The following is a 50590-nucleotide window of genomic DNA, read 5'->3' on the forward strand; positions in this document are numbered from 1 at the left end:
GCAGCAGCGTGTCTTCCATCGTCATTGCGTAAACCTCCGTTATCAACTGAATTGCAACGAAGGTTACGCAGCGCCAGGCTTGATGGCAGCTTATTAGTTGGCAATAATGGTTGACATGGAAAACGAAGAGCACGCAAAGAAGCGCCTTGGTCGCTACTACATCCCCATCTGGGAAGGATGCGACCCCACCGTTTCTCAGTCCATCAAAGATTTCCGCGAACGTTGGAAGCCATACTCCACGTCTTCGCGACGCTACCCCATCGGGCGACTGATCCAGGAAGTGATCGATCCTGCTGTAGCCGCCTACATGGCAACCCTTCCCGTACGTTACTCGGGCTATGTCCCCGGCGCTGGCACGGGTGTGGGCTTCAGCGCGATCATTGGACTGGTAGGACTTGATGCGATGGTTCGCGTGCAGCGCCAGTTGCTACGCCAGTTCATCAAAACGGAAGACCGACAGACGCCAAGGGATCATCGCTTTACCGCGACCCTCGAAGCCTTGATCGAACTGGTTTGCTGCTGTGCCAGCAAACGCCCGCAAACGTCTGCCCCCGCTCAGGGCGTCAGTCTCAATGCGCAACGGAAACACGGCTTCTGCGACTTCTGCGGAGAGCTGACGGAGTTTTCCGCGTTCATGGCCAAGGTTGCGGAACAGCAGGTCAACGATGCGGAGCTTGAGAATCGCAAGAAGCTTGAACTTAGTCACCAGTATTGCGAGGGGCATCGACCCAAGCTAACGAATGGCGAATGGAACCCCGCATACAGACAGGCGAAGCGATCACTCGCACAGTTTGAACTTGAGCTAGCCAGGCTCAGCCAGCAATGCGCGAAGCCGGCAACACCGCAAGTGAAATCGGGCGATCAACTCGTTGACGGCTACTTCTTCCACTATGTCATGCGCCAGACGTTGCAACCTGCAGACAAGGCGGAACTGCGCAACCAGGCGCGGCTGATGGTGGACTCGAAGCTATCCGATCGCAAGAAGCAGATCTTGATGCTCCAGTGGTCTGGACTCAATCAGTCGGAGATTGCGCGAAGGTTGGGCATCGAGCGCCAAGCGGTATCGAAGGCGCTGGCATCAATCCCCGCAATGTTTCACTTGAAGAAGAAGCGCCCCATCCGCTGATTTCTTTTGGTGTCAACTAAAAGGGTCAATCATTAGGCCGAATCGATCCGCATTGACAGGCACCATCAGGCACATATTCGCAAGTGACTGAAGAGGCCAGGGGATGCAGGCAACCACAAGTAAGACACTCATCAACCGGAAGAAGCTACTGGCGATGATCCCGCTGTCTGAGCGAACGATCTTCAACATGGAACAGCGCGGGGAGTTCCCGCGCCGGATCGCACTCACCAGCCGAAACGTCGCCTGGGACTTGGCAGAAATCGAGGAATGGATCGAGGCACGCAAGTCATCGGGCACGCAGGCCATGCGACCCGGCTTCACCCCGTCGGTCGCAGCCACCGCTTTTTAGCCGCTAAAACGCCGCGCCCCTCAAGTGTCAATGACAGCCGAGGCCAAGATCGCCGTTCTGGAGGCGCTGCCTACCTGCCCTCCTCTGACTTAAGCCTTCGGCCGCTTGAGCGTCCATTCGTCGATCATGTCCGCCCAGTCCTGCAACATCGCCGTCCGCTGCTCGCGGTACTCGGCCTTGTTGTAGACGGCCCTGACGCCTCTCTGTTCGTGCGCCAGGCACTTCTCGATCCAGTCCGTGTTGTAGCCAGCCTCGTGCAATAACGTGCTGGCCGTGCGCCGCAAGTCATGCGGCCCGAACTTGGCGAGCGGCTTTCCCTCCTTCTGCGCCAGCCGATACGTCAGCGTCAGCACCTGGTTGAGCGTGGCGCTGCTCATGGGTAGGTCCGAGTCGTACCGCGACGGCAGCACGTAGTCCGATCCACCGGCGAAGGTTTTCAGGGCAATGAAGATGTCCAGCGCCTGGCGGGACAGAAACACCAGGTGCGGATTGCGCCGCTTCATCCGCTCCTTCGGGATCGTCCAAAGCGCGTCGCTGAAATTGATCTCGCTCCAGGTCGCGTTGGTCAGCTCGCTCTTGCGCACCATCGTCAACAGCAGCAGCTTGGCCGCCGCCCGAATGGATGGCGCTGTGCCAATGCGCTCCATGTACTGGTACATCAGGCCGATCTCGTCGGGCGTCAGCGCACGGTCGCGCGGCTCGAATTTGGCGATGGACGTTGGACGCACCAGCTCCGCCGGGTTCTCGACCTTCTGGCCACGCTCAATGGCCCAGCGATAGACCTGCATCACCACCTCGCGGACATGCACTGCCGTTGCCGGCGCGCCGCGCTCCACGATGGCATCGGTCAGTGCCCGCAAGTCCTCGTGGGTAATCTCGACCAGCTTCTGATTGCCGAATTTCGGCTTCAAGTCGCGCTCGTAGACTGAGCGGCGCATGTCGCGGGTGGAGTCGGCCATCTGGTAGCCGCGCAGCCACTTTTCCGCCCAGGCCCCGAATGTCTCCGCGTCCTTGACGCGGGCCTTATCCCGCGCCTTCTCCTTGGCCGGTGACTTCCCGGCCGCGACCATCTTCTTGGCCTCGCCCAACCGCTCGCGGGCTTCCGCCAGGGTGATGCCGCCGACACCGTAGCGGCCGAAGGTGATGGTCTCCTGCCTACCGTGGATCGAGTAGTTGTAGCGGAATGAGATCGCTCCGGCGGCCGTCACGGCTACATAGAGGCCGTCACGGTCATTCACCTTGTAGAGCTTGTCCTTCGGTTTGAGGTTACGCAGCTTGGTATCGGTCAGCATGGTTCTCGCCCTGATTCAGCTCAAATACCATGATCCGAAAATCGGTCTATCCTGGCGTAAAACAACAATAAAATCATTGTGTTACGCCATATCAATACCATGAACATCCGCAAGGTGGCTGCATGGTATCTGCGACTTCTCATGGCACAGAAGCATTCAATGCCATCCATCATGCCATGAAGAATCGGTGCTTGGCGATGCCAAATGTTGCCAGGCAGTGCCGAACAAAATCACAAAAAAGCCCGCAGTGACGCGGGCTTAGGTGTGTTCTCGTGCCACTAGATGCCAGCCAGTGCCAGACGCCCGATCACTCCCACTCGATCGTTCCTGGCGGCTTGGAGGTGACGTCGTAGACCACGCGGTTGACGCCGCGCACCTCGTTGATGATCCGCGTCGCCGCGCGGCCCAGGAAGCTCATGTCGAACGGATAGAAATCCGCCGTCATGCCGTCCACGCTCGTTACGGCGCGCAAGGCCAGCACGTGATCGTAGGTGCGCCCGTCGCCCATCACGCCGACCGTACGCACCGGCAACAGCACGGCGAACGCCTGCCAGATCGCATCGTAGAGCCCGGCGTTGCGGATCTCGTCGAGGTAGATCGCATCGGCCTTCCGCAGGATGTCGAGCTTCTCGACCGTGATGTCGCCCGGGATGCGGATCGCGAGGCCAGGCCCCGGGAACGGATGGCGCCCGACGAAGGCATCCGGCAGCCCGAGCTCGCGCCCAAGCGCACGCACCTCGTCCTTAAAGAGCTCGCGCAGCGGCTCCACGAGCTTCATGTTCATGCGCTCGGGCAGTCCGCCGACGTTGTGATGCGACTTGATGGTGACCGACGGGCCGCCGCTGAACGACACGCTCTCGATCACGTCCGGATAGAGCGTTCCCTGCGCCAGGAAATCCGCGCCGCCGATCTTGCCCGCTTCCGCCTCGAACACGTCGATGAAATGCTTGCCGATGATCTTGCGCTTCTGCTCGGGATCCGAAACCCCTGCCAGCGCATCGAGGAACAGCCGCGCTGCGTCCACATGCACGAGCGGGATGTTGTAGTGGTCACGGAAGAGACCGACCACCTGCTCGGCCTCCCCGAGCCGCATCAGCCCGTGGTCCACGAACACGCAGGTCAGCTGATCGCCGACCGCCTCATGGATGAGCACGGCCGCCACCGCGCTGTCGACGCCGCCCGAGAGCCCGCAGATCACGCGGCCGGTGCCGACCTGCTTGCGGATGCGCTCCACCATCTCGCGGCGGTACGCCGCCATGGTCCAGTCCGGCTTGAGGCCGGCGATACGGTGCACGAAATTGGCGATCAGCCTGCCACCGTCCGGCGTGTGCACGACCTCGGGGTGGAACTGGACGGCATAGAACCGCCGCGCCTCATCGGCGACGGCGGCGAAGGGCGCGTTCTCGCTCGTCGCGATGACGCGAAAGCCGGACGGAAGCCGCGTCACGCGGTCGCCGTGGCTCATCCACACCTGATGGCGCTCGCCTTTGGCCCACACGCCTTCGAACAGCGGGCTCTCCTCGGCGACCGCAAGAACGGCTCGTCCGAACTCGCGATGGTGCCCGCTCTCGACCTTGCCGCCGAGTTGCTCGGCCATGGTCTGCTGCCCATAGCAGATGCCGAGCACCGGAATGCCCTGAGCGAACACGGCCGCGGGCGCGCGCGGGCTTCCCGCTTCCGGCACCGATGACGGCCCGCCCGACAGGATGACGGCGGCAGGCTTGAGCGTCGCGAACGCGGCATCCGCATTCTGGAACGGGTGGATCTCGCAATAGACGCCCGCCTCACGCACGCGCCGCGCGATGAGCTGCGTCACCTGGCTTCCGAAATCGATGATGAGGACAGTCGCGGACATGGGGGATGGATCGCTCCCGAGGACGGGGACAGAGAGGGTCCCGGTCGGCAAAATGGGGGTAGACCACCCCGCCGGGCGAGCGTCAAGCCGGCGTCCGCGGCAGCGGCCCACAGGCGGAGACGGCGCGGGCACGAGGGTGGGATCCCTCGGTATCCGACGGACCAAGCTTTAGGCAATTCCTTCACCAGTGACCGGCAAACTCGCCCCATGCTGGTGCAAGAGAGAGCCGTCCACATCCCCGGCGCGCCTGCCGCTGAGGCGGCGGAAAGCCGAAAAACACGTGCCGTCGCAAAGCTTCCCCTCCGCGAGCCGCCGTTCGCCCGGGCCACGAGGTGGGCGCTCGGCGCCGCTTACGCTTTGCAGCCGCAACGCATCGCCAGCCTGCCGGCCCTCATGCTCTGGAGCACGCTCGAACTCCTGAAAGGCAGGACCGAGGTTCCTGACCCGGCCCGGACCCGGTCCATCCCCGACACGTTCGGCGGCGTCGTACGCGCGCTGACGCCCGAAACCTATCTTGCGGGCCTGCGCATCGGCTTCTTTCCGTGGGCCCATTGCGGGCCCCTCAAATGGTGGACGCGCAGGGAGCGCATGGTGCTGTTCCTGCCGGAGCGCCACACGAGCCGCCGCGTGAGGCGCTTGCGCGCATCGGGCCGGTATCGCGTTACCTTCGACACCGCGTTCGACGAGGTGGTTTTGAGGTGCAGCGCACCGCGGGCCTACAACTGGCACACGCTCACCTGGCTCACGCCGCGTTTCATGCACCTCTTTTCCAGGCTTCACCGTCAGGGCCATGCCCACTCGTTCGAGGTCTGGAACGCGCGCGGCGAATTGGTCGGCGGCGGCTTCGGCGTCGCCATCGGACGCGTCTTCGTCGGCGAATCCATGTTCAGCAACGAGACCGACACCTCGAAGCTCGCCGCGGCCGTGCTTTACGATCACCTCGAGCAGTGGGGATTCGCGCTCGTCGACGCGCGCGACTGGACGCCGGTGCTGGAGAAGACCGGCTACCGCCGCATCCCGCGCGCGGACTACGAGCAGGTCTTGCGCGATCACGCAGGCGCACCGGACCGCCCCGGGCCCTGGAAGGCCGAGCCAGTAACGAACCCCTAACCACGTCGCCGAAAACCGCACCCGACCCGCGCGGCCGGTTACGGTCCAACCACGCAAACTTGATACGGACGTAGTTTCACATACGCGATACGGCGGGACCGCAATCGACATGCTCGCGCAGGAGAAACACGCCGCATTGCCCACGCCGGGGGCATTAGCCGCGCCGAAGGCGTTCCGCGAGGACGCGGGCCCAAGCGAGAGCCTGAGCGCCTGGATGCAACGATGGGTCCTCGGAACGGCCTATGCGCTCCATCCGAGCCGCATCGCCGACTGTCCCTCGCTCATCGCCCATACGCTCGCCGACATGGCCCGCGGCGGCACGCGCGTGCCCGATCCGGGACGGACGTGGGCGCGCCCCGACACCTTCGCCGGCGTCTGCCGCGACATCTCTCCGGAGACGTTTCTTGCCGCCGTACGCCTGGGCTTCTTTCCGTGGAGCCACTGCGGGCCGCTCAAGTGGTGGACGCGAAAGAAGCGCATGGTGCTGTTCCTCGGCGAGCACAAGCTCGAGAAGCGCACTCTGAGGGAGATGCGGAAGAACGCCTACACCGTCACCTTCGACACCGCGTTCGGCGAGGTGATGCGCGCCTGCGCCGGCCCGCGCAGCTACAATTGGCACGCGCTGACCTGGATCACGCCGCTGATGCAGCGCCTCTACGCCGGCCTCCACCGCCTGAACCACGCGCACTCCTTCGAGATCTGGAACGCCGAGGGCCGGCTCGTCGGCGGCGGCTTCGGCATCTCCGTCGGACGCATCTTCCTGTCGGACTCGCTCTTCAGCCGCGAGCGCGACGTGTCGAAGATGGCAAGCGCGGCGCTCTACTTCCATCTCGCCAAATGGGGCTACGTGCTCTGCGACGGCCGCGATTTCACACCCATGATGGACGCGATGGGCTTCCGCGAGATCACCCGCGCCGAGTACGAGGCGCTCCTCGCCGAGCACGCCCACGCTGGCGGCCACCCGCTCCCGTGGACCGTCGAAGCCGATCTCGCCACCGTCGCGGCGTGGGTCACGGGTCTCAAGCACACCGGCAACGCCGTGGAAACCACGAAGACCAGGCGAGAGCCCGACGTCCGCATGCCGCAGAAGACGGCGGGAGACGCTACGCGCCCCGCCTGAAGCTTGCGACGAAGAAGCCGTCCGTCCCGTGCGAGGCCGGCGTCAGGAGCAGGGTCTCGGCCGACCCGTCGGCCGAAGCCGGCGCCTCGCCACCGATCACCGCCGGCCAAGTCTCCCCGAAGGGAATGACGCCGAACTCGGGAAACGTCTCGCAAAACCACGCCACCTGGTCCGTGTTCTCCTCGGGCAGCACCGAGCACGTGACGTAGGTGAGACGCCCGCCGGGCTTCACCAGCGCCGCCGCCTCTCCCAGAACCTCGCGCTGCTCGCGTTGCCGCGCCGCCAGGGCCTCGGGCTTCAGCCGCCACTTGGCGTCCGGCTTGCGCCGCCACGTCCCCGAGCCCGTGCAGGGGACATCGGCGAGCACCACGTCAAAGCGCGGCCCCAACGCGTCGCGGGCCGCCCGGTTGCCGCCCTCGAGCACCTGCACATTGCGCGCGCCCGCACGCTGCAAGCGCTCGAAGATCGGCCGCAGTTGGCCCTTGTCGCTGTCGTAAGCGTAGATCTGTCCGCTGTTTCCCATCGCGGCGGCGAGCGCCAGCGTCTTGCCGCCGGCCCCCGCGCAGAGATCGAGCACCTGCTGGCGCGGCCCCGCGCCCGAAAGCGCCGCAGCGATCTGGCTGCCCTCGTCCTGCACCTCGAACCAGCCTTTGCCGTGCGCCGCCTCGGCTTCCACATGCGGGCTCTTGGCCGCTCCCACCGGGGCCGGAATACGCACGCCGAGCGGCGCGAGCGCCGTCGGCACGGCGCCGAGCCCCGCGAGGGCGGAGAGCACCTTGTCCCGCGTTGCCTTGAGCGCGTTCACGCGCAGGTCGACAGGCGCCCGCTCCGCCATAGCGCGGCACTCCACGACGGCCCGCTCACCGAAGGCGTGCTGAAAGGACGGCATGACCCAGTCCGGAATGTCGGCGACGACATGCGCCGCCGCGTCCGCCGGAACGCCTGCCGCGAGACGGCTCTGCTCCTCGTCGCTCAACGGCGCGGGGGCATGGCGGCTGCCGTCGCACGCCGCGATCACGTCCGCAACGGAAAGGCCGAGCGCGCGCGGCGCGGCCGCGATCGCGAGGGAGCGCGGCGCATCGCTCGCCATCTGCGCGCCAAGCGACAACCGCCGGCGCAGCACGTCATAGACAAGAGTGCCGATCGCCGCCCGGTCGCCGGAGCCCGCGAAGCGATGCCGCTTGCCCCAATCCTGCAGCGCCGCCGCTGCCGGCTGATGGCGCGCGAACATGTCCTCGAGCACCTCGGCCGCGGCTTGGATGCGCCCACCCGGTCTCACATCTCGATCCTAGCTCGCTCTCAGACGGCGCCCGGATAGTTCGGGCTCTCGCGCGTGATGAGCACGCCGTGCGGATGGCTTTCGCGCATGCTGGCGGGCGAGATGCGCACGAACTTGGCCGTGTTGCGCAGGTCCTCGAGCGTCTTGGCGCCCGTATAGCCCATGCCCGCGCGAAGCCCGCCCACGAGCTGGTTCAGGACGCCTTCGACCGGCCCTTTGTAGGGCACCTGCCCCTCGATGCCCTCAGGAACGAGCTTCAGCGTATCCTTCACCTCCTGCTGGAAGTAGCGGTCGGCCGAGCCGCGCGCCATCGCGCCGATCGACCCCATGCCGCGGTACGCCTTGTAGGTGCGGCCCTGATAAAGATAGGTCTCGCCCGGTGCCTCGTCGGTGCCCGCGAGCAGCGAGCCGATCATCACGCAGTCGGCACCCGCTGCGAGCGCCTTCACGATATCGCCCGAGTAGCGGATGCCGCCGTCGGCGATGACGGGAACGTCGTGCTTGTGGGCTTCGTCCGCGCAATCCATGACGGCCGTGAGTTGCGGCACGCCGACGCCCGCCACGATGCGCGTCGTGCAGATCGAGCCGGGCCCGATGCCGACCTTGATCGAATCGGCGCCCGCTTCGATGAGCGCCCGCGTCGCGTCCGCCGTTGCGACGTTGCCCGCCACCACCTGCACCGCATTCGACATCTTTTTGACGCGCGTCACTGCCTCGAGCACGCTCCGCGAATGGCCGTGCGCCGTGTCGACCACGATCAGGTCGCAGCCCGCTTCGAGCAGCTTCTCCGTCCGCTCCCAGCCGTCCTTGCCGACGGTGGTCGCGGCCGCCACGCGGAGCCGCCCCTCGGGATCCTTGCAGGCGTTGGGATGCTTCTGGGCCTTCTCGATGTCCTTGACAGTGATCAGGCCGATGCAGTGATAGGCCTCGTCGACCACCAGCAGCTTCTCGATGCGGTTCTGGTGCAGGAGCCGCTTCGCCTCCTCCCGGCTGACGTCGCGCGTGACCGTGATCAGGCGCTCCTTGGTCATGAGCTCGGCGACCGGCTGGCGAAGATTGGTCGCGAACCGCACGTCGCGGTTGGTGAGGATGCCGACCAGGCGGCCCTTGGACTGGCCCGCCTCGGGCGCATCGACCACAGGGATGCCCGAAATGGAATGCTGGGCCATCAGCTTCAGCGCCTCGTCGAGCGTCGCCGCCGGCTGGATGGTGACGGGATTGAGAACGATCCCCGCCTCGTACTTCTTGACCATGGCCGCATGGCGCGCCTGCTCCTCGGGGAGGAGATTACGGTGCAGCACGCCTATTCCGCCTTCCTGCGCCACCGCGATGGCGAGGCGGCCCTCCGTCACCGTGTCCATGGCCGAGGACAGGATCGGGATGTTGAGGGAGATGGAGCGTGTAACCCGGCTCGCCACCGAGACCTGACTTGGCAGGACTTCCGACGCGGCCGGCACCAGGAGCACGTCATCGAATGTCAATGCTAGACCCAAATCGCGATCGATTGGGCGTTTAGCCATGGTTCTCTCCTTGGGCGGGGCGTGACACGGAGGGCGCGCAGCGGCCGCGAAACGAGGGAGCCGGCGCGAATGTCGGATGCCCTATAGCACCGGCCGAAAGGGAGGGGAAGGGAGGCCCTGCGGTCGAGCGGCCGGCGGACCCCGCCCCGGCGGCCCGGCACCGCCCCGGGCGCCATCGCTTCTCGCAGTAGCACATCAGATCCTTTGATGGCGTGCACGGAAAATTCAATTAGACCTCGGGCGTTTATCGCGTTAGGAAGACGCGTCCGAAGTGCTCCAAAGGCACGGACTAAGGAGGAAAAAAATGAAAATTTGGACGAAGCCCGCCGTACGCGAGCAGGAAGTTGGCCTCGAGGTGACGAGCTACCTCCCGGCAGAGATCGACATCATCTGATCGGTGGTGAAGAAGGGCTCGTGCACTGACGAGCTCAAGAGACGGCGGTCGAGCAAGCGGCCGCCGTTACTGTTTTTGGGCGCCCTCGCGCCTGCAGCGTCCATATCTGTCCGCATATGGACCCATGCGTCGATCACGATTGAAGTCGATCAGGCGCGCCCTTTGAAACCGGTCGCAAGCACGTAGAGCTCGGCGCTGTCGGACCGGCTTGCCGGCGGCTTGATATGGCGCACGGTCTGGAAGTGCTGCTTCAGGAAGTCGAGCAGATCGCGCTCCGTGCCGCCCTGGAACACCTTGCACAGGAAGGCCCCGCCCGTCGCCAGCACGTCGCCCGCGAAATGCGCCGCGGCCTCCGCCAGCATCATGATCCTGAGATGATCGGTCCGGGCGTGCCCAACGGTCGGCGCCGCCATGTCCGAGAGCACCACGTCGGCCGCCCCGTCGCGAAGCCTGGCCTTGAGCCAGTCCTCGGCGCCGTCCTCCATGAAGTCGAGCCGCGCCGAAACGACCCCCGCGAGCGGCTCCATATCGAGAATGTCGATCGCCACCACCTGGCCGCGCCCGCCGACGGACTGCACGCGCTCGGCTGCGATCTGGCTCCAGCCTCCCGGCGCCGCCCCGAGATCGACGACGCGCGCACCCGGCTTCAGGAACCGGTGCTTATCGTCGATCTCGATCAGCTTATAGGCGGCCCGCGACCGATAGCCCGCGCGCTTGGCGGCGGTCACATAGGGATCGTTGAGTTGACGCTCGAGCCAGCGTTGCGACGAGGGCGTGCGGCTGCGCGCCGTCTTGAGGCGCACGTTGAGCTCGCGCTGTCCGCCCGCCGATCCGAGCGCGCCGCCCGAGCCCTTTGTCTTGGACCCGCGGCCCGATTTTCCTTTCATGCGCATGGGAGCCTCAACCGGAGCGCGGACGGCGCCGGCGCCGCCGTCCCGTGCGATAGACGCCATCCTCGGTCATGAGCGTCGCGAGGATGCCTTCGCGCAAGCCGCGGTCGGCCACGCGCAAGCGCTCGGCCGGCAACATCCGGAGAATGGCCTCGAGGATCGCGCACCCCGCCAGCACCAGATCCGCTCTTTCCTGGCCGATGCACGGTTCCGCCACGCGTTCCACATAGGAGCGGCCGAGCAAGGCGTAGGTCACCTTCTGGATCTCGTCGATCGCGAGCCAGCACCCGTCGACGCGCGCGCGGTCATAGCGTTTGAGGCCGAGATGGATGCCGGCGACCGTGGTCACCGTGCCCGAGGTGCCGAGCAGATGCATGTTTCCGCCGTTGGCGCGCTCGCGCAGGCCGTGCACTGCCTCCCATGGCCGGATGAGCTCCGTCACGTAGGCCACCATCTGCTCGAAGCTCTCGCCCGTCACATGATGCCCGCCGAACCGCTCGGCGAGCGTCACGACGCCGACGGGAAGCGACGTCCAGGCCGAGATGTGCGACGTGCTCCCCGTTCGGCCGCCGCCGTTGAGATCAGGACCGTTTGCGTATTTCGGAAGGTCGAGCCAGATCAGCTCCGACGACCCGCCACCGATATCGAACACGAGCACGTGGCTGGCGCGGTAGTCGATCAGCGACGCGCACCCGGAGACGGCAAGACTGGCTTCGGTCTCCCGGTCGAGCATCTCGAGCTTCAGCCCGACCTCGTGCTCGACGCGCCCCAGGAAATCGCGCCCGTTGCTCGCCACCCGGCACGCCTCGGTCGCGACACAGCGGACGCGGACGGCATCGTTCCGGGCGATCTTTGCGGCACAGACTTTGAGGGCCTCGATCGTCCGCCGCATGGCCGCATCCGACAGCCGGCCCGTCTGCGAAACGCCCTCGCCGAGGCGGATGATGCGCGAGAACGCATCAACCACGCGGAAGCCGCGCCGCGAGGGCTGGGCGAGCAGGAGACGGCAGTTGTTGGTTCCGAGGTCGAGCGCGCCGTAGATCTGGCCACCATCGCCGCCAGCACGATGTCGGCCGCGGAAGGGCGGCCGTTGGGAAAGAGCCCCTGCTTCGGTCCGCACCGGGCCCGCCTGAGGGGCGCTCGGGTGCAGAGTGCGAGAGGGAGCGCCCGCGCGCTCGTCGTCCGTAGCTTCCGACACGTCTTTTTCCCCAGTGCCTGGATCCAGGGAGGCGCCATCGCTAGCGGCTCGCCCTCTCGTCAGGCCATGATCTGGCTGCATCTGGAAACACTGTAGCAGGCGATATTGGCCCGTAAAGCAAAAGGCGGATCCATCGGCCGATGTTGCGGGAAAAACGGCGCCGGACATCGGCACTGCGGAGCTTCGCTTCGCATCCCTTCTCCGCTGGTTGCCTGCGGCCGCCCCCGGTCCCCGGCCGGCCCCTGCCTCCATGCGGCAGAGACGGCGATCTTCGGCGCCAGGGCTGTCCCTGCCGCACGCTACCCCGCCATCCTTGCACAGTTGGGAGCGAGCTGTTATACGGCCCCACCCGGCGCACCGGAACGGGCTCTGCGGCGGATCTCATCCATCTGACACCGCAAGCTCGAAGGCCGCCGCGATCCCGGCTTTGGGGGATCGTCTAATGGTAGGACTGCAGACTCTGACTCTGCCTGTCTAGGTTCGAATCCTAGTCCCCCAGCCAACAAAATCAATGAGTTAGCAAACAAGCCTGATCGGTTTTTCGACAACTCGACGGAAAGCTTTTCGACAAGGCCTAAAGCCCCTGCCCTCACGCCGGTGTGAGGGCAGCGCGCAAAAATTTTTTGTCGCAGGATCTACTCGATGTGATCTTGCTCCGCCGCTGAGCTTTACTTTCTCAGCCGCTGCTTCTGACTCTGTGCAAATGAGCGATCGGCACTGCCTGCCGCCAAACGCTCCGCAAATCGATCGACCGCCCTCACGCTAGCTCGGCGCCGCAAGCACCCGTAAGCTCGCAGGATGAGCGGGGAACACCACCGATTCGAGAAGAAGTCGCTGCGCAAGGTCACCGGTCAGTCGACGGCCTGGACCGAGCTTGCCGAGTGCTGCGTGGCGTTTGCCACCGCTATCGGCGGCACGTTGGTCATCGGGATCGAGGACGGCGCCGACCTCCCTCCGCCGGCGCAAAGAATACCCAGCGATCTTCCGGCAACAGTGACGCGTCGGATGCGCGAGCTGACCGTCAACGTCACCGCTCATGCAACGGTATGCCGTGCGGAGAACGGCGGCGAATACATCGAAGTTCACGTGCCGCGCTCGCCTTCCGTGCCGTCAACTTCCAGCGGCAAATACTACGTGCGCGAAGGAGACAGGAACCGCGCCATCGCAGGCGATGACATTCTGAGGCTCACCAAGGACCGCACGACGGTATCATGGGAGACGCTGACGTCTGCGCGCGTACCGCGCACACAGCCGGACCCAGCGAAGCTTGCCGCCTTTGCGGCACGTATCCGCGCATCTGACCGCGTGAAGGATTCCGTCAAGGAGAAATCCGAGGACGAGTTGCTGGATCACTATGGCTTTGCGGATGGCGAATGGCTAACCAACCTCGGCGTCCTGTGCATAGGCCGCCGGAATGATCGCACCGCTCTCGGTACGGCACCAGTCGTGCAGTTCATCAAGTTCGACGACCGCGACGCCAAGCTGAATAAGCTGGTCTGGGACGACTACAGCCTGTCACCAATAGAGTTGGTGGACGCGGTGTGGAGCGAGGTTCCCGACTTCCGAGAAAGCTACGAGTTGCCCGACGGGATGTTCCGCAAGCAGGTGCCAGCCTATGACGAGAAGGTCGTGCGCGAGCTATTGGTCAATGCACTGGTGCATCGACCCTATACCCAGCACGGCGACATCTTCCTTAACTCGTACCCGGATCGCCTCGAGGTGGTGAACCCGGGCCCACTCCCGATCGGCGTGACGCCGGCGACAGTTCTCCACGCCACCGCACGACGAAACGAGAACCTCGCCAGGGTATTCCATGACCTGAAGCTGATGGATCGCGAAGGCTCGGGGTTCGACACGATGTATCAGGTGCTGTTGGCACAAGGCCGCGGCGTCCCGCATCTGCGTGAACGCCATGACCGTGTCGAAGTCGTCGTCGGGCGCCGCATTCTCAAGCCGGAGGTGATTGATATGCTGGAGAAGGCGAACCTCACCTTTCAACTCCGCCAGCGCGAGATGATCTGCCTCGGCCTGCTTGCCCAATCCGAGCATCTTACGGCGCGTCAGCTTGTAGAGACGCTGATGCTCGACGACGCCGATCAGCTTCGGCCCTGGCTCGGACGGCTGCAAGACCTCAAGCTCGTCGAGTCGAGCGGACGCACCAAAGCGACCAAGTACTTCGTCGTGCCGGATGTGATGCGCATCCTCGAAGCATCCGCTACGACGACGCTCGGGCGGATCGAACCGCATCGCCTGGAAGCGTTGATCCTGGAGGACTTGAGACGGTATCCCCTGTCGTCTGCTTCGGAGGTCAATCAGCGCATCGGCGCTGAGATCGACAAGTTCAGGCTCAAGCGCGCAATCGATGCGCTTATCAAGAGCGGCAAGATCGCCGCGGAGGGTGAGCGGCGGTGGCGCCGCTACAAGCTACCGTCTTAAGCCTATCAAGCAAAATCGCGGCCTATCTGTGCAAGCTGCTTGATAGATCGCTCGATAGAGAAGCATAACCCATTGATATAAACTGATCTTACTATCAATCAAATCCGTTCACGACGCTCGATAAGCACCTCGTTACAGCCCGCCAAATCGGCATCTCAAAGCTCCGTGCTCGGCGGCCTATCCCGCTCGCAGCGCTCGATTGCGACGGAGCGCAAACACCGCTGAGCATCCACTCAATTCCCGTCCACGCGTTCATCCGACATGAGCTCGGCGACAACCGAGCCGGGAAGTGCGTCAGCGACATAGCGGAAAGTGCCCGATGTCCTCACTTCCTCGGCCGCTCGCATCAATGCGCCGAGCGCAGCCCGTGCGAACGATCCGCCTACACTGATCCGGCGCACTCCCGCATCCGACAACTCCGCAACCGAGTAGGTCGGCCCTCTGAGGCCCATTACCACATTCACAGGCTTATCCACGGCACGGCATACGGCTTTGATGGCATCAATGTCGGGAAGCCCCGGCGTATAGAGCACATCTGCCCCGGCTTCGGAAAAGGCTTGCAGGCGCCTAATCGTATCGTCGAGATCAGGGCGTCCCCAAAGATAGTTCTCGGCTCTGGCCGTCAGCACAAACGGTAAACCGCGCACAGCCTTCGAAGCTGTCCTGATGCGTTCAATTGCCTGAGATATGTCGAAAATCGGCGCATCAGGATCACCCGTGGCGTCTTCGATAGAGCCGCCAACCAGACCGATAGTGCACGCCATGCGGACGGTTTCCGCGCAGGCATCGGGCGTTGACCCAAAACCATTTCCAAGATCGGCAGAAACAGGAAGATGCGTCGCGCTAACAATTTCAGCGGCATTTTCGAGTATAGAGCGCCGACTAAGACCTGGCAGCGTGTCTCGCTTACCCTTCGAAAACGCATATCCGGCACTTGTCGTCGCAAGAGCGTCGAAACCCAAACTAGTCAGAAGTCGAGCCGATCCGGCATCCCACGGGTTGGGTATGACGAACGCTTTGTCGCTCTTGTGCAATGACTTCAAGCGTTCGTATTTTTTCTGCTGATCCGACATCAACTCCTCCTATGCTTCTGCGGGGCGCGCGGCTCAGGGCTCAACGCCACGACGGCGGCCGATAGAATGAGAGCGAACCCGAACCAATCGGCCTGGGTTGGTTGTTCATTGAGCAGCAGGGTCGAAATTGCGACACCGAAGACTGGAACGTGGAACGAGAAGAGTGCCGAGGCCGGCCGTGCTAGCGGGAAGACGTTGGAGCGTGCGGAACCAAAGCGGGTAGGCAATGGCCGTTCCAACAATGGCGCCGTAACCCAAGCCCTACATTGGAAGTGTGCCCATCGGAGTCCACGCCGCATGGCTTTCAAAGAGGGCACCGATCGCGGAGGCTATTGCGCCCGCCAGAAGCTGCCACACCGCCATGGCAAACGGATGCGCGGTGACGCGCGCCCATTTAAGATACACGACGGCGATGGCCCAGCTGACAGCTGCTCCTAAGGCCGCGAGCACCCCGAGCGAAACGTCTGCCCGGACCAATGGCCAGAGCAGGATTGACAGTCCGGCGCAACATAAGGTCAGCGACGCGACACGCGAAACAGTCAGGGGTTCCTTCAGAACTACCCGGCTGAGCAAGACGGCCCAAATCGGCATGGTATAAGTGCATATAGCTGCGCGGCCGGTCGAGGTGTGCAGCACCGCGATCGCCGACAGTGCTCCAAACCCCGCACAACCGAAAAGGCCCGAAATAGCCAGATGCAAGCGGTCGCTTGCCCTGTCGACACGAAGACTGGCGCCAGCCAGTACCGCCACCAGCATGAGGAGAACGGCGCCAGCCGTGTAGGAGACGGTTCGGAAGGTCCATGGGGAGAACGCCTCCAAAGCGAATTTGGTGGCGGCGAAATTCCCACCCCACACGAACCCAACGACAAGCAAGGCCGCCTTAGCAGCGAAGTTGCCGTGCGCATCTGAGTCTTCGGGGGTGTAGGTGCTCACGGCTGAAGGGTTAATTTCGTCAATTGGGTGCCCGAGCTGTCAAAATTCTCCGGCCTCAACCAGTTTTCATAACCCGCCCGCAATCGGGGCCAATCTCTATCGATGATAGAGAACCACGCCGTGTCCCTGTTGAGACCCTTCACCACCATATGTTGGCGGAACAGGCCTTCGAATTTGAAGCCGAAGCGTTCGGCTGCGCGCTTGGAAGGCAAATTGAGATCGTTGCACTTCCATTCAAAGCGGCGGTATCCAAGTCCGAACGCGTAGTCAGCGAAGAGAAATAGTGCCTCGGTTGCGATACGTGTGCGCGCAATCGCTGGCCCCCACATTATGTGGCCGATCTCGATCACGCCGTTGCCAGCATCGATCCGCATGAAAGACTGACGGCCCTCCGCCCGTCCAGTACGCTTGTCGACGACAGCGAAAAACAACGGATCGCTGTTCGCAGCGGCCCTAGTCGACCATTGATGAAGCTCCTCGAAGTCAGCCGGCGGGACTTCCGCGAGATATCTGAAACGATCGTCTGCACCGGGCGCGATTGCTGCTTCGAACAATGTCTGCGCATGCCGTTCTGCGTTGAGCGGCTCCAGTCGCACAAATGCACCCTCGAGCACCTTTCGCTCTGGCCTCGGCGCAGATTGCCAATCGGCCAAACTCACTTCGACGCTGTCTCCAGCGGCGGCCGATAGATGTGCGAGACCGTTGAGTAGCGATGATGGTAACGAAGTCGGTGACATGACTTTGATGAGTCTCCGAAGGTACAACGCGAAAAACACGCCTTGACATGATATCAACTAATGGCCTGATTAATCCTGCCACTTCCGGAGAAGGTGCCAGACCATTTGTTTAAGCACTCGCAATTGGAATCCGTAAAGGCGTGGGTCGCCAACCCAGCACATGGAGCGATGCCGCTTCATGCGCGAATACAGCGAGCCATCCGGCAACTGATCCTCGATGGGGCGCTCGGCGCCGGTAAACCGCTGCCCGGTTCCCGCGCGTTCGCAAAATCACTGGGAGTGTCCCGTGATACAATCGAAACCGCCTATGCGCAGCTCCATGCAGAGGGGTTCATTGAACGGCGCATTGGCAGCGGTAGCTTCGTCGCAGATATAACCGAGTTCGCCACTGGCCAACGGCGCTCTAGACGCGATGCATCACTGCGTAGGCAGTCACCCAAGCTAAGCAAGCGCGGAACCGTGATGTTTCAAGGTGGCGGCGTGGGGGGCATATTTTCGCCTCATCCATTTACGCAGGGCGTTCCTGAAACGCGCACCTTCCCGCTTCAGCTATGGGAACGTCTTGAGCGGCAAGTATTGAAGGAGGCCGGCACGCAAGCGCTTCTGCACAGCGACCCACAAGGGGTTGAGTCGCTGAGACGGGCGATAGCCGATTATGTGAATCTAGAACGCGGAGCCAGAGCAACGGCAGAGCGCGTGCTGGTCCTTACGAGTTCACAGCAAGCAATGGCTCTCTGCGCGAACATGCTGCTGGATTCCGGTGATCGTATCTTCATTGAAGACCCCGCCTATCACGGTGCACGTAAAGCATTCGAAGCTGCTGGCCTGGAATGCGTGCCGGTCCGTGTCGACCACCAGGGCATCATGGTGGAACAGATTATGGGTGATGCGCGCCGCGCGAAGGCCGTCTCACTCACGCCATCGCATCAATTCCCGACCGGCGCAAAACTGGCGCTGGATCGTCGTCTGGCATTGATTGAATGGGCCGTCGAACATCAGACTTGGATCATCGAAGACGATTACGATAGCGAGTTCCATTATGCTGGCAAGCCCACCGCTTGCGTACAAGGGCTCGATCCGCACAACCGCACGATCTACATTGGGACATTCACCAAATCACTCTTTCCCGGCTTGCGCATCGGCTACGTCGTGCTGCCACCCCAACTGGTAAAACCCATGACCGTCGCGCGTACGCTGCTCGATGGGCATACCGCCTCGATTGCGCAATTGACGCTGGCCCGGTTCATGGAGGGTGGACATTTCGGGGCACACGTTCGAGCCATGCGGGGCCTTTATGCAGAACGGCTCGAAGTGCTAGCCAGCCTAGTCGGCAAGCATCTTTCGGGATTCATCGAGCCTCGCATTCCCGTCGGCGGTCTACAAATGCCGTGCATACTAACATGCGACCTGTCCGAGCGTGCCGTTATCGATGGGGCGCGCCGTGAAGGCATAGATCTCACGGGCTTGTCGGCGCTCTACGCAGCAGGCGGCGGTAAACCAGGATTTCTGCTGGGCTTCGCAGCGTATACACCGGCCGAACTTGAGGCTGCAGTCAAGAAGCTCGCGCACATCCTTCGATCGATGGCTAGAAAGAAAACCCGCTGACCATTGGGTACAATGGTCTGACCGAGGCTACCCAAGTGGTAGGCCGAACCAGATCCTGCTCATGATAGGATTCATCAATGGGCGCACACTTCTAGTGCAACGGATGATCTTGCCCAATTTTTAAATTCAACAGCAACCGGTGATCGTCGCTTGCGATCTCCAACATCGCTTCGGACGATGGGATATACGCTATGGGACGTGCCGGACTAGCAGTGTTTTTCGTTTATGTGACAGGGCTAGCAGCCGGCGGAAACGCTTCGGCGCTTGAGCCTGGAGAATATGAAGTCCAAATGAGCCTCACGTTGCCACACGTCGAGGCTGCCGCGGTCCTAAAGACCACAAAGATCTGCATAACAGACGGCGGCACGCATGGCTTGATAGTGTTGAGCGATAACAACGAGCTTGCGCGGTGCCCAGCATCAAACATCCGAGAGAGTGGAAATGAACTGACATTCGATCTCGTATGTGAGGGACACAATCGAGCAGTCGCATGGGCTAAGTATCGGCTCTCACCTGATGGCTTCATCGGGACGGTCGACATGAAGATGGGCCACAAGAACATGACATTGACGGAACGCCAGAGGGGAAAGCGCATCGGTGTTTGCAGTGAAACGCCGCACTCCTAACCCAAAACCAACGAGCTAAAACAGGCGCTCTCACGCCCATAGTGGTCTGATCGACTCTTCCCGAGTGGATGGATCACGCGCATCATACGCGGACTATCAAGAGCAATAGCGGTCGTCTTTTAACAGGCACCGTCGTCACTAGCATCGTACCCATGCTTGTAAAATGCAGGTAAAAGCTATGCTTAGATATGCTCTCGTGCTTGTCCCCATGTTGATCACACCCAAGCTGCTTCCCGCTGCTGAGTTGGGTTCCAATTCCAATCCTCTATCCTTTGGCAAGGACCAGACGATCGTCGATGTTGAAAAGGTCGTTTGGTCGCCGCTCGAAGTTGAGGGAATGCCGAAAGGCGCGGAGATCGCAGTGCTTCGGGGTGACCTCTCAAAGGGCGAGGCCGAGGCGTTGCTACGATTTGCTCCCGGCTACAAAGTACCCAACCACAGCCATACCTCCGACGAGCTCTACATGTGGATCAGTGGTGCTTTCACGCTAATTGCCCATGACGGAACGCGAACCCAATTCAATGGGCCCACCTACATTAGTTTTCCTGGTAATGCACCGCCACACGGACTTGAATGCGGCCCGGCAGCTTCTTGCATATTGTACCTGAAGCTCTCTCGCCCTTTCGATATCCAGTATTTTCCTGAACCTCCGCCGAAAAGATAGGTCTCCCCTCGCAGGGCCGCTTGGGTTTAGCGGCCCTGACCTTTTTCGAGAGGCCAAGATGAATTCTCCTACTCCCTTGGCGGCGACGATCCTTGTCGTGCTGTCTTTTCAGTCCGCATCGTGGGCCACAGGCTTTGTTCATGTGCTGAAGCCCGGCCTCTATAGAATAGATGTCATCGCGGAGGACGTCCCAACTGGACGTCAGACGACCGTCCGCCAGGTTGAACGCTGCCTTGAACCACAAGCCATCGCCGCGCACGGCACTTTCGAGATGCTGAGCGCTTCACCCGCCTCGTCCTGTCCGAAGTACGAAATCTGCGCCGGCGAAACTCGTACCGGCTTCATGGCGCAGTGTGCTCCTGACATACCCCTTTCAGCGGTTGGAATGTTCGCATTGGAGCCGGAAAGCTTTCGCGGCCGCATCGAGGTGACGGACGGAGACGGCAATCTGGTTGACATAGAAATCCAGTACGGCGAGCGCGTTGGTGATTGCAGCGCGGCCACGACTTCAGGGCCGATGAAAAGATAATTTGTCCAATAGAGTCAGGCCTATTTGGGACCAACGACAGGAATTGAAGGCGATCACGACAGTCCGCAATGTCTGAGAAGACACGTCACCTCGGACTTCACGGATTCAATCAACACTCAGTTCCTGCCGGCTAATAGAGCGCGTTGCTGAACCATTGAGCAGAACTCTTTTCGCGCCCGTCAAGTGGTCTGCTATCAACCGCCATATTGGCAGGATCCTGTCGTCCAATTCCACGGTATCCAATCACCGACCACAGCCAGTTTCGGTGACAGGATTTCGTACCAATGTCTCGAGAGAAAACCGTCTTCAAGACCACATGTCCGCGCGACTGTTATGATGCCTGCGGCATATCGGTTTTGGTCCGCGAAGGTGCTGCCCCGAAGGTCATGGGTGACAAGGATCACCACGTCAGCATGGGCGGTCTCTGCGGAAAATGTGCGCTGGCATACAACGGGGTGTACCTCGATGCCTCGAAGAGGCTGACGCAACCGCTGCGCCGCACCGGCTCAAAGGGAAGCGGAAGTTTCGAGCGCGTGAGCTGGGAAGAAGCCCTCCAGGATATCGCCGGCCGCCTAAAAGAAATCGCTGGCACGAAAGGCTCTAGCTCGATCTATCACACGCACTACACCGGCACGGTCTCGATGCTGGCGGGATGGTTCCCGATACGCTTCTTCAACCGGCTCGGCGCGACGGAAGTCGATCCGGATACGGTCTGCAATAAGGCAGGACATGTCGTTCTTGGCGACATGTTCGGGACGTCATTGACGGGGTTCGATCCCGAGCAACTGGCGAACGCCAAAACACTGATGGTTTGGGGCGCGAACCCATCCCACAGCGCCCCGCACATGCATTCGCGTTGGATCAAGAAATCCGACGCGCAGATTATCGTTGTCGATCCTATCGCACATGACACCGCGAAGGCCGCCAGCCTGCACCTGCAGCTACGGCCAGGAACGGACGCGGCCTTGGCATTCGGAATGCTGCACGTCCTAAAGGCCGCAAACCTTCTCGACCAGGAGTTCATCGCACGGCATGTGACCGGTTTCGACGCTGTCGAGCACGAGATCAACAGCGCAACCTTGGAACGAACGTCTTCGCTCACTGGCATCCCGGCGGACAAAATCGAAAAGGCGGCGCTGCTGTTCGGATCCGGACCATCCCTGTTGTGGCTCGGCCAGGGCGTGCAGCGTCAGCCCCAAGGCGGAAACATCTTTCGTTCTTTGGCACTGTTGTCGGTCGGATGCGGCCACCTCGGAAAACCGGGGGCCGGGTTCTGCTACATGAACGGGCCCGAGACGCGGGGCGTCGATATGAGCTTTCTTATCGGCGCAGAGCTACGACCCGACGATGGGCTGTCCGTTAGCCATATTGACCTGGCGGACCACCTCGCAGATGCGGATAAGGTGTCGGCCCTATTTACGTGGAACAATAACATCGCGGCTTCGAGCCCGAACCAATCCAAGGTGAAAAAAGCCCTCGAACGTGAGGATCTCCTCACGGTCGTGACCGACATCTTCATGACGGATACCGCCGTCTACGCGGACTATGTCCTGCCGGCCGCGAGCTTTCTGGAATTCGACGATATCGTATTCCCGTATTTCCATCACACGGTTTCGGCCCAGACCAAAGCCGTTGAACCGATGGGAGAAGCGTTGCCCAACCAGGAAATTTTCCGCCGCCTCGCCAAGGCGATGGGATACGAGGACGATGCGCTTTACGAGAGTGATCGCAGCATGATCGATCGCTTGCTCTGTCAAACGTCCTTCAACGGTACTTTTGACGACCTCAAGGCAATTGGAACTGCGCGTTTGTTCGCAACGCCGAAAGTTCAGTTCGAGGAGCTGAAATTCGCGACGCCGTCGGGACGCATCGAGATCACGAGCGAGCGCCTGGCGGCATCCGGTCATCCGTTGGTGCCCTTTGCGCACGCCGATCCAGCACCGGCGTCGGGGAAGTTGCGCGTGCTATCGCCAGCGTCCAAGTGGCTAATGAACTCGAGCTACGGAAACGACGAGCGAATTCGCGCCCGAATAGGGGAGCCCAAGGTCTATCTCAATCGAGGCGACGTGGAGACCCGTGGCTTTGTCGATGGAGATACCGTGACGCTCGCCACATCGGCCGGGCGATTGACGCTTCGGGTTGCGATTTCCGAAGACGTCCCGCCTGGTGTGGCACTGGTCCATAAGGGACATTGGCCACGTCATGCGGGCGATGCGTCTAACGTCAACGTGCTCAATCCGGGACTTCGCACCGATATTGCCGACAGCACCGCCGTTCACGGCGTTGAAGCGGAGCTCATGCGCGCATGACACCCAGATGCGAAACGGACGTGCTGATCGTTGGCGCGGGTCCGGTTGGTCTATTCAGCGTCTTCGCTTGCGGCCAGCTCGGAATGCGTTGTCACGTCGTCGATGCTCTCTCCGAACCTGGAGGGCAATGCCTGGCCCTCTACCCAGAAAAACCAATCTACGATATCCCGGGTTTTCCCAAGGTGAGGGCTCGAGAGCTGGTTGCACGCCTAAAGGAACAGGCTGAGCCGTTCTCGCCGACGTTTCACCTCGACACATTGGCGTGCGGGCTGCGACGTGAAGCCGGAAAGCTTATTGTCCGCACCACGCGCGATAACGAAATTTATGCGGGGGCCATTGTCGTCGCCGCTGGAGCGGGAGCATTTGGTCCGAACCGCCCGCCGCTTGAGGGGATCGAAAACCTGGAGGGCAAATCCGTTCACTATTGGGTGACCGATCCTCAAGCTTTCCGAGGAAAACATGTCGTCATCGCGGGTGGAGGTGATAGCGCTATCGATTGGGCGATCGTGCTATCCCAGATTTGCGCCTCGCTCACTCTCGTCCACAGACGACAGAAGTTCCGCGCAGCGCCTGCGTCTCTAGCTGCTTTGTCTCAACTGGTGGATCGCGGCTCTGTTAAGCTGCGAACGCCCTATCAGCTCGACCGGCTGGGTATCGTCTCTGGACGCCTGGATCACATCGACATTGTTGACCTCGACGGCAGCCGAGAGTCGCTCTCAGCCGAGATCCTTCTCCCCTTCTTCGGGCTTTCGTCGGATTTGAGCGCCTTATCTGGCTTCGGCATCACGACTGCAAACAACGGCATTCCGATCGACCCACTGACGGCATCAACGAATGCACCGGGCATTTTTGCCGTCGGCGATGTTGCGACCTATCCGAACAAGGAAAAACTGCTCGTCACCGGCTTTGCCGAAGCCGCGACCGCGGCCAGATCGGCCTTCGCGTTTGCTTTTCCCGATCGCCCTTATCATTTCCAGCATTCGACGGACCGTGGCGCGCCGTCCTTGGAAGGGAGCATGGTCTGACAATGAAGATCTTGGTCTTACAGCACGTGGATTGCGAGCATCCGGGTATCCTGCGCGACTTCATGCGTGCGGACGGTCTAACCTGGGAGACCGTGGAACTCGACCAGGGTCAAACCATCCCAGACGTCGCCGCCTACGACCTCATGATCGTGATGGGCGGACCACAAGATGTTTGGCAAGAAGACGAATTCTCCTGGTTGAAGCCTGAGAAGCAAGCTATCCGGCGTTTCGTTGTCGACCTTAACCGACCGTTTCTCGGAATTTGCCTGGGCCATCAGTTGCTGGCTGAGGCGCTCGGCGGAACAGTCGGTCCCGCGCGTGCGCCGGAGGTTGGCGTACTGACCGTCAACAAGACAGAGGATGGAAAACACGATCCAGTTCTTGGAAGCCTGTCTGACCCGATAACGGTTCTTCAGTGGCATGGCGCGGAAGTCGTTTCCCTTCCGCCTGGAACTGTAGCCCTCGCTTCGTCTGATACGTGCGCGATCCAAGCATTTCGTTATGGCGACCATGCCTATGGGTTCCAGTTCCACGTCGAGCTAACGGAGCAAACGGTCAGGGACTGGGCTTCGATTCCAGCTTACAGCTCTGCACTCGACCGAGCATTGGGGCCTGGCTCCGCTACGCGCCTTGAAACCCAAGTGAACAGCCGCCTCGCTCATTTCAATCAGGACGCTCGGAGCGTCTATGACGGGTTCATGGCGCGCGCCCGCAACGCCATGGAGAATGCGCAATGACAGAGATCGAGATCTTCGTCGAGAGCGACAGCGGTTTACCCCCATCGACTATGTCATGCCAGTCGGGCGTTAGCCTCATGGAGGCGTTACGCAGCGCCGGTCATCCGATTGAAGCCGCATGCGGCGGCTCACTCGCCTGTGCCACTTGCCATGTAATCCTCTCTAAAGAGGATTTCGCGAAAGTCGGCGACGTAAGCGAAGACGAGGAGGATATGCTTGACCAGGCATTCGGAGTAACGCGTACGTCGCGGCTAGCGTGCCAGATCATGCTCTCACCAGAATTGTCGCCGCTTCGTGTCCGGCTGCCAAGCCGACCTTGACAGCAAGAGGAGTCGCCGTAGGAGGATCCGCGTGCTGTTGTTCCTCCTACGCCACTTCAGCCAGCGTAGCTTCGAGACGTCCCGCGAAGAGACGTATTTCTTCATCGGTAACAATCAGCGGCGGCAGAACACGCGTAACGTTATCGCCCGCCGGAATTGTCAGCACCTTTCCGCGAGCACGCAGCGCGTCAACAATTTCCTGAGACGTCCGGGTGGTCTTGATGCCCAGCATCAGTCCGCGACCACGAATTTCGACAATCAAGCTTGGAAAGCGTGCGGCAACGTCCACTAGCAATTCGCGCAGAAGATTGCCTTTGCGCCGCACTTCGGCGAGCAGGAGCTCATCGTCCACGACATCGAAAACCGCATTTGCTACAGCGACAGCCAGTGGATTTCCGCCAAACGTCGAACCGTGCGATCCTGGCATCATGCCTCGTGAAGCCTCACGAGTGGCGAGGCAGGTTCCGATCGGGAAACCGCCACCCATACCCTTGGGTAGACTCATGATGTCAGGCACAACACCGGTCTCTTGATGCGCCAATAGAAAACCAGTCCGCCCCATGCCGCACTGGATCTCATCAAAGATAAGAAGGAGGCCGTGTTCGTCACAGAGCTCGCGCAGCTGGTGCAGGAAGGTGTGCGTCACGGGCCTGATGCCGCTCTCCCCCTGTATAGGTTCAATCATGATGGCCGCAGTCTGCGGCCCAATCCGGCTGCGAACGGCCTCGATGTCTTCGAGCCGGCACTGGTCAAAGCCGTCGACGACCGGGCCGAAACCCTCGAGATATTTTGGGTTACCGCCGGCAGCCATCGTGGCGAGGGTTCGGCCATGGAACGCACCTTCAAAGGTGACAATCCGCCAGCGCTCGGGACGGCCACAAGCATGCTGATAGCGGCGCGCAATCTTGATCGCGCATTCGTTAGCCTCCGCCCCAGAATTGGCAAAGAACACGACATCGGCGAAACATGCCGCCGTCATTCGCTCGGCAAGCCGTTCGCTATCGCGTATGCGATAGACGTTCGATAGGTGCCACAGTTTACGGCCCTGATGCTCAAGCGCTGCGACAAGGCGGGGATGAGAGTAGCCGAGCGAATTAACAGCGATGCCCGCACCAAAATCCAAATAGCGCTCTCCATCCACTGTCGTCAGCCACGCTCCTTCACCATGCTCGAAGAGCATAGTGGCGGGCTGAAACACCGGAAGAAGCGCATCGCTCATTCTTAGACCTCTAGAAAATCGCGGCCGCCTACGCGGAAGAAAAATTCATACTTTGAATACTCACTACAACGACAGCGATCATGCGAGTTCGTAAAACGTAAGCAGAAGCTCCGACGCGAACATCAGCACGATAAGCAAGCGGCGAAACTGATTGGTATCGAGGCAACGGAATAGAAAAATACCGACCTGCGACCCGACCAACGTACCCGGCAGCGCAAGGGCAATTAGAAGCAAAGTTTCCGGCGAGTAGAGCCCCTGCCATGCGAAGCACAGCATCGTGATCCCGAGCACGGCCACGTTGTAGGGCTGCAGCACGGCTCGGGTTTCAGCCTTAGGCCAAGGGCGCATTGCGCACCACATTGTCGGCAATGCACCGGAGAGGGAAACGGATCCCCCAAGAATGCCGCCCAGAAACCCCACAATCGTGTCCGCAATAGGCGTAGGCCTCTCGAACTGCGGCAAAGACCGACGTAGCGTAAAGAATCCGCCATAGAGGATCAGGAATACTGCGATCGTCAATTTCAGAATCGCGGCACTTACGACTGTAAGCAAGGTTACACCCACCGGCACCCCGATAAGCGCTGGCACAACAAACCGGGCAAGGCGCGGAAGATTGCCCTCGATCTCTTTTCTCACGATCCACAGACCTTGCAGGCCGCTGATGACTGACATTACCACGACGATGGCAACCGCCTGCGGCGCAGGCATGATCTGAAGCCAGATCCCCAGTGCGAAGAGAGCTGTCCCAAAGCCGGCGAGCCCATTGATGAAACCGCCCGCCAACGCGCCGGCCACCAGGGTGACTACATAACCCAACGTCATGTCCGCTCCAGGCACGGCTTCAATTACAAATTAAAGAGTCCCGTCGCGCCTAGTGGCAGTGGCTAGCGCTTCCGGCCATTCAACCGAGAAGAAGATCGCTGCCACAGTGCTATGCGCCATCATTCGGCCGGGAGCCTACCGGCCGTAGAGGGAACGGCTCGCTTTGGGGGTAACTTTCCATTCAAAACCATGTAGGCAAACAGCCCAATAACCAGTCCCCAAAACGCGCCGCCGACGCCGAGCATGTTGATGTTTGCAGCCGACGCTAGAAAGGTGATCAGCGCGGCCTCGCGCGAGGTCGGGTCTGCCATCGCACTGGCGAGACTACCTCCAATCGTGCCGAGCAACGCCAGTCCTGCCAGCGTGGTGATGAAAGTTGCGGGGAACGCCATGAAGACGGCGGCGAGTGTCACGCCGAACACGCCGACAAGCACATAGAACACTCCTGCCGCGATGCCGCCGATCCAGCGTTTGGACGGATCCTCATGTGCCTCCGGACCCGTTGCGATTGCCGCCGTTATAGCGGCAACATTGAAGGCATGTGAACCGAACGGGGCCATGACAAGAGAGCCGAGCCCTGTGACGGTTACTATGGGATTGGCGCTAGTCTTGAAGCCATCGTTGCGCAAAACCAACATGCCCGGCATGTACTGCCCGGATAGTGTGATCAGGAATAACGGCAGCGCAACGCTGAGAAGAGCATTCAGAGAAAATTCCGGCATCGTGAAGACCGGCGTGGCAAGCTTCAGTTGCAGGCCAGCGAGATCGACACGATTCTGCGCTAGCAGGAAGAGAAGGCCGATCAGCAGGATTCCGACCACGGCATAGCGAGCCGTGAACCGTTTCAGAAGAACGTAGGCGACGATCAATAATCCGACCAAAAATGGATCCACGGTCGCACCACCGAACGCCCCGATGCCGAACTGCAAAAGGATTCCTGCGAGCAAAGCCGAGGCGATGCCGTGCGGGATCATGCGGACTACCTTTTCGAAGTATCCGGAAATCCCGAGGGCAACGAAGGCCGTCGCCGAGATGATGTAGGCGCCGACGGCTTCAGCGTAGGGTGTAGTCGCGAGTGCGGTCACCAAAAAAGCGGCTCCCGGTGTGGACCAGGCGGTGATGATCGGCTCGCGATAGCGCCAACTCAGGATCAATCCTGTCAATCCCACGCCGATCGAGACAGACCACATCCAAGAAGCCGTCAACTCTGGGCTGAGACCGGCAACCCGCGCAGCCTGAAACACCAGAATGAAAGTACCGCCATAGTTGACGATGACAGAGACGAGACCCGCGACGATGGGGCTGGCGAGGTCATTCAACTGGATGATCGAAGATGAGGGACGTGAAGGCATAGTCGTGACGTGACTCCTAGAAGCACAGCTTGACGCCTACGGCAGCCGGGGAAGCTATCCCAGGAATGGACCGCCTATACCTGCCTCTTTGGCGACAACTATCAGGCCATTATGGGGGAATGAAATGGGACTCTTAAGTAGCGGCTGTCGATATTCAGGCATGCGCTAACGCCAGAGCAAAACTCGACATCGCGCAATTGGCCTGAATGCTCATGAGCAAGTGGATGGCTGGTTGTGGCGACCGCCGTGATAAGGAGAGATCCGACGCAAGCTGCCGAGACGGGTGCGACCGCACAGATACGAGATGTTATGGCTCCCTCCCCTCCAATTGCCAAAGCGCGGGAATATGTTTCGACATGACCGCTTCTCTTAAAGTCGCTCTGTCTGCCGCGGATGCCGCGCGCTTCGGAAGCGATCCCTTAAAACGGTTTGAAACGAGCCTGATAGCCGTGAGGGAACGCATCGCTGCGGCGTGCCTTCGCAGCGAACGCAGTCCCGACGATGTGCGTCTTCTGCCGGTCACCAAGACGGTGCCTCCTCATATCCTGAGATATGCCTTCGCTACTGGCATCCAGAATTTCGGGGAAAACAAACTACAAGAGGCGCGCAAAAAGAACGCTGCTCTCTCCGATCTGCCCGTCCGCTGGAGCATCATCGGACATCTTCAGACTAACAAGGTGAAGCACCTCGTGCGCTTCGCGTCGGAGTTCCATGCCCTCGACAGCATCCGCCTCGCTCACGAATTGAACTGCCGCCTGGAATCCCTTGACCGCGATCTAGACGTATTCGTTCAGGTCAACACCTCAGGCGAGACCAGCAAGTATGGACTTCATCCGTCTGAGGTGATCCCGTTCGCCCAGCGTCTCCACGAATTTCCAAGGCTGAAACCTCAAGGGCTCATGACGCTCGCAATGTTCAGCACCGATACCAACCGGGTGAGAACCTGCTTCGGCTTGTTACGGGACCTGCGAGATCGCGTCGTCGCCTTTCATTCTGACCTTAGCCGACTATCGATGGGCATGTCCGGAGACTTCGAAATCGCCATTGAGGAGGGCGCAAATGTAGTTCGTGTCGGTCAAGCTATCTTCGGCCCACGGCCGGAAAGCGATGCGCATTATTGGCCCGGACTTTTTTCCAATCCCGAGTCTTCAAGACAACGCGAAAATGCATGAATGGACGAACATACGTATCGAAGCGTCGAGACTGTACACCTGTCGCGTTCGTGAGCATTCCGCCTTAATCCGTTCGAAGCAGTCATTTCGTCTCAAGTCACGTGGCCCGTGCAAAACTGACAGATCATGATATATCAGCGCGTGTGCCTGCCTTTCCCGGGCGCACGGCGACGGCCAGTCGTTTGGCCCTGTTGAAGGCTTTGTCGGTGGCCATGAAACGTTGCAGCATGGGACCGATGAGCTTGACGGGATCAGGCGGCGCGGCCTCTCCCGTCGCTTTGGCTAGGATCGCGGCATAGGCGTCCAGTTCGCGAGGGACGCTGTCGTCGAGTTGCGTCGTGACTTTGACTGGCCGGTCGTCGAGCAGAGCAGAGAGCTTCAGCTTCGTCATGTCGGGTTCTTGGCTCCGTAGACCTTCATCACGAGATCGCGATTGACGATGACCCGGACCGGGAAGCCCGGCCGGACGGTCAAGGTCGGCTGAATGTTGAGCTGCCGACGCACAAGCTGGCGACCGATATCGGATGCCGAATCCTGCGTGCTTTCGCGGATGGCGCGGGCAATCTCGCTCTCGCCGTCGACGGAGAGTTCGGTGCCGATACCGAGCACGGTGGAGAGCAGAGCAGCCTTGAAGAGCTGTCCCCAATGATAGTCCACCTCGTCCTCGAGGCCGGAGAAACCCGCCGTGTCGGCGCCTTGCAGACGTTCCAACACGATTGAGGTGCCGTCCGGCATGACGACGCGATTCCACACCAGCAGCACCCGCGACTGTCCAAAGACAATCTGGCTGTCGTATTGGCCGATGAGGCGAGCGCCTTGTGGGATGAGCAGGTGTGCGCCACTAGGCGTATCGTAGACGTTTTCCGTCACCTGCGCGGTGATCTGGCCCGGCAGGTCGGACTTGATGCCAGTGATCAACGCGGCCGCGATCACTGTGCCGGCCTGCACGACATACGGCGACGCCTTGTCCTGCGCGCGATCGGCGCTGACCGTGCGCCGGTCGGTGATGGCATTGACGAACGCGAGCTTGCGGTCCTGCATGTTCTGCGCCGCACCGGCATCGAGCGGTGGCGGTTCCAACGCCAGCGTCAGCCCGCCGGTCGCGTCGGCCGGAGGCGCCGTCGTTCCGGATGGCAACGCCTCGGCGGGTTTTTCGCCACGGCTGGGGGTGAACAGCTTGGCGAGGCGGGCGGCCTCGCTCTCTGCGAGACGGCGTTGCTCCTCCGGATCGGCGCGCGGCGTCTGCATGGCCGGCGGAATAACCGGCTTTCCTTTCGCCTGCGCCTGCATGATGGGACGTCCGAGATCACCTGGCAGCGCCGGGCCGAGCTTGGGGATACCCGTGTAGTCCTTGGGCAACCCGGCCAACCCGTCGGCCGGCGTGCGGTTGTCGACGTTGTAAAGCTCGGCGGACGGCGTGGCGCTGCGCCGGTTGCCATCGAGCGCCCAGATGAGGGCGCCTAAGACAACGATCGACACACCGCCCCCGAGCCCGACCAGGACTTTGCGCGACAGTCGCGTGATCTGTGGCGGTTCCGGCCGCAAGCGCAGTTCGGCCTTGAGATCTGTTTCCGAAGGGCGCGATGTCATTGGAAGAGCCCTGCGCTGTGCTGCGACGGCCGCCCGTCGGTGCGGACGATACGGACGCGCTTTTCAGAGTCCTCGTCGCCAAGGCGAAGCTCGGCGGCGGCAAACATCCGATCGACGACGTAGTAGTTCTGCCGCGCGCGATAGTTGACGAGTTCGGAGCCGCCGGCGGGGCCGATGACGAACAGCGGCGGCATCTCGCCCTGGTCGATGCGCTTCGGGAACTCGATATAGACCTTTGACCCGTCATCGAAGGCGCGCAGCGGCCTCCACGGCGCCGCGTCGCCCTCGATCACGTACCGGAAATTCAGCTTCGAGATGTCGATGCCGGTGGCAACCGGCTGCATCTCCGCGGCACGTGCGTTCTGCTGGCGTAAGGCGACCAACTGATCGAGCGGATATTGCCAGGACACCGACGCCATGTATGTCTTCTCGGTGGAGCGCAGCTCGAGATGATAGGTACGCAGGTTGGTATTGATGACGAGGTTGGTTTGCAGATCCGGACGGGTTGGCTTGACCAGGATATGAACCTGGCTGTTCGGTGCGGCGCCGCTGACGGTATCGCCGATAATCCAGCGCACAGTGTCACCGGCGGCGACAGGGCCGGAGCCAACGAGCTGCTCTCCGGGTTGCAGCGCAATGTCGGTCACCTGACCCGGCGCGGCATAAACCTGATAGAGAGCGCCCGCCGCGAACGGATAGACCTGCACGGCATTGATGAATCCGTTGCGAATAGGCTGCACCCTTGCCGCGGCGTTGGCCTGCGTGATGCGCGCCTTCGGATCGGTGGGCTCGGGCTTTGCCTTGCTCGTCTCGACCGGCTTCAACTGCCCGGGCAAGGGCAGCGGCTTCGGCAATTCGACGATCTGGACAGGCGCAGCAGGCTCGGCGGCGAGCAGCGCAGGCAACGCATCGTCGTATTGGATGCCCGGCGGGATATAGTCCACCGCGCATCCTGCGAGGGCCGTCGCGCCCAGGAGTAGACCGATCCGCAGGGCGCTCGTGCCCCAACGGTGTTCGCCGTGTCTGTGTCGTGCCATGTGTACCCCCTGCATTATCCCATCTCCCGTGACCAGTTGATTGCGTTGACGAACACGCCCAGCGGATTGGCACGCAACTTGTCGGCCGTGCGTGGCTGTTGGATCACCACCGTCAGAATCGAGGTCCAACGATCGGTGGCGGACAGCTGACTGTTCTCGAAGCGCCGTTCCGTCCACGCGACGCGGAACGAGTCCGGTGAGGCACGGATGACGCTGGAGATCTCGACGGCAATCTGCTGCTTGCCGACTTTGGTGAAGGGATCGTTGGCGCGCGCATAGTCGTTGAGGGCGAGGGCACCGCGATCGGTCGTGAATTCGTAAGCGCGCAACCAGTTCTGGCGCACAATGACGGGATCGGCGGCGATGCTGCGCACATGCTCGATGAAGCGCGCCAGGTGCCAGGCGATCTGCGGATCGGTCGGCTTGTAGTCGGCGACTGCCGGTGCGACCGCTTGCGCCTCACCGAACTTGTCAATCTGAATGACCCAGGGAACGACGGTGCCGCGCGTCGATTGCCAGGCGAGGGCCGCTGCGAAGCCGCCGGCGATGGCCAACGAGCCGAAGGCCATCAGCCGCCAGTTGCGGGCCTGGACGCGGGCGGAGCCGATACGGTCGTCCCAGGCTTGCGCCGCGCGCTGGTAAGGGGTTTCGGGATGGGGCGTGCGTGCGTACCGCACGGACGGTCGCTTGAAGAGGTTCATCGGTGATCATCCTGCTTGAGAGAAACGGACATGGCCCCGCCACCGTGGTCGCCGCCACGAATGGTGTGTGCGGCAACACTGGCGCCGTGCTGCATGGTGGCGGTACGCTTGGCACGGTTGGCCCAGGCGGGCGCTGCGCTGTCGGCTTCGCCCACGCCTGCAAAAGACAGATCGTTGGCGGCGGCCTGACTGCCGATAGGCGGTTGACCGCCAGTGGCGGTCCATGCGGCTGCGCGCCCGGCGGCATGGCTGTCGCGCAAAGAGTCCGCCGCGCTGGACATGCCCTCGCGGATGGGCTGTGCGACGGCACCAGCACCGGCCCGTGCGACGCCACCGAGACCGGTGGCTACGGCGCGCATACCGCTTTGGCCGGAGGTTGCGGCGGCGAGGTCGTAGACGGCCGATATGCTGCCCGCGAGATGCGCGCCGCTACGCGCGGCTGCGGCTGTCATATGGCCGCCCGTCTCGACGGCACTCGTGGCACCGCTGAGGGCTGAGCGCGCGCCCATGTAACCAGCGACGCCGAGCCCGGTGGCCGCCAAGCCGGTACCAACGACAGCGCCGGCCCCGAGTTGAGGTGCACCTGAGACGAGCCCGGTCGCGATCCCCGGTCCGAAGATCGAAAGGCCCATGAGCGACAGCGCACCGAGCACCAACGCGAGCGCATCAGTAATGGTCGGCTGATCGGAGAACCCGGTCGTGAACTCGCTGAACAGTCCGGAACCGATGCCGACGATGACGGCGAGCACGAGGATCTTCACGCCGGAGGCGACGATGTTGCCGAGCACCTTCTCTGCGAGGAACGCGGTCTTGTTGAAGAGCGCGAAGGGGATGAGCACGAAGCCTGCCAGCGTGGTCAGCTTGAACTCGATGAGAGTGACGAAGATCTGGACCGCGAGGATGAAGAAGGCGACCAGCACGATAGCCCAGGCGATCATGAGCACCATGATCTGGATGAAATTCTCGAAGAAGGCGATGTAGCCCATGAGATCGCCGGCGGCCTCGAGGATCGGAGTGCCGGCATCGATCCCGACCTGGGCGACGCGCCCGGGCTGGAGAAGCTCGGCACCGGAGAGCGCCGAACCGCCGGCCTTCAGGCCAAGCCCGGAGAAGCTCTCGAAGACTACATGGGCGAGCCGATTGAAGTTGCCGATGAGGAAGGCAAAGAAACCGATGTAGAGGGTTTTCTTGATCAGCCGCTGGAGCACATCCTCGTCGGCGCCCCAAGCCCAGAACAGACCGGCGAGCGTGATGTCGATGACGATCAGGGCCGACGTGAGGAACGCGATCTCGCCGCCAAGCAGGCCGAAGCCAGAATCGATGTACGAGGTGAAGGTTTCGAGGAAGCGATCGATGACGCCGGTGCTGTTCATGGCGACGTGCCTTTGTTTTGGCTGGTGGCCGCATTCGGTGGTGGGATCGTATGGGCGTCCGGCTGTCCGGTTGCGATGAAACGACGGCGGTGATGGGCCCAAGCCTTGCGGCACGCGTCGTCGTCGATAGCCTGCACGCCGATGTCGCGGCAGCGGTGCAGCTCGCTCACCGCGGGCTCGCCGCCCGGATGTCGGAGGTCAGGGGCGCTGTCTGTCTCCGTGCCGTCGCGCACCGTCATGACCGCTGCCATCATGGCGACGGCGAGGGAGAGAACGGCAATCACCCGGGCGGCGATCTGGATTGTCATGTTCCGGCGCTCAGTCATGGAACATGCGGACGGTCGAGCCGCTGTAGCCGGTTCCGTTGAGGAAGCGGCGGAACTGCGCGCGGGCTTGCTCCTGTGCGGCCGCCTGACGGGCCTTCTCGAGAGCTTCTGCGCGACCCTGGACGGCCAGCATGGCGGTGAGATCGGCCATCTGCCGGGTCTGAACGGCGACGAGCTGGTTGCCCGCCTGTGTGACCTGCAGCATGCCCACGGACGACTGGCTGGCATCGATTAACGCGGTCGTCTGCGCGCGCGTACCGTCGATATTGTTCACGGCAACGGCCCCGGCCTTGAGCACGTGCTCGAAGGAGGCCACCGAGGTCTGCCAGCGTTCACGCGCGCTCTCGACGAGCTCGGCGCCGGTTTTGTCGGCGGCGAAGTCGGTGTAGGTGGCGGCGAACTCCTGATCGATGCTCTCGACACTATAGGCGAGCGACTGGGCCTCGCCGAGCAGGTTGCGCATCTCGGAGAAGTTTCCGTCGATCTGGCCGACGAGCGATGTCGGCAGGCTGGTCAGGTTCTTGGCCTGGTTGATCAGCATCTGCGCCTCGTTTGCGAGCGAGGTGATCTGATGGTTGATCTGCTCGAGCGAGCGCGCCGCCGTCAGCAAGTTCTGGCTGTAGTTCGTGGGATCGAACACGGTGAGGGCCGTGGCCGAGGTTGACATCAATGCAATGGCGACAACGCTGGCGAGGAGCTTGCAGCGCAACCGCTCTGCGCAGGGGACGTGCGTCATGAATGAACCTCCGTATCTGTCAGGGTGAAGGGGAATGGGAGCTCTGACGCCGGTGGTGGCGCGATGCGATTGCTGAGGTCAGGGACGAGCTCGGCGGCCCAGCGAAGGCCGTTGGTCTCGAGCCAGGCTTCGAGGAAGTAGGTGTAGGCGCCGCTGCCCAGCAGCTCGTCGATCTGCGCATGGGCACTCTTCGAGGAGGACGCACAGAGGGCGAGCGCGATATGGCCAAGACCAAGCTCGAACAGGCGATTGCCGCGCCGGCTTTGGCAGTAGTAGTCACGCTTTGGCGTTGCGCGCGCGAGGATCTCGATCTGGCGCGCGTTGAGGCCGAACCGCTCGTAAACGGTGGCGATCTGCGGCTCGAGCGCGCGCTCATTGGCGAGGAAGATGCGCGTCGGGCAGCTCTCGATCAGGGTCGGCGCAATCGCCGAGCTGTGAATGTCTGACAACGACTGGGAGGCGAAGACGACGGCAACATTCTTCTTCCGAAGCGTTTTCAGCCACTCCTTGATCTTTCCGGCGAAGTCGCCGTCATCGAGCGCCCGCCATCCTTCATCGATGACGAGCAGGGTTGGCCGCCCATCGAAGCGGGCCTCGATACGGTGGAAGAGATAGGCGAGCACCGCGGGCGCCGCGCCGGTTCCGATCAGACCCTCGGTCTCGAAGGCTTGCACGGAGGCCAAGCCCAGTCGCTCCTGCTCTGCATCGAGCAGACGGCCGTGCGCACCGCCGATGCAGTACGGACGCAGCGCCTGCTTTAGCGTATTGTGCTGCAGTAGAACGGTCAGGCCGGTGAGCGTGCGCTCTTCGACCGGAGCCGACGCCAGAGAGGACAAAGCTGTCCAGAGATGCTCCTTGACGTCAGGCGTGATGGTGACACCCTCGCGTACAAGGCAATCGGCGAGCCAGTCGGCTGCCCAGGCGCGCTCGGCGATTTCGTGTATCCCGGCGAGCGGTTGCAGCGCGACAGACAGCGCATCGGCCTGATCGGTTAGGGATCCTCCGAGATCCTGCCAATCGCCGTTCATGGCGAGCGTGGCGGCACGGATCGAGCCGCCGAAGTCGAAGACGAAGACCTGCGCGCGCTCGTAGCGGCGGAACTGCAGCGCCATCAGTGCCAGCAGCACGCTTTTGCCGGCGCCAGTTGGTCCCACCACCATCGTGTGCCCGACGTCGCCCACATGCAGAGCAAAGCGGAACGGCGTCGCGCCTTCGGTCTTGGCGTAGAAGAGGGGTGGCGCGCCCAGGTGTTCGTCGCGGGCCGGACCGGCCCAGACCGCGGAGAGCGGCATCATATGCGCAAGGTTGATCGTGCTGATCGGCGGCTGGCGCACATTGGCGTAGGCGTGGCCGGGAAGGCTACCGAGCCAGGCTTCGAGGGCGTTGACGCCCTCGATGATGCAGGTCATGTCGCGTGATTGGATGACCTTCTCGACAAGCCGCAACTTCTCGCTGGCGATCGCCGGATCTGTATCCCACACCGTCACCGTTGCGGTAACGTAAGCTTCCCCAACCTGATCAGAGCCGAGATCCTGCAGCGCGGCATCGGCATCGGCCGCCTTGTTGGCGGCGTCGCTATCGACGAGGACGGCGGGCTCGTTGGTGAGTACCTCCTTGAGGATCGCCGCGATGGACTTGCGCTTGCTAAACCACTGCCGGCGGATCTTGCTCACGAGGCGGGTGGCGTCGATCTTGTCGAGCATGATCGCCCGCGTCGACCAGCGATACATGAACGCCAGTCTGTTGAGATCGTCGAGGACGCCGGGAAAGGTTGTCGTCGAGAATCCGACGATGGTCAGCGTGCGCAGATGGGCGTCCCCCAGACGCGGTTCCAGACCGCCGGCAAGCGGCTGATCCGCGAGCAGCGCGTCGAGGTACATGGGCGTGTCCGGTACGCGGACGCGCTGGCGGTTGGTCGAGACGGTAGCGTGCAGGTAAGTCAGCGTCTCCGCGTCGTCGAGCCATTCAGCCTCGGGCATGAAGCCCTCGATGAGCTTCAGGACGCGATCGGTGCGATCGACGAAGCTTTTGAGTAGCTCCCACGGATCGATGCCGCGGGCTGCGCGGCCCTCATAGAGCCATCCTTCGAGACGCGAAGCGTCCTCGGCCGGCGGCAACCACACGAAGGTCAAGAAATAGCTGCTCTCGTAGAGGAGCCCGCTGTCCTCGAACTGCTCGCGCCGCTCGACATCGACCAGTGAGGACGCGTTGTCCGGAAAGCGACTCCTCGGATAGTCAGTGGCGGGATTGCGCTGCGCTTCGACAAAGACGGCCCAGCCAGAACCGAGGCGCCGCAGAGCATTGTTGAGGCGAGCGGTCGTGCTGACCAGTTCGGCCGGCGTCGCACTGTCCAGGTCCGGCCCACGAAAACGCGCGGTGCGCTGGAACGATCCGTCCTTGTTGAGCACGATGCCGGGGGCGATCAGCGCCGCCCAAGGCAGAAAATCGGCGAGGCCAGTGCTCTTCTTACGATATTCGCTGAGATTCATCATGAGCCTGCCTCAAACGTTGAGATGGGTCGGATAACGCAGGTGCCGGCGGCCGACGTCGACGAAGTGCGCGTCGCGCCGCGCGGCCCAGACGGCGACGGCATGACCGAGGACTCCGATGAGGAGACCGACGACCCAAAGTCGGAGGCCGAGACCAACTGCGCCGGCCAGCGTGCCGTTGAGGATGGCGACGGCGCGCGGGGCGCCAGCAAGAAAGATCGGCTCCGTCAGCGCTCGCCGCACGGGTGCGAAGAATCCGTGAACGTCGTTGTCCATCAGACTAGAGCTCCACCGCCGAACGAGAAAAACGAGAGGAAGAAGCTCGACGCCGCGAACGCGATCGAGAGCCCGAACACGATCTGGATCAGTTTGCGAAATCCGCCGCCGGTGTCGCCGAAGGCGAGTGCAAGCCCGGTGGCAATGATGATTATGACCGCGATGATCTTGGCGACCGGCCCTTCGATGGACTCAAGGATCTTCTCGAGCGGTTCCTCCCACGGCATCGAAGAACCGGCGGCGTGGGCCTGGGCCGTCAGCATGAGCGAGCTCGTATGGACGACGGCATGCGCCAAGTAATGGCGCGCACGCAGGCAGAAAGGCCGGATCATTGTTCATCTCCTTTTGTGAATGGCAGGTCTGGTTCGGATTTGGTCGAGCGGGTCAGATAATCGCCGGAAGCGGGATCGAGCCCGTCGACGTGAGCAATCTCGGCGAGATGGCGGGCTGCGCCGCGCCCGGAAAGGACGGCGATGATGTCGATCGTCTCGGCGATCAGGACGCGCGGTACGGTGACGACGGCTTCCTGGACGAGCTGCTCGAGGCGGCGCAGTGCGCCGATGGCGCTGTTGGCGTGGATGGTGCCGATGCCGCCGGGATGGCCGGTGCCCCATGCCTTCAGGAGATCGAGAGCCTCAGCGCCGCGGACCTCCCCAACGGGGATGCGATCCGGGCGCAGGCGAAGCGATGACTTGACGAGATCGGAGAGCGAAGCAACGCCGTCCTTGGTCCGCAGGGCAACGAGGTTGGCCGCGGCGCATTGCAGTTCGCGGGTGTCCTCGATCAGCACCACGCGATCGGTCGTTTGGGCGACCTCCGCCAGCAGGGCGTTGACTAGCGTTGTCTTGCCCGTGGAGGTGCCACCGGCGACAAGGATGTTGCGGCGCTCTGCGATGGCACCGCGCAGCGTGGCGGCCTGGTGTCCGCTCATGATGCCGGTGTGGACGTAGTCTTCGAGCGTGAAGACGGCAACGGCCGGCTTGCGGATCGCAAAGGCTGGCGCAGCGACGACGGGTGGGAGGATGCCCTCGAAACGCTCCCCGGTCTCGGGCAGCTCGGCCGACACGCGTGGAGCGCCCGCATGGACCTCCGCGCCGACGTGATGCGCGACGAGGCGGACGATACGCTCGCCATCAGCCGGGCTCAGACACCCATCCGTGGCGACAAGTCCGTCTTTCAGGCGGTCGATCCAGACCCGGCCGTCCGGATTGAGCATCACTTCGACAATCGCGGGATCTTCGAGATAGTGAGCGATGGCCGGACCGAGGGCCGTGCGCAACATGCGCGCGCCGCGTGAAACTGCGATCTTGCCGTGATGATGCGCCGACATTGTGCCCCCGTTGCCGACCATCCGCACGTGAGCGAATGGCGATGGGGATAATCAAGAAAGGCAGGAATTCAGCGCGGGCAACACCCTTGTGTTTGGGATCGTAGCGCGGCGTAGGCGCGCGTAAAAATACTTGCAGCGCTCGGTACCCTCTCGAGGGCGAAAGCAGTTCCAAATACCTTCTTTCAGCGAATCACATTTGCCGCGGCAAATCATCAAGGAAGGTCTTCAACGCGGGGTTCCGGTTTCCGCGGTTCCAGCAGAGGGTATAGCCAAGCCGGGTTGCGCCTGCCGCGTTGTAGACGGGGCGCAGAGCCAGGTCGAACTTGGAAATCCCGCCATTGGACTCGCATTGCAGGCTGATCCCTTCGCCATCTGCGACTTGAGCGAGAATGCTTGCGTAGCTCAAGCTCATGGATGAGACATCCGGCCGATCAGCGGGGGCGGCTAAATTGGCAATCAGGAGATTTAGGATGTCGGGGCCGGGATCGTGGCGACTGATCAGGAAGCGTTCACCCTTGAGCTCGGACCAATAGACGAAGGGATTCTCAGAGAGTCGATGGCTTTTGGGCAAGACGACGACAAGACGCTCCGACCACAACGCTCTAAATTCAAGGCTGGCGCATTTTGCAGTATCGCCAAGGATCACGGCAGCATCGAGCTTGCCGGCATGTAGTTGCCCCGTCAGCTCGACGAGCGGCATCTCAAGGAGCTCAACATGGATATCCGGGTGGTGCTCCCGAAATTGGCGAATGAGGGATCGCGGTGCGCCAGCTGAAATGTTATTGTAAAAGCCGAGGGTGATGCGTCCGAGCTTGCCAACGCGGCTGGCGCATGTTCGATCCAACAGACGCTGAACATCAGCGAGAATTCCTTCTGCAAAGGATACAAAGTCCTCGCCTATGGGTGTTGTTCGAACACCGGCAGTGGAGCGCTCGAACAGCTGTGTTTCGATTTCATCTTCTAGCTCGCGGATACGGCGGCTGATAACCGGCGGCTGGACATTGAGTTCATGACTTGCTGCAGCGAAGCTGCCGTTGCGCGCAACGGCAACTACGTACTTCAGATGGCGCAGCTCCAATCAGTTCCCCTCCTTTGCCGAACTGGTCGCGTGATTTGCTTTTTCGGTCCGCTCGGCTGCGCGAACTGGACCACATGGCGTGTTGTGACGAGAGCCAACTGCTGGTGAGCACAACCCGATGGCTCAACGAGTACATAAATGTACACTTTATTAGTAATCATTTTCCAGAGGCTTTCTTCCTGGTTGAAACCGGCGCAAGTTCTCGGAAAGCTACGATTATAGGAAAGATCATTGCGAGCATTACATCCGTGGCGAAGCGGTGGCAGTGATCAGCCCGTCACATCATCCGGCACCTCGTGCTTCAGCCGTGGTCCCCTGGCGAGCCGGCGGCCCAATGCCTCGATGAACCGATCGTAGCGTTCTCCCGCCTGAGCGCGTGCCGCGGCTTGCGCGGCCTCGGGGAGGGGCGGCGTCGCGGTAAGCCAGGACCGGACGAAAAGCGCGAACGCCTCATTTGCAATGCCAATGTCGCGCTCCAGGCGCTGCACGGCGCGATCGATGCGATCAAGGCGCTTCGCGATCGCTGCCTCCTTGCGCTCATCGGCATCGGGCGAGAGGAACGACGCGATCGCTGCCTCGGCGATCATGGAACGGGACTGCTCGCGCCTGTCAGCGTAATCCGCCAACAGGCCCATGAGCTCGGGATCGAGATAGATCGATAGCCGCTTCTTCTTGCCGTGCTGTGCAATCACGTCTCAAAGCTCCATTCCGTCACCTGGATCCATCGCGATTTGGCGCGCGATGTGCCGCATGTCGCGGATCACCGCACGGGAGCCCGCGGCATCGCGCTCTGGCTCGTCACCATCCGGATCGAACTCGTTGACAGGCAATCGTAGAGCTTCCGGAACGAGGTCCTTGTGCACTTCGAGGCCGGGTTCACGACGCAGGCCGGCATTGGTGTCGTCATCGTCCTTTCGCGCCGCAGCTGTCGGCGCTTGCGGAGCTGCGCTCATCGTTTCTCTCGGACTGGAGACCGTGGGACGATCTGGATCCCCTCCGACACGTGCGCCAGCGCCGGACAGCGACCAGTCGTCGCTCCACAGACCGACATTGTTGTTCGGCGTTTGCGGGACCGGCAACACGCGCTCCGTAAAGCGCGCATCCTCGAAGTAACGGGCCTTCTTGGCGCGGATTGGTGGCGTGCCGGCGACCATGACGATCTCATCGTCAGGCGGAAATTGCATAACCTCTCCGGGTGTGAGCAACGGCCGCGCGGTCTCGGAGCGTGAGATCATCAGGTGGCTTAGCCAGGGCGCGAGCCTATGCCCGGCGTAGTTCTGCATCGCCCGCATCTCGGTGGCGGTGCCGAGTGCGTCCGACACTCGCTTGGCAGTTCGCTCATCGTTAGTCGCGAAGCTGACGCGGACGTGGCAGTTGTCGAGGATGGAATTGTTGACCCCGTAAGCCTTTTCGATCTGGTTCAGCGATTGCGCGATCAGGAACGCTTTGATGCCATAGCCCGCAATGAAGGCAAGGGCGCTCTCGAAGAAGTCGAGCCGACCGAGCGCCGGAAACTCATCGAGCATGAGGAGCAGACGATGCCGGTCGCGCCTTGCATGCAAATCCTCCGTCAGCCGGCGCCCGATCTGGTTAAGCACCAGCCGCACCAATGGCTTCGTGCGCGATATGTCGGACGGCGGCACGACAAGGTAGAGCGTGGACGGCTTGTCCCCGGTGACGATATCGGCAATACGCCAGTCGCAACGGCTGGTAACTGCCGCGACGACGGGATCTCTGTAGAGCCCAAGAAACGACATGGCCGTGCTAAGAACGCCCGAACGCTCGTTGTCGCTCTTGTTCAGCAATTCGCGTGCGGCGCTGGCGATGACGGGGTGCGGTCCCTGCTCACCCAGATGCGGGGTGGCCATCATCGCCGCAAGGGTCGTCTCGATCGGCCGTCGCGGGTCGGAAAGGAACGCGGCGACGCCTGCGAGCGTCTTGTCCGTCTCGGCATAGAGCACATGGAGGATGGCACCCACCAACAGGCTGTGGCTTGTCTTCTCCCAGTGATTGCGCTTTTCGAGCGAGCCCTCGGGATCGACCAGGACGTCGGCGACATTCTGAACATCGCGGACTTCCCATTCGCCGCGCCGAACTTCTAGCAGCGGATTGTAAGCGGCTGACCTTACGTTGGTCGGATCGAACAAGAGCGCGCGGCCGAAGCGTGCGCGCAGGCCGGCCGTCAGTTCCCAGTTCTCGCCCTTGATATCATGGACGATCGCCGATCCCGGCCAAGTGAGCAACGTCGGCACCACCAGGCCGACGCCCTTGCCTGAGCGCGTGGGCGCAAAGCAGAGGACGTGCTCGGCGCCATCGTGGCGAAGATAGTCCCGGTCCACACGGCCGAGGACGACGCCATCCGGTCCGAGCATGCCGGCTCGCTCGATCTCCAGATGCTCGGCCCATCGTGCTGAGCCGAAGGTGTGCACGTCCTTCGTCTCGCGTGCGCGCCAGATCGACATGAACACGGCAGCGGCAATGGCGAGAAGGCCACCAAACGCAGCGATCAAGCCACCTTCAATGAATATGTCGGGGGCATACGCGTCGTAGGCGTACCACCACCACAGCAGAGCCGGCGGCGGATACACGGAAAGGCTTCCGAACTCGAACCATGGTGCGCCGAGCTGCGGTTGAAAGCCAAGCCGCCATGCCGTCCACTGGGTCGCCGCCCAGACAGCTACCAGCACGATCGAGAGAACGACGAGGATCTGTCCCCATTGAACTCGTGTGGCAGACACGACGAGCTGTCTCCTTGAATCCGAGGGCCCACAAGCAAAGAAAGACACGTTTCATCGGGGCGGCAACGGCCGGCCAACCGCGGATCGCGGCCTGTCGAAGCGCATCGTAAAAATACTTGTCCTGTGCGATCGCCGCTCCTGGGGCGAGGTGCACCGCTTTGGCTGTCGCACACTTCTTTCGGTGGAGCTCAGACGGAAATTAAGGGGACACAGATCCGCGCGACATGAAATGACTAGTATACTAGGTAGCAGTATTTTAGGTGACCGGCGATTTCTGCCCCATGGGACTGAGGGGCCGAGTCGCGAAGAATCTGCGCCGTTTGAGGCACAAGCGATCCATGTCGCAGGAGGAGCTTGCCCATCGTGCTCGCATCAACCGCAACTACGTGGGAATGCTCGAGCGCGAGCAGTACGCAGCCTCGATCGATATGCTGGAGAAGTTGGCCCGCGGACTGGGCGTCGATCCTATCGAGTTGCTGCGCCCAGACGATTGAGGCGGACGGGCGCCACGGTATCGTTTGCCCCGGGCATCTTCTGCTCTGTCTCTTCGCGCCTTGATTTGCTTCTTCCGCCCCCTTTGCGGCAACGAACAGGTCCCACTCACAAGCCAAGCCCCCGTTTGCGCCCGAACGACCAGTTGATACCGCCATCTGCGCGGGCAACACCGGAAACATGCTGTCCGATGTGCTTCTCGATCGCGGGTGTCCAGGGCACGAGCTTGAAGCCGAGCCCGTCGTCGATCATCGCGAAGCGGCCGGAGGCAAGCGTGACACGCTCCCGATAGGTGCCGGCAACAAAGTCTCCGGCTCCGGGCGTCTGGAACGGCATGGCCTTTTCGCTGGCGAGCTTCTGGCCGACGGCGTCGAGCTCCCGCTGCCTCAGCGTGGCGAGCAGATCGCGGGTGAAGACGGTGCGCTCGCCCTGGCGCTGCGCCAACCCCTCGGACAGCAGATGGCGGGTGCGGGCTTCCATAGCCCGCCGGACCTCGAGGCCAAAGCCGCCGCCGAGCTCAACTGGATCGCGGGCGACGAGTTGACGGTCGAGCCACGTGGCGCCGTCGGCAGTGACTTGTGCTTCGACCGAAAGATCCGAGCGAACGGCCAAGGCCACACGGCGCTGCCCGTTGGAGTCGTCGAATGACCGGAGCTCGACGATCGAGCCTGGTGCGCTGTCGCCAGCCGCGTCGAGATTTGCGAGGCGGATGTGGTGCGTGTGGCCATCAAGACCGTCGACGACAGCGAATGCTGTCTCGCGCAGCTCGTCGTCGAGGCCGCGCTCCACGAGCCGTCCGATGACGGCCTCGCCATGCGTCTCGCCAGCGAGCGCGTAGTCGGTGAGGCTGCGCGCGATGCCACGCTCGGTCAGCGCGCGGTGCATGCGCTTGATGATGTCGCCGCGCTCGCCGAGCGCCCGCAGGGTGGCTTCGGCCTCCTCGGCGACGACCCACTGGCCGGAACCGATGGCGTCGGCGAGACCGAGACGCTCGAGATGTCGGAGCCGCCCGACCTTCAGCGCCAGGTAGTCATCAGGTTTCTGGTCCGGCGCCGGCGCCAAGTCAATGACGCCGGCGCGGCCGGCATCGCGGACGAGCTGGCGGTCGAGCTCCGTCCATCGCTCGGCCTCGATCTGGCGCTCGAGAGTACGGCGGATGTCGCGATCGGTACGCGGTCCGAGCTCCAGCGTGATGAGATCACGCGCGCGGTTGCGCATGCCGTCCTTGATGTAATCGCGGGCGACGACGAGATCCCGGCCGTCGTCAGCCCGGCCACGCAGGAGGACATGGATGTGGGGGTGCTCGGTGTTCCAGTGATCGACGGCGATCCAATCAAGCCGTGAGCCGAGATCCTTCTCGACCTGGGCCATCAGCTCACGCGTGAAGGTTCTGAGGTCCGACATCTCGACGGCATCGTCCGGCGAGACGATGAACCGGAAGTGATGCCGGTCGTCCGCGCACCGCTCGGCGAAGCCCTTTACATCGGCGTCTTCAGTCTCGCGAGCAAACATGCGCGCGTCCGCGCCGTCACGTGCGACGCCATCGCGGCGCAGGTAGTGGACATGGGCGGACAGGGGCGCGGCGCGTGCGGTATGGCGTACGACGCGGGTCTTAATGACGGCTCCCCGCGAGCGGCCGGTGATAAGCCGGTTAGCACACACGCTGGCGACGCGTCCTCTGCCGAAACGCGATCCGCGGCCCGATGTGATCCTGCCGCTCGGGGACACCCGGCCGCCCGCCTTCTGCGCGGCGGCGAGGGCCTGGGCCACGAAGGGACGCGCCCGCTGGGTCTTGCTCGTGCGGATGCGGCCGGGCCGGATGCGGATGTCGTCGTCGCTGCTCATGGCGGCGCTCGCCGCGATGTGCGAATGGCACGGGCGTCGCGCGAGAATTTGCGTGTGCGCACCTCGCGGCGCAGCCGCGCGAGGTGCTCACGATTGAGAAAAACCGAACCAAAACAACCGACCGGCCAAGCCGCGATGCGCGGCCTTTTATCCCGCCATCCCTCGGTCGAGACTCCCGCAGTCCCGCAGTACCCCGCAAGTCTTGCGATGCGTTGCGCTGCAGGCCTCTTGCTTGCGTTGATCATCGCTGTGCGGCGTCCGGTTGGCTGCGGCGGGCAAACAGGTCTCTGGATGCCGGCGTCAGCATCGCGGAAGCGCCGCGTGTCGGCGTCCCGGACGACTTCTCGGCAAGCGGTATCGTGTCGTCCGATTGGCTTTTCTCGCGCGCGACAAAGAGCGGCGCATCGGTCCATTCGACGTCCGTGGCGCTCGCGAAAGCCGGCGCGACCTCGTCGTGCTTGCCGATCGCCGCGACCACCTTTGCGAAGAACGCGACGGTGTCTGCGGGCAGCGCAAAGTCGGTCGCGAGATGTTCCTCGAAGCGCTCAGGTCCCGCGTGATACGCGGTCATTGCGGCGCGCAAACTTCCGTAACGCTCGGACAGCTCGCGCAGGTAGGCGGCGCCGGCCATGATGTTGTCCCGCGGCTGAAACGGATCGTCGCCAAGGCCATGACGCTCGCGCAGGCCGCGCCACGTCTCAGGCATGAGCTGCATGAGACCGATCGCGCCGCGCGCGGAGAGGACGCGCGGATCACCCACATCCGCAACGTCGATGACCGTGCGTATCCACGTCTCTGGTATCGCAAACCGCTGCGCGGCGTCGGTGATGTCGGTGCTCCACAGATCAGACGACGGGACTGGCGCGATAGTGCCCACCACACGGGAGTGCTGCGATGGCGGACCGGCCACGGCGGCGGGCGTCTGCGCGATCAAAGCGCATGCTATGCCTACTGCGATCGTCCAGCGTCCGGCCACGCCAGATCCCCGGCCACGAAGCGCAGGCAGCGTGCCAGCGGGCTCGCTGCGGTCGAGAGCAAGGCTCCGCCGGCGTCTAGCGGTTTGCGGACGGGTTTCGTCGGCGGCGCAGTCGCGCTTCCGCAAACCTGGCCGCCACCCTTGACCTTCACTCCGCGCGCCGGCCGCCGCGAGGGCGATCGGGTCGAGGGGATTGATCGGCGCTCGGTCGATCAAGGGAATTGCACTTCCTGGTCCGCTGTTCTGACGGCGACGCATGGGTCTCACGCCTGCTCCTCGCGCTTCCCGCGACGGGTCCAGAGAAGGTTCCAGACGTTCTTCTTTGAATCGGCCTCGAACAAGCGGGCGCGGATCGGCTCGATGAACACGGGATCGTCAATTGTGACCGACAGATAAGCGCCGGCGCGATCACCGGTACGGTCCCAGGCTGCGCCGACCTCCAGGCCGTCCAAGAAGACGCGGTGGTTTGGCGCGTTCTCGACATCCGAGCTCTCGGCCGGCCGGATGGCGAGCTCGATGTCGACGGTGAGCGTGCGCAATCGCCCGACGAAACCATCGTCTTTGCGCGTGAAGGTGCCAATTTGAGCCATCGTGACTTCCTTTCAGGGCTGGAGAATGCAAGCCGTCATGGCTCGCGATCGACCGCAGCGCGGGTTGCGTCCACGGCCAGCGAAGGAGCGGGCGCGGTCCAGATCGGGACCGCGCGTCCGGTGATAGCCAAGACGGGAAGTGGCCCGATGTAGCGGCCGTCGAAGCTGTCGGGCGCGTCCCTGTTCATGACGAATACCTCGTCATCGTCGAGCGTTCGGCATCCCTGCCACCTGGGCAATGGACGGCCGCGGCTATCGTGCGCATGGGCCACGCCGCGCATCGCGCCATCGACCGTAATCAGCGCTCCAACGCGGCACACGGTTGCGCCTGCGCGCGCCATCAGGCGCTTGATGAGCGGCAGTCCACGCGGCAGGTAGCCGCGTTCGGCGAGAAACCGGGCGAGTTCGTCCGTGGGGGTGACGACGACGAGCGCGCCCGCCTTGGGGTCTCGCGGTGCGAGCACCCGATACAATCCAACGGGTACGCTGGCCGACGCATTCCAGATGAGACGGACGCGGGGCTGATGCCAGAGCGGAAAGACGACCAGCGTGGCACCTGCGAGCATGGCCACGAGTGTGCGGTGGCGGGCGCGCATCACAGTCAGCTCCGCCGCTTGAGCCAGGCGCGATGCTGGTCGCGGGAATAGACCCGGAACGGCTCATTGACAGAGATGCGATGGTTCAGGTGGCGCCAGTGCTCGGGCGCGATCTCCGCTGGATCGAGGTCGAGCATCTCGATGGCGTCGATCGCTGCCAGCACGCGCTGGACCTGCGGCCAGCCGCTGATGCGCAGCAGGATGTCGCCGCCTGGGCGCACAAACGGCAGGGTCTGGTATGCTTCGCCGTCGGGCACAGCCCGCACGATGTCGATCCGCGAGATGACCGTGCCGTGCTCGTTAGCGGCCCACCGCACATAGCAGAAAATGCTACCGGAATCGAATCCGACGACACGCCGATACCGATCGAGGATATGTGTTTCGACGATATGTCCGAAACGGATGCGGTGCTCGATGCGCTTCTCGCGCCATGTCAGATCTACCAGCGTGCGATGGGATTCGACGCCGTTTAAACGCGCCCGGCTCATGCGTCGTCCCCTTTGGGATCGGCGCTCTTGGAGGGCGTCGGTTGTTGTGGCGCGTGGGCTGGTTCGGTGAGGTCGGATGTTGATCGGCGTGTCGATGCCTCGACCCAGGCATAGAGTTCGGCGACGTCGTAGACCACGCGTCCGCCGAGCTTGTGATAGACTGGCCCGGTGCCGCCGCAGCGGTGCTTTTCGAGCGTTCGGGGTGACAGATCGAGAAGGCGCGCAGCCTCCGGTGTTCGCACGAACCGCGGCCAATGATTGGCGGTCTTGTCCTGCATTGCGGACCTCCGTCGCGCCCGCCGCAAATGCGGCGGATCACGTGCGACGGTGGCGAAGGACCGGCGGTTGGGCGGAGTGACAGAAGTCGAGGGGGCGCCATTCTGTCCCCCCCTGCGGGGAGCGTTATCGCAGCGCGAGGATCAGCGTGAGCGAAAGAGATGAACGGGCAGCGGTGCGTTCTGAAGCAGGCGCAGATAGTCGCCGTTGACCATCGCACGCGCTGCGGCGAGCAAGCGATTTACGCGCCGGCGCTCGGCGGCGTTCTTCCAGTCGATGGCGCGCATGGTCAGAACGCTGTTGTTGAGGAGGACGCTGGCCAACTGACGTCGCGACGCACCGGCCTCGGTCGCGTCCCACGCGCGCAACATCAGGACGCATCTGTGGCGCTGATAAGCAGAGAGCTGTTGGTAGCGCGGGGGTGGCCCAGTCGCCTTCCCATGCAACCAGCGATAAAACCGCTGCATGCTTTGGACGCGTTGCGGGAAGTGCTCGTCGATGGGAACGTAGAACGCCGCAGTGAACGATCCATCGCGCTGTTGCAGCCAGATTCGGTGATCGCCGACAGCATCGGTGACAACGGCGTGAAGGCCTCCGTTCACCACTTCTCCGGCGCCGCGCAGCGCTCCGGGATCAAGCGCGAGGCCACCGTCGAAGCCCGGCGGAGCGGGACCAACGATGACGGTAGCGGCGTATAAGTCCGGCCGCCAGAGCGGCCGGGCAAAGGCGGCGGATAGTGCGGGATCGGCCGGGAAAGGTAAGACCCCAGCGTGCGGCGAGACGCGCGACGACCTCTTCCTCGTCAGCTCGCGTTGATGTAATGCGTGCGATAGCGCGTTTATAGTCCGACTTATACTCGGCATTGCGGCGAAGAAATTCAAACGTGAGTTCAGCGCGGTCGAGTCGCTGGAACTGCCTACAATACTCGGGCGATTTCCACGTCGGCGGTGACCTCATCTGGCGATCCTCTCCGCACCGTCAGTGCTTTCGGTGGATCAACCATTTTGCGAGAATCACTGCACAGCAACGTCAATAATCAGTCGGCGCACCTGATCGAAACGCGCTCAACCAATTGTGTGTGTACGGCGATGAATAAGTATTCGTTCAGCGGTGGGAACGCCTCACTGCGCGCGAGACTGAAGCAGGAATTTGTATCCGACTTCACTCATCCAACGCGCACGCGAAAGATGGGCCTCATGTACGCGTCTGGCGCGGTCCGGATCGGCTTCCACGTCGAGTGCGAAAACGATGCGGACGACATCGCGCCAATTGGCGCCGGCCTCTGCGGCATCAAGCAAACGAAGATAAGTGACGAGATGGCGCTCGTCGTAAGCATTGACCCGGAGGGTCAAGGGCGGGCTGTCCTCAAAAGCGAGATAGCTCATACCGCAATCCAAACGGCGTCGCCGGCAGCGTGCAAGGTTTTTCCCTTAACTGGCATAATATAATATCGGAAGGTTCGTGTGCTGAAACGCGACGTAACACGAGGCGTCAGGCTTCATCTTCTGTACTCTCTGCGACCAATCCTGAAACATGTCCCCAACTATTCGTGGCATGGAGCAGCGGAATGCATTCACATGTGTTCGAGTTCGCGCCACGTCGTCACGGCCTAGACTGGATTCCCTCGTGCGCCGCTCCCGTCTGAGCACAGGACTCCCTAGAGCTTATGCAGAACGGGTTGCCGAACACCCAATATACTATAGCCTAATATACTAGGTATTTTGCGGATGGGTAGGCCCAGCTTTCTTTTATCCAAGGATACACGAGGCGTTTCCGCCCTCTCGGAGATCGGATCGTGCGCTCACTCGTCGAGCGCAAACAGACACGCCATGCTTCGATAAGTGCTTCGTTACAACAGGTCCGGCCTGCTTGTCGGGGGGCGGGATAAACGCGCCCCCCCCCAAAATTTATTAGAAGGGCCACAAAAAAGGCCCCAAAAGGCGCGCCCAGGAGACACGCGC

Annotated in this window: 51 protein-coding genes and 1 tRNA gene; 17 read left to right on the forward strand and 35 right to left on the reverse strand. The window is 62.3% G+C overall.

Annotated elements, in window-relative coordinates; translation table 11 throughout:
- Window positions 1-115 precede the first annotated feature (115 nt).
- Window positions 116-1126 carry a LuxR family transcriptional regulator gene (locus V7082_RS05560; RefSeq protein WP_334146628.1) on the forward strand — a complete coding sequence of 337 codons (1011 nt, stop codon included), beginning with the start codon at window positions 116-118 and terminating at the stop codon, window positions 1124-1126.
- 103 nt (window positions 1127-1229) lie between these two features.
- Window positions 1230-1475 carry a helix-turn-helix transcriptional regulator gene (locus tag V7082_RS05565; RefSeq protein WP_026437060.1) on the forward strand — a complete coding sequence of 82 codons (246 nt, stop codon included), beginning with the start codon at window positions 1230-1232 and terminating at the stop codon, window positions 1473-1475.
- 89 nt (window positions 1476-1564) lie between these two features.
- Here V7082_RS05565 and V7082_RS05570 read toward each other — a convergent pair whose 3' ends face one another.
- Window positions 1565-2767, reverse strand: coding sequence for a tyrosine-type recombinase/integrase (locus V7082_RS05570; RefSeq protein ID WP_101516787.1), 1203 nt, complete (start codon window positions 2765-2767; stop codon window positions 1565-1567).
- Window positions 2768-3074: 307 nt separating this feature from the next.
- Window positions 3075-4622 carry a glutamine-hydrolyzing GMP synthase gene (guaA, locus tag V7082_RS05575; RefSeq protein ID WP_334146629.1) on the reverse strand — a complete coding sequence of 516 codons (1548 nt, stop codon included), beginning with the start codon at window positions 4620-4622 and terminating at the stop codon, window positions 3075-3077.
- A gap of 207 nt (window positions 4623-4829) precedes the next feature.
- Here guaA and V7082_RS05580 point away from each other — a divergent pair, with 207 nt between their 5' ends.
- Together V7082_RS05580 and V7082_RS05585 are read left to right on the forward strand one after the other, a co-directional pair.
- On the forward strand, window positions 4830-5732 hold the full coding sequence (locus tag V7082_RS05580) for a leucyl/phenylalanyl-tRNA--protein transferase (RefSeq protein WP_334146630.1): 903 nt from the start codon (window positions 4830-4832) through the stop codon (window positions 5730-5732).
- Between the two features lie 109 nt (window positions 5733-5841).
- Entirely contained in the window at window positions 5842-6852 is a 1011-nt protein-coding gene (locus V7082_RS05585; RefSeq protein WP_334146631.1) for a leucyl/phenylalanyl-tRNA--protein transferase, read from the forward strand.
- Here the strand turns inward: V7082_RS05585 and V7082_RS05590 are convergent.
- Both V7082_RS05590 and guaB read right to left on the reverse strand, forming a co-directional pair.
- A complete protein-coding gene (locus V7082_RS05590) occupies window positions 6836-8131 on the reverse strand; it encodes an RsmB/NOP family class I SAM-dependent RNA methyltransferase (protein WP_334146632.1) in 1296 nt (431 codons plus the stop codon). The two genes, V7082_RS05585 and V7082_RS05590, sit on opposite strands and share 17 nt — an antisense overlap.
- Before the next feature lie 20 nt (window positions 8132-8151).
- Complete coding sequence (guaB, locus tag V7082_RS05595) at window positions 8152-9651, reverse strand: IMP dehydrogenase (protein ID WP_334146633.1); 1500 nt, start codon at window positions 9649-9651, stop codon at window positions 8152-8154.
- A 304-nt stretch (window positions 9652-9955) separates the two neighbouring features.
- Between guaB and pqqA the strand changes: the two genes are divergently transcribed.
- On the forward strand, window positions 9956-10045 hold the full coding sequence (gene pqqA, locus V7082_RS05600; protein WP_291176319.1) for a pyrroloquinoline quinone precursor peptide PqqA: 90 nt from the start codon (window positions 9956-9958) through the stop codon (window positions 10043-10045).
- Window positions 10046-10194: 149 nt separating this feature from the next.
- Here the strand turns inward: pqqA and V7082_RS05605 are convergent, their stop codons facing one another.
- Both V7082_RS05605 and V7082_RS05610 read right to left on the reverse strand, forming a co-directional pair.
- The gene (locus V7082_RS05605; protein WP_334146724.1) at window positions 10195-10932 is read right to left on the reverse strand and encodes an RlmE family RNA methyltransferase; all 738 of its coding nucleotides are present in this window, start codon (window positions 10930-10932) and stop codon (window positions 10195-10197) included.
- A 13-nt stretch (window positions 10933-10945) separates the two neighbouring features.
- Window positions 10946-12133: a Ppx/GppA phosphatase family protein gene (locus tag V7082_RS05610; protein WP_334146634.1), complete on the reverse strand. Its 1188-nt coding sequence runs from the start codon at window positions 12131-12133 to the stop codon at window positions 10946-10948.
- A 428-nt stretch (window positions 12134-12561) separates the two neighbouring features.
- Here V7082_RS05610 and V7082_RS05615 point away from each other — a divergent pair.
- Window positions 12562-12635, forward strand: a tRNA-Gln gene (locus V7082_RS05615).
- A 296-nt stretch (window positions 12636-12931) separates the two neighbouring features.
- Window positions 12932-14569, forward strand: coding sequence for an ATP-binding protein (locus V7082_RS05620; RefSeq protein ID WP_334146635.1), 1638 nt, complete (start codon window positions 12932-12934; stop codon window positions 14567-14569).
- A gap of 233 nt (window positions 14570-14802) precedes the next feature.
- Here V7082_RS05620 and V7082_RS05625 read toward each other — a convergent pair whose 3' ends face one another.
- The 3 genes from V7082_RS05625 to V7082_RS05635 form a co-directional block, all read right to left on the reverse strand.
- The gene (locus tag V7082_RS05625; protein WP_334146636.1) at window positions 14803-15642 is read right to left on the reverse strand and encodes an isocitrate lyase/PEP mutase family protein; all 840 of its coding nucleotides are present in this window, start codon (window positions 15640-15642) and stop codon (window positions 14803-14805) included.
- A gap of 261 nt (window positions 15643-15903) precedes the next feature.
- Entirely contained in the window at window positions 15904-16575 is a 672-nt protein-coding gene (locus V7082_RS05630) for a DMT family transporter (RefSeq protein WP_334146637.1), read from the reverse strand.
- Window positions 16572-17189: a GNAT family N-acetyltransferase gene (locus V7082_RS05635; protein WP_442909757.1), complete on the reverse strand. Its 618-nt coding sequence runs from the start codon at window positions 17187-17189 to the stop codon at window positions 16572-16574. Before V7082_RS05635 ends, V7082_RS05630 begins: the two co-directional genes overlap by 4 nt.
- A gap of 228 nt (window positions 17190-17417) precedes the next feature.
- Here V7082_RS05635 and pdxR point away from each other — a divergent pair, with 228 nt between their 5' ends.
- The 8 genes from pdxR (at window position 17418) to V7082_RS05675 (ending at window position 25127) form a co-directional block, all read left to right on the forward strand.
- Window positions 17418-18917 carry a MocR-like pyridoxine biosynthesis transcription factor PdxR gene (gene pdxR / locus V7082_RS05640; RefSeq protein ID WP_334146638.1) on the forward strand — a complete coding sequence of 500 codons (1500 nt, stop codon included), beginning with the start codon at window positions 17418-17420 and terminating at the stop codon, window positions 18915-18917.
- 191 nt (window positions 18918-19108) lie between these two features.
- Window positions 19109-19543: a DUF3617 domain-containing protein gene (locus V7082_RS05645; RefSeq protein ID WP_334146639.1), complete on the forward strand. Its 435-nt coding sequence runs from the start codon at window positions 19109-19111 to the stop codon at window positions 19541-19543.
- Window positions 19544-19751: 208 nt separating this feature from the next.
- Window positions 19752-20207, forward strand: a complete 456-nt coding sequence (locus V7082_RS05650) for a cupin domain-containing protein (RefSeq protein WP_334146640.1) — start codon at window positions 19752-19754, stop codon at window positions 20205-20207.
- Window positions 20208-20265: 58 nt separating this feature from the next.
- Window positions 20266-20736: a hypothetical protein gene (locus V7082_RS05655; protein WP_334146641.1), complete on the forward strand. Its 471-nt coding sequence runs from the start codon at window positions 20266-20268 to the stop codon at window positions 20734-20736.
- 284 nt (window positions 20737-21020) lie between these two features.
- Entirely contained in the window at window positions 21021-23045 is a 2025-nt protein-coding gene (locus V7082_RS05660; RefSeq protein WP_334146642.1) for a molybdopterin-containing oxidoreductase family protein, read from the forward strand.
- 20 nt (window positions 23046-23065) lie between these two features.
- Window positions 23066-24070, forward strand: coding sequence for an NAD(P)/FAD-dependent oxidoreductase (locus V7082_RS05665; protein WP_334146643.1), 1005 nt, complete (start codon window positions 23066-23068; stop codon window positions 24068-24070).
- Window positions 24071-24072: 2 nt separating this feature from the next.
- A complete protein-coding gene (locus V7082_RS05670) occupies window positions 24073-24807 on the forward strand; it encodes a type 1 glutamine amidotransferase (protein ID WP_334146644.1) in 735 nt (244 codons plus the stop codon).
- On the forward strand, window positions 24804-25127 hold the full coding sequence (locus tag V7082_RS05675) for a 2Fe-2S iron-sulfur cluster-binding protein (RefSeq protein WP_334146645.1): 324 nt from the start codon (window positions 24804-24806) through the stop codon (window positions 25125-25127). Before V7082_RS05670 ends, V7082_RS05675 begins: the two co-directional genes overlap by 4 nt.
- A gap of 46 nt (window positions 25128-25173) precedes the next feature.
- On the opposite strand, the gene V7082_RS05680 is transcribed toward V7082_RS05675, so the two are convergent.
- The 3 genes from V7082_RS05680 to V7082_RS05690 all read right to left on the reverse strand — a co-directional run bounded on the left by V7082_RS05680 (window position 25174) and on the right by V7082_RS05690 (window position 28520).
- Window positions 25174-26346 (reverse strand): aspartate aminotransferase family protein, encoded by a 1173-nt coding sequence (locus tag V7082_RS05680; protein WP_334146646.1) that lies wholly within the window; start codon window positions 26344-26346, stop codon window positions 25174-25176.
- A 78-nt stretch (window positions 26347-26424) separates the two neighbouring features.
- Window positions 26425-27168, reverse strand: coding sequence for a sulfite exporter TauE/SafE family protein (locus V7082_RS05685; protein WP_334146647.1), 744 nt, complete (start codon window positions 27166-27168; stop codon window positions 26425-26427).
- A 119-nt stretch (window positions 27169-27287) separates the two neighbouring features.
- The gene (locus V7082_RS05690) at window positions 27288-28520 is read right to left on the reverse strand and encodes a benzoate/H(+) symporter BenE family transporter (RefSeq protein WP_334146648.1); all 1233 of its coding nucleotides are present in this window, start codon (window positions 28518-28520) and stop codon (window positions 27288-27290) included.
- Window positions 28521-28876: 356 nt separating this feature from the next.
- Here V7082_RS05690 and V7082_RS05695 point away from each other — a divergent pair, with 356 nt between their 5' ends.
- Complete coding sequence (locus V7082_RS05695) at window positions 28877-29692, forward strand: YggS family pyridoxal phosphate-dependent enzyme (RefSeq protein WP_334146649.1); 816 nt, start codon at window positions 28877-28879, stop codon at window positions 29690-29692.
- Between the two features lie 124 nt (window positions 29693-29816).
- Here the strand turns inward: V7082_RS05695 and V7082_RS05700 are convergent, their stop codons facing one another.
- From V7082_RS05700 to V7082_RS05765, 14 genes are all read right to left on the reverse strand, one after another.
- Window positions 29817-30083, reverse strand: a complete 267-nt coding sequence (locus V7082_RS05700; RefSeq protein WP_334146650.1) for a DUF2274 domain-containing protein — start codon at window positions 30081-30083, stop codon at window positions 29817-29819.
- Window positions 30080-31282, reverse strand: a complete 1203-nt coding sequence (locus tag V7082_RS05705) for a TrbI/VirB10 family protein (RefSeq protein WP_334146651.1) — start codon at window positions 31280-31282, stop codon at window positions 30080-30082. Before V7082_RS05705 ends, V7082_RS05700 begins: the two co-directional genes overlap by 4 nt.
- On the reverse strand, window positions 31279-32319 hold the full coding sequence (gene trbG, locus V7082_RS05710) for a P-type conjugative transfer protein TrbG (RefSeq protein WP_334146652.1): 1041 nt from the start codon (window positions 32317-32319) through the stop codon (window positions 31279-31281). The genes V7082_RS05705 and trbG overlap by 4 nt, the downstream gene beginning before the upstream one ends.
- Window positions 32320-32333: 14 nt before the next feature.
- A complete protein-coding gene (gene trbF / locus V7082_RS05715; RefSeq protein ID WP_334146653.1) occupies window positions 32334-33020 on the reverse strand; it encodes a conjugal transfer protein TrbF in 687 nt (228 codons plus the stop codon).
- The gene (trbL, locus tag V7082_RS05720) at window positions 33017-34393 is read right to left on the reverse strand and encodes a P-type conjugative transfer protein TrbL (RefSeq protein ID WP_334146654.1); all 1377 of its coding nucleotides are present in this window, start codon (window positions 34391-34393) and stop codon (window positions 33017-33019) included. The genes trbF and trbL overlap by 4 nt, the downstream gene beginning before the upstream one ends.
- Window positions 34390-34701 carry a putative entry exclusion protein TrbK-alt gene (gene trbK-alt, locus V7082_RS05725; RefSeq protein WP_334146655.1) on the reverse strand — a complete coding sequence of 104 codons (312 nt, stop codon included), beginning with the start codon at window positions 34699-34701 and terminating at the stop codon, window positions 34390-34392. The genes trbL and trbK-alt overlap by 4 nt, the downstream gene beginning before the upstream one ends.
- Window positions 34702-34711: 10 nt before the next feature.
- Window positions 34712-35455, reverse strand: a complete 744-nt coding sequence (gene trbJ, locus V7082_RS05730) for a P-type conjugative transfer protein TrbJ (RefSeq protein ID WP_334146656.1) — start codon at window positions 35453-35455, stop codon at window positions 34712-34714.
- Entirely contained in the window at window positions 35452-37947 is a 2496-nt protein-coding gene (trbE, locus tag V7082_RS05735; RefSeq protein ID WP_334146658.1) for a conjugal transfer protein TrbE, read from the reverse strand. The genes trbJ and trbE overlap by 4 nt, the downstream gene beginning before the upstream one ends.
- A 9-nt stretch (window positions 37948-37956) precedes the next feature.
- Window positions 37957-38220 carry a VirB3 family type IV secretion system protein gene (locus tag V7082_RS05740; RefSeq protein ID WP_334146660.1) on the reverse strand — a complete coding sequence of 88 codons (264 nt, stop codon included), beginning with the start codon at window positions 38218-38220 and terminating at the stop codon, window positions 37957-37959.
- Complete coding sequence (locus tag V7082_RS05745; RefSeq protein WP_334146662.1) at window positions 38220-38552, reverse strand: TrbC/VirB2 family protein; 333 nt, start codon at window positions 38550-38552, stop codon at window positions 38220-38222. Before V7082_RS05745 ends, V7082_RS05740 begins: the two co-directional genes overlap by 1 nt.
- Window positions 38549-39550, reverse strand: coding sequence for a P-type conjugative transfer ATPase TrbB (trbB, locus tag V7082_RS05750; protein WP_334146664.1), 1002 nt, complete (start codon window positions 39548-39550; stop codon window positions 38549-38551). The genes V7082_RS05745 and trbB overlap by 4 nt, the downstream gene beginning before the upstream one ends.
- A 190-nt stretch (window positions 39551-39740) precedes the next feature.
- Window positions 39741-40628, reverse strand: coding sequence for a LysR family transcriptional regulator (locus V7082_RS05755; protein WP_334146666.1), 888 nt, complete (start codon window positions 40626-40628; stop codon window positions 39741-39743).
- Between the two features lie 269 nt (window positions 40629-40897).
- On the reverse strand, window positions 40898-41263 hold the full coding sequence (locus V7082_RS05760) for a CopG family transcriptional regulator (RefSeq protein ID WP_334146728.1): 366 nt from the start codon (window positions 41261-41263) through the stop codon (window positions 40898-40900).
- Between the two features lie 60 nt (window positions 41264-41323).
- Window positions 41324-43366: a conjugal transfer protein TraG gene (locus V7082_RS05765; protein ID WP_334146668.1), complete on the reverse strand. Its 2043-nt coding sequence runs from the start codon at window positions 43364-43366 to the stop codon at window positions 41324-41326.
- 281 nt (window positions 43367-43647) lie between these two features.
- Here V7082_RS05765 and V7082_RS05770 point away from each other — a divergent pair, with 281 nt between their 5' ends.
- On the forward strand, window positions 43648-43860 hold the full coding sequence (locus V7082_RS05770; protein ID WP_334146730.1) for a helix-turn-helix domain-containing protein: 213 nt from the start codon (window positions 43648-43650) through the stop codon (window positions 43858-43860).
- Between the two features lie 106 nt (window positions 43861-43966).
- Here the strand turns inward: V7082_RS05770 and V7082_RS05775 are convergent, their stop codons facing one another.
- The 9 genes from V7082_RS05775 to V7082_RS05810 all read right to left on the reverse strand — a co-directional run bounded on the left by V7082_RS05775 (window position 43967) and on the right by V7082_RS05810 (window position 50014).
- On the reverse strand, window positions 43967-45703 hold the full coding sequence (locus tag V7082_RS05775) for a relaxase/mobilization nuclease domain-containing protein (protein ID WP_334146670.1): 1737 nt from the start codon (window positions 45701-45703) through the stop codon (window positions 43967-43969).
- Window positions 45704-45944: 241 nt separating this feature from the next.
- Window positions 45945-46637 (reverse strand): lytic transglycosylase domain-containing protein, encoded by a 693-nt coding sequence (locus V7082_RS05780; RefSeq protein WP_334146672.1) that lies wholly within the window; start codon window positions 46635-46637, stop codon window positions 45945-45947.
- A gap of 305 nt (window positions 46638-46942) precedes the next feature.
- The gene (locus V7082_RS05785; RefSeq protein WP_334146674.1) at window positions 46943-47269 is read right to left on the reverse strand and encodes a DUF736 domain-containing protein; all 327 of its coding nucleotides are present in this window, start codon (window positions 47267-47269) and stop codon (window positions 46943-46945) included.
- A gap of 35 nt (window positions 47270-47304) precedes the next feature.
- Window positions 47305-47865 carry a S26 family signal peptidase gene (locus V7082_RS05790; RefSeq protein WP_334146676.1) on the reverse strand — a complete coding sequence of 187 codons (561 nt, stop codon included), beginning with the start codon at window positions 47863-47865 and terminating at the stop codon, window positions 47305-47307.
- A gap of 5 nt (window positions 47866-47870) precedes the next feature.
- Entirely contained in the window at window positions 47871-48353 is a 483-nt protein-coding gene (locus V7082_RS05795) for a DUF2840 domain-containing protein (RefSeq protein WP_334146678.1), read from the reverse strand.
- Entirely contained in the window at window positions 48350-48631 is a 282-nt protein-coding gene (locus V7082_RS05800; protein WP_334146680.1) for a helix-turn-helix transcriptional regulator, read from the reverse strand. The genes V7082_RS05795 and V7082_RS05800 overlap by 4 nt, the downstream gene beginning before the upstream one ends.
- A gap of 141 nt (window positions 48632-48772) precedes the next feature.
- On the reverse strand, window positions 48773-49309 hold the full coding sequence (locus V7082_RS05805) for a DUF2285 domain-containing protein (RefSeq protein ID WP_442909759.1): 537 nt from the start codon (window positions 49307-49309) through the stop codon (window positions 48773-48775).
- Window positions 49263-49586: a transcriptional regulator domain-containing protein gene (locus V7082_RS21530; protein WP_442909758.1), complete on the reverse strand. Its 324-nt coding sequence runs from the start codon at window positions 49584-49586 to the stop codon at window positions 49263-49265. The genes V7082_RS05805 and V7082_RS21530 overlap by 47 nt, the downstream gene beginning before the upstream one ends.
- Before the next feature lie 164 nt (window positions 49587-49750).
- The gene (locus V7082_RS05810) at window positions 49751-50014 is read right to left on the reverse strand and encodes a DNA -binding domain-containing protein (RefSeq protein ID WP_334146685.1); all 264 of its coding nucleotides are present in this window, start codon (window positions 50012-50014) and stop codon (window positions 49751-49753) included.
- Window positions 50015-50590: the final 576 nt, after the last annotated feature.

The organism is Hyphomicrobium sp., from assembly GCF_036833075.1.
Lineage (GTDB): Bacteria > Pseudomonadota > Alphaproteobacteria > Rhizobiales > Hyphomicrobiaceae > Hyphomicrobium_C.

Bases quoted from the DNA above. Each gene is read 5' to 3' on its own strand.
- V7082_RS05745 (WP_334146662.1), bottom strand. From the start codon at position 38,552: ATGATCCGGCCTTTCTGCCTGCGTGCGCGCCATTACTTGGCGCATGCC.
- V7082_RS05740 (WP_334146660.1), bottom strand. From the start codon at position 38,220: ATGGACAACGACGTTCACGGATTCTTCGCACCCGTGCGGCGAGCGCTG.
- V7082_RS05770 (WP_334146730.1), top strand. From the start codon at position 43,648: ATGGGACTGAGGGGCCGAGTCGCGAAGAATCTGCGCCGTTTGAGGCAC.
- V7082_RS05795 (WP_334146678.1), bottom strand. From the start codon at position 48,353: ATGAGCCGGGCGCGTTTAAACGGCGTCGAATCCCATCGCACGCTGGTA.
- V7082_RS05645 (WP_334146639.1), top strand. From the start codon at position 19,109: ATGGGACGTGCCGGACTAGCAGTGTTTTTCGTTTATGTGACAGGGCTA.
- trbG (WP_334146652.1), bottom strand. From the start codon at position 32,319: ATGGCACGACACAGACACGGCGAACACCGTTGGGGCACGAGCGCCCTG.
- V7082_RS05785 (WP_334146674.1), bottom strand. From the start codon at position 47,269: ATGGCTCAAATTGGCACCTTCACGCGCAAAGACGATGGTTTCGTCGGG.
- V7082_RS05685 (WP_334146647.1), bottom strand. From the start codon at position 27,168: ATGACGTTGGGTTATGTAGTCACCCTGGTGGCCGGCGCGTTGGCGGGC.
- trbE (WP_334146658.1), bottom strand. From the start codon at position 37,947: ATGATGAATCTCAGCGAATATCGTAAGAAGAGCACTGGCCTCGCCGAT.
- V7082_RS05565 (WP_026437060.1), top strand. From the start codon at position 1,230: ATGCAGGCAACCACAAGTAAGACACTCATCAACCGGAAGAAGCTACTG.
- V7082_RS05620 (WP_334146635.1), top strand. From the start codon at position 12,932: ATGAGCGGGGAACACCACCGATTCGAGAAGAAGTCGCTGCGCAAGGTC.
- guaB (WP_334146633.1), bottom strand. From the start codon at position 9,651: ATGGCTAAACGCCCAATCGATCGCGATTTGGGTCTAGCATTGACATTC.
- V7082_RS05810 (WP_334146685.1), bottom strand. From the start codon at position 50,014: ATGAGCTATCTCGCTTTTGAGGACAGCCCGCCCTTGACCCTCCGGGTC.
- V7082_RS05675 (WP_334146645.1), top strand. From the start codon at position 24,804: ATGACAGAGATCGAGATCTTCGTCGAGAGCGACAGCGGTTTACCCCCA.
- V7082_RS05585 (WP_334146631.1), top strand. From the start codon at position 5,842: ATGCTCGCGCAGGAGAAACACGCCGCATTGCCCACGCCGGGGGCATTA.
- trbL (WP_334146654.1), bottom strand. From the start codon at position 34,393: ATGAACAGCACCGGCGTCATCGATCGCTTCCTCGAAACCTTCACCTCG.
- V7082_RS05580 (WP_334146630.1), top strand. From the start codon at position 4,830: ATGCTGGTGCAAGAGAGAGCCGTCCACATCCCCGGCGCGCCTGCCGCT.
- V7082_RS05680 (WP_334146646.1), bottom strand. From the start codon at position 26,346: ATGAGCGATGCGCTTCTTCCGGTGTTTCAGCCCGCCACTATGCTCTTC.
- trbJ (WP_334146656.1), bottom strand. From the start codon at position 35,455: ATGACGCACGTCCCCTGCGCAGAGCGGTTGCGCTGCAAGCTCCTCGCC.
- V7082_RS05625 (WP_334146636.1), bottom strand. From the start codon at position 15,642: ATGTCGGATCAGCAGAAAAAATACGAACGCTTGAAGTCATTGCACAAG.
- V7082_RS05705 (WP_334146651.1), bottom strand. From the start codon at position 31,282: ATGACATCGCGCCCTTCGGAAACAGATCTCAAGGCCGAACTGCGCTTG.
- pqqA (WP_291176319.1), top strand. From the start codon at position 9,956: ATGAAAATTTGGACGAAGCCCGCCGTACGCGAGCAGGAAGTTGGCCTC.
- V7082_RS05650 (WP_334146640.1), top strand. From the start codon at position 19,752: ATGTTGATCACACCCAAGCTGCTTCCCGCTGCTGAGTTGGGTTCCAAT.
- V7082_RS05605 (WP_334146724.1), bottom strand. From the start codon at position 10,932: ATGAAAGGAAAATCGGGCCGCGGGTCCAAGACAAAGGGCTCGGGCGGC.
- V7082_RS05695 (WP_334146649.1), top strand. From the start codon at position 28,877: ATGACCGCTTCTCTTAAAGTCGCTCTGTCTGCCGCGGATGCCGCGCGC.
- V7082_RS05655 (WP_334146641.1), top strand. From the start codon at position 20,266: ATGAATTCTCCTACTCCCTTGGCGGCGACGATCCTTGTCGTGCTGTCT.
- V7082_RS05775 (WP_334146670.1), bottom strand. From the start codon at position 45,703: ATGAGCAGCGACGACGACATCCGCATCCGGCCCGGCCGCATCCGCACG.
- trbK-alt (WP_334146655.1), bottom strand. From the start codon at position 34,701: ATGACAATCCAGATCGCCGCCCGGGTGATTGCCGTTCTCTCCCTCGCC.
- V7082_RS05760 (WP_334146728.1), bottom strand. From the start codon at position 41,263: ATGGGCCTGTTGGCGGATTACGCTGACAGGCGCGAGCAGTCCCGTTCC.
- V7082_RS05800 (WP_334146680.1), bottom strand. From the start codon at position 48,631: ATGCAGGACAAGACCGCCAATCATTGGCCGCGGTTCGTGCGAACACCG.
- guaA (WP_334146629.1), bottom strand. From the start codon at position 4,622: ATGTCCGCGACTGTCCTCATCATCGATTTCGGAAGCCAGGTGACGCAG.
- V7082_RS05670 (WP_334146644.1), top strand. From the start codon at position 24,073: ATGAAGATCTTGGTCTTACAGCACGTGGATTGCGAGCATCCGGGTATC.
- V7082_RS21530 (WP_442909758.1), bottom strand. From the start codon at position 49,586: ATGAGGTCACCGCCGACGTGGAAATCGCCCGAGTATTGTAGGCAGTTC.
- trbB (WP_334146664.1), bottom strand. From the start codon at position 39,550: ATGTCGGCGCATCATCACGGCAAGATCGCAGTTTCACGCGGCGCGCGC.
- V7082_RS05690 (WP_334146648.1), bottom strand. From the start codon at position 28,520: ATGCCTTCACGTCCCTCATCTTCGATCATCCAGTTGAATGACCTCGCC.
- V7082_RS05660 (WP_334146642.1), top strand. From the start codon at position 21,021: ATGTCTCGAGAGAAAACCGTCTTCAAGACCACATGTCCGCGCGACTGT.
- V7082_RS05560 (WP_334146628.1), top strand. From the start codon at position 116: ATGGAAAACGAAGAGCACGCAAAGAAGCGCCTTGGTCGCTACTACATC.
- V7082_RS05790 (WP_334146676.1), bottom strand. From the start codon at position 47,865: ATGCGCGCCCGCCACCGCACACTCGTGGCCATGCTCGCAGGTGCCACG.
- V7082_RS05570 (WP_101516787.1), bottom strand. From the start codon at position 2,767: ATGCTGACCGATACCAAGCTGCGTAACCTCAAACCGAAGGACAAGCTC.
- trbF (WP_334146653.1), bottom strand. From the start codon at position 33,020: ATGAACCTCTTCAAGCGACCGTCCGTGCGGTACGCACGCACGCCCCAT.
- V7082_RS05700 (WP_334146650.1), bottom strand. From the start codon at position 30,083: ATGACGAAGCTGAAGCTCTCTGCTCTGCTCGACGACCGGCCAGTCAAA.